54 protein-coding genes (1 of these 54 running past the window's edge) are annotated in these 57671 nt (G+C 53.2%); 27 read left to right on the top strand and 27 right to left on the bottom strand.

Annotated features, from left to right (window positions below; translation table 11 throughout):
• The 3 genes in view from SMB34_RS02495 to SMB34_RS02485 are tightly spaced (at most 46 nt apart) and all read left to right on the top strand, a layout consistent with a single transcriptional unit that may run on beyond the window.
• Nucleotides 1-1364: the 3' portion of an aldehyde dehydrogenase family protein gene (locus tag SMB34_RS02495; protein ID WP_037987542.1), read on the top strand. The gene continues 28 nt to the left of window position 1, outside the view; the window shows 1364 of its 1392 coding nt (coding positions 29-1392); its start codon lies off the left edge, out of view; the stop codon is at nt 1362-1364.
• Nucleotides 1365-1393: 29 nt separating this feature from the next.
• Nucleotides 1394-2563, top strand: a complete 1170-nt coding sequence (locus SMB34_RS02490; protein ID WP_037987541.1) for an iron-containing alcohol dehydrogenase — start codon at nt 1394-1396, stop codon at nt 2561-2563.
• A 46-nt stretch (nt 2564-2609) separates the two neighbouring features.
• Entirely contained in the window at nt 2610-3467 is an 858-nt protein-coding gene (locus SMB34_RS02485) for a type 1 glutamine amidotransferase (RefSeq protein ID WP_037987540.1), read from the top strand.
• Here SMB34_RS02485 and SMB34_RS02480 read toward each other — a convergent pair.
• Together SMB34_RS02480 and SMB34_RS02475 are read right to left on the bottom strand one after the other, a co-directional pair.
• A complete protein-coding gene (locus SMB34_RS02480) occupies nt 3464-4414 on the bottom strand; it encodes a carbohydrate kinase family protein (RefSeq protein ID WP_037987539.1) in 951 nt (316 codons plus the stop codon). The two genes, SMB34_RS02485 and SMB34_RS02480, sit on opposite strands and share 4 nt — an antisense overlap.
• Before the next feature lie 145 nt (nt 4415-4559).
• Entirely contained in the window at nt 4560-6155 is a 1596-nt protein-coding gene (locus SMB34_RS02475) for a bifunctional metallophosphatase/5'-nucleotidase (protein ID WP_037987538.1), read from the bottom strand.
• Nucleotides 6156-6755: 600 nt separating this feature from the next.
• Between SMB34_RS02475 and SMB34_RS02470 the strand changes: the two genes are divergently transcribed.
• The 9 genes from SMB34_RS02470 to deoA are packed head-to-tail and all read left to right on the top strand — an operon-like array spanning nt 6756 to nt 14708.
• On the top strand, nt 6756-7751 hold the full coding sequence (locus SMB34_RS02470; protein WP_037987537.1) for a BMP family lipoprotein: 996 nt from the start codon (nt 6756-6758) through the stop codon (nt 7749-7751).
• 49 nt (nt 7752-7800) lie between these two features.
• Entirely contained in the window at nt 7801-9375 is a 1575-nt protein-coding gene (locus SMB34_RS02465; protein ID WP_037987586.1) for an ABC transporter ATP-binding protein, read from the top strand.
• Nucleotides 9372-10490 (top strand): ABC transporter permease, encoded by a 1119-nt coding sequence (locus SMB34_RS02460; protein ID WP_037987536.1) that lies wholly within the window; start codon nt 9372-9374, stop codon nt 10488-10490. The genes SMB34_RS02465 and SMB34_RS02460 overlap by 4 nt, the downstream gene beginning before the upstream one ends.
• Nucleotides 10490-11461, top strand: coding sequence for an ABC transporter permease (locus SMB34_RS02455; protein ID WP_037987535.1), 972 nt, complete (start codon nt 10490-10492; stop codon nt 11459-11461). Before SMB34_RS02460 ends, SMB34_RS02455 begins: the two co-directional genes overlap by 1 nt.
• A gap of 51 nt (nt 11462-11512) precedes the next feature.
• Nucleotides 11513-11635, top strand: coding sequence for a hypothetical protein (locus tag SMB34_RS21500; protein WP_276202140.1), 123 nt, complete (start codon nt 11513-11515; stop codon nt 11633-11635).
• Nucleotides 11632-12060, top strand: coding sequence for a BMP family lipoprotein (locus tag SMB34_RS20840; RefSeq protein ID WP_276202139.1), 429 nt, complete (start codon nt 11632-11634; stop codon nt 12058-12060). Before SMB34_RS21500 ends, SMB34_RS20840 begins: the two co-directional genes overlap by 4 nt.
• Nucleotides 12061-12086: 26 nt before the next feature.
• A complete protein-coding gene (cdd, locus tag SMB34_RS02445) occupies nt 12087-12506 on the top strand; it encodes a cytidine deaminase (RefSeq protein ID WP_037987534.1) in 420 nt (139 codons plus the stop codon).
• The gene (locus SMB34_RS02440; RefSeq protein WP_037987533.1) at nt 12503-13309 is read left to right on the top strand and encodes a purine-nucleoside phosphorylase; all 807 of its coding nucleotides are present in this window, start codon (nt 12503-12505) and stop codon (nt 13307-13309) included. Before cdd ends, SMB34_RS02440 begins: the two co-directional genes overlap by 4 nt.
• Before the next feature lie 58 nt (nt 13310-13367).
• A complete protein-coding gene (gene deoA, locus SMB34_RS02435) occupies nt 13368-14708 on the top strand; it encodes a thymidine phosphorylase (RefSeq protein WP_037987532.1) in 1341 nt (446 codons plus the stop codon).
• A 67-nt stretch (nt 14709-14775) separates the two neighbouring features.
• Here the strand turns inward: deoA and SMB34_RS02430 are convergent, their stop codons facing one another.
• On the bottom strand, nt 14776-16407 hold the full coding sequence (locus SMB34_RS02430) for a GMC family oxidoreductase (RefSeq protein WP_051682086.1): 1632 nt from the start codon (nt 16405-16407) through the stop codon (nt 14776-14778).
• A gap of 293 nt (nt 16408-16700) precedes the next feature.
• Here SMB34_RS02430 and SMB34_RS02425 point away from each other — a divergent pair, with 293 nt between their 5' ends.
• Complete coding sequence (locus tag SMB34_RS02425) at nt 16701-18260, top strand: SLC13 family permease (RefSeq protein ID WP_037987530.1); 1560 nt, start codon at nt 16701-16703, stop codon at nt 18258-18260.
• Nucleotides 18261-18366: 106 nt separating this feature from the next.
• Nucleotides 18367-19131: a DeoR/GlpR family DNA-binding transcription regulator gene (locus SMB34_RS02420; RefSeq protein WP_037987529.1), complete on the top strand. Its 765-nt coding sequence runs from the start codon at nt 18367-18369 to the stop codon at nt 19129-19131.
• Nucleotides 19132-19151: 20 nt separating this feature from the next.
• On the opposite strand, the gene SMB34_RS02415 is transcribed toward SMB34_RS02420, so the two are convergent.
• The 6 genes from SMB34_RS02415 to SMB34_RS02390 form a co-directional block, all read right to left on the bottom strand.
• Entirely contained in the window at nt 19152-19976 is an 825-nt protein-coding gene (locus tag SMB34_RS02415; RefSeq protein ID WP_051682085.1) for an ABC transporter ATP-binding protein, read from the bottom strand.
• A 146-nt stretch (nt 19977-20122) separates the two neighbouring features.
• Nucleotides 20123-20911, bottom strand: coding sequence for an amino acid ABC transporter ATP-binding protein (locus tag SMB34_RS02410; RefSeq protein ID WP_037987528.1), 789 nt, complete (start codon nt 20909-20911; stop codon nt 20123-20125).
• 18 nt (nt 20912-20929) lie between these two features.
• Nucleotides 20930-22033, bottom strand: a complete 1104-nt coding sequence (locus tag SMB34_RS02405; RefSeq protein WP_007092144.1) for an amino acid ABC transporter permease — start codon at nt 22031-22033, stop codon at nt 20930-20932.
• 1 nt (nt 22034) lies between these two features.
• Nucleotides 22035-23231 carry an amino acid ABC transporter permease gene (locus tag SMB34_RS02400; protein ID WP_007092145.1) on the bottom strand — a complete coding sequence of 399 codons (1197 nt, stop codon included), beginning with the start codon at nt 23229-23231 and terminating at the stop codon, nt 22035-22037.
• 115 nt (nt 23232-23346) lie between these two features.
• Nucleotides 23347-24366, bottom strand: a complete 1020-nt coding sequence (locus tag SMB34_RS02395; protein WP_007092146.1) for an amino acid ABC transporter substrate-binding protein — start codon at nt 24364-24366, stop codon at nt 23347-23349.
• 533 nt (nt 24367-24899) lie between these two features.
• On the bottom strand, nt 24900-26852 hold the full coding sequence (locus SMB34_RS02390) for an acetoacetate--CoA ligase (RefSeq protein WP_007092147.1): 1953 nt from the start codon (nt 26850-26852) through the stop codon (nt 24900-24902).
• Nucleotides 26853-27278: 426 nt separating this feature from the next.
• On the opposite strand from SMB34_RS02390, the gene moaB reads away from it, so the two are divergent.
• From moaB to SMB34_RS02365, 5 genes are all read left to right on the top strand, one after another.
• Entirely contained in the window at nt 27279-27809 is a 531-nt protein-coding gene (gene moaB, locus SMB34_RS02385) for a molybdenum cofactor biosynthesis protein B (protein ID WP_007092148.1), read from the top strand.
• Between the two features lie 50 nt (nt 27810-27859).
• Entirely contained in the window at nt 27860-28630 is a 771-nt protein-coding gene (locus SMB34_RS02380) for a sulfite exporter TauE/SafE family protein (RefSeq protein WP_007092149.1), read from the top strand.
• Between the two features lie 248 nt (nt 28631-28878).
• Nucleotides 28879-29940: a methyl-accepting chemotaxis protein gene (locus SMB34_RS21495; protein WP_007092150.1), complete on the top strand. Its 1062-nt coding sequence runs from the start codon at nt 28879-28881 to the stop codon at nt 29938-29940.
• Between the two features lie 212 nt (nt 29941-30152).
• Nucleotides 30153-30959 (top strand): hypothetical protein, encoded by an 807-nt coding sequence (locus SMB34_RS02370; protein ID WP_007092151.1) that lies wholly within the window; start codon nt 30153-30155, stop codon nt 30957-30959.
• 71 nt (nt 30960-31030) lie between these two features.
• The gene (locus SMB34_RS02365; protein ID WP_007092152.1) at nt 31031-31792 is read left to right on the top strand and encodes an IclR family transcriptional regulator; all 762 of its coding nucleotides are present in this window, start codon (nt 31031-31033) and stop codon (nt 31790-31792) included.
• Nucleotides 31793-31849: 57 nt separating this feature from the next.
• Here the strand turns inward: SMB34_RS02365 and msrA are convergent, their stop codons facing one another.
• The 6 genes from msrA to thrS all read right to left on the bottom strand — a co-directional run bounded on the left by msrA (nt 31850) and on the right by thrS (nt 37701).
• Nucleotides 31850-32494 carry a peptide-methionine (S)-S-oxide reductase MsrA gene (gene msrA, locus SMB34_RS02360; protein ID WP_007092153.1) on the bottom strand — a complete coding sequence of 215 codons (645 nt, stop codon included), beginning with the start codon at nt 32492-32494 and terminating at the stop codon, nt 31850-31852.
• A 1-nt stretch (nt 32495) separates the two neighbouring features.
• A complete protein-coding gene (locus SMB34_RS20995) occupies nt 32496-32828 on the bottom strand; it encodes a hypothetical protein (protein ID WP_139328151.1) in 333 nt (110 codons plus the stop codon).
• A 215-nt stretch (nt 32829-33043) separates the two neighbouring features.
• Entirely contained in the window at nt 33044-34372 is a 1329-nt protein-coding gene (locus SMB34_RS02350; RefSeq protein WP_037987527.1) for an SPOR domain-containing protein, read from the bottom strand.
• Nucleotides 34373-34539: 167 nt separating this feature from the next.
• Complete coding sequence (locus SMB34_RS02345; RefSeq protein WP_233421863.1) at nt 34540-34863, bottom strand: hypothetical protein; 324 nt, start codon at nt 34861-34863, stop codon at nt 34540-34542.
• 177 nt (nt 34864-35040) lie between these two features.
• Complete coding sequence (locus SMB34_RS02340; RefSeq protein WP_007092157.1) at nt 35041-35502, bottom strand: tetratricopeptide repeat protein; 462 nt, start codon at nt 35500-35502, stop codon at nt 35041-35043.
• Between the two features lie 261 nt (nt 35503-35763).
• Nucleotides 35764-37701 carry a threonine--tRNA ligase gene (thrS, locus tag SMB34_RS02335; protein WP_007092158.1) on the bottom strand — a complete coding sequence of 646 codons (1938 nt, stop codon included), beginning with the start codon at nt 37699-37701 and terminating at the stop codon, nt 35764-35766.
• 386 nt (nt 37702-38087) lie between these two features.
• Here thrS and SMB34_RS02330 point away from each other — a divergent pair, with 386 nt between their 5' ends.
• The gene (locus SMB34_RS02330; RefSeq protein WP_007092159.1) at nt 38088-39275 is read left to right on the top strand and encodes an MFS transporter; all 1188 of its coding nucleotides are present in this window, start codon (nt 38088-38090) and stop codon (nt 39273-39275) included.
• A 37-nt stretch (nt 39276-39312) separates the two neighbouring features.
• On the opposite strand, the gene SMB34_RS02325 is transcribed toward SMB34_RS02330, so the two are convergent.
• Nucleotides 39313-39990: a DUF599 domain-containing protein gene (locus SMB34_RS02325; protein ID WP_007092160.1), complete on the bottom strand. Its 678-nt coding sequence runs from the start codon at nt 39988-39990 to the stop codon at nt 39313-39315.
• Nucleotides 39991-40206: 216 nt separating this feature from the next.
• Between SMB34_RS02325 and SMB34_RS02320 the strand changes: the two genes are divergently transcribed.
• The 3 genes from SMB34_RS02320 to SMB34_RS02310 all read left to right on the top strand — a co-directional run bounded on the left by SMB34_RS02320 (nt 40207) and on the right by SMB34_RS02310 (nt 41925).
• On the top strand, nt 40207-40692 hold the full coding sequence (locus tag SMB34_RS02320; RefSeq protein WP_007092161.1) for a hypothetical protein: 486 nt from the start codon (nt 40207-40209) through the stop codon (nt 40690-40692).
• A gap of 88 nt (nt 40693-40780) precedes the next feature.
• On the top strand, nt 40781-41575 hold the full coding sequence (locus SMB34_RS02315; protein ID WP_037987526.1) for a peptidoglycan DD-metalloendopeptidase family protein: 795 nt from the start codon (nt 40781-40783) through the stop codon (nt 41573-41575).
• The gene (locus SMB34_RS02310; RefSeq protein ID WP_007092163.1) at nt 41575-41925 is read left to right on the top strand and encodes a DUF1491 family protein; all 351 of its coding nucleotides are present in this window, start codon (nt 41575-41577) and stop codon (nt 41923-41925) included. The genes SMB34_RS02315 and SMB34_RS02310 overlap by 1 nt, the downstream gene beginning before the upstream one ends.
• 79 nt (nt 41926-42004) lie before the next feature.
• Here SMB34_RS02310 and SMB34_RS02305 read toward each other — a convergent pair whose 3' ends face one another.
• Nucleotides 42005-42325 carry a peptidylprolyl isomerase gene (locus SMB34_RS02305; protein ID WP_007092164.1) on the bottom strand — a complete coding sequence of 107 codons (321 nt, stop codon included), beginning with the start codon at nt 42323-42325 and terminating at the stop codon, nt 42005-42007.
• A 197-nt stretch (nt 42326-42522) separates the two neighbouring features.
• Here SMB34_RS02305 and yaaA point away from each other — a divergent pair, with 197 nt between their 5' ends.
• A complete protein-coding gene (gene yaaA, locus SMB34_RS02300) occupies nt 42523-43296 on the top strand; it encodes a peroxide stress protein YaaA (RefSeq protein ID WP_037987525.1) in 774 nt (257 codons plus the stop codon).
• A gap of 21 nt (nt 43297-43317) precedes the next feature.
• Nucleotides 43318-44382, top strand: coding sequence for a glycosyl transferase family protein (locus tag SMB34_RS02295; protein ID WP_007092166.1), 1065 nt, complete (start codon nt 43318-43320; stop codon nt 44380-44382).
• 71 nt (nt 44383-44453) lie between these two features.
• Here SMB34_RS02295 and SMB34_RS02290 read toward each other — a convergent pair whose 3' ends face one another.
• The 8 genes from SMB34_RS02290 to SMB34_RS02255 all read right to left on the bottom strand — a co-directional run bounded on the left by SMB34_RS02290 (nt 44454) and on the right by SMB34_RS02255 (nt 52055).
• Nucleotides 44454-44996 (bottom strand): DUF924 family protein, encoded by a 543-nt coding sequence (locus SMB34_RS02290; protein ID WP_037987524.1) that lies wholly within the window; start codon nt 44994-44996, stop codon nt 44454-44456.
• Between the two features lie 61 nt (nt 44997-45057).
• Nucleotides 45058-45717, bottom strand: coding sequence for an energy-coupling factor ABC transporter ATP-binding protein (locus tag SMB34_RS02285; protein WP_007092168.1), 660 nt, complete (start codon nt 45715-45717; stop codon nt 45058-45060).
• Nucleotides 45699-46475, bottom strand: a complete 777-nt coding sequence (gene cbiQ, locus SMB34_RS02280; protein ID WP_037987523.1) for a cobalt ECF transporter T component CbiQ — start codon at nt 46473-46475, stop codon at nt 45699-45701. The genes SMB34_RS02285 and cbiQ overlap by 19 nt, the downstream gene beginning before the upstream one ends.
• Nucleotides 46472-47140, bottom strand: a complete 669-nt coding sequence (locus tag SMB34_RS20560) for a hypothetical protein (RefSeq protein WP_051682084.1) — start codon at nt 47138-47140, stop codon at nt 46472-46474. The genes cbiQ and SMB34_RS20560 overlap by 4 nt, the downstream gene beginning before the upstream one ends.
• 3 nt (nt 47141-47143) lie before the next feature.
• Nucleotides 47144-47767, bottom strand: coding sequence for a cobalt transporter CbiM (gene cbiM / locus SMB34_RS02270; protein ID WP_037987522.1), 624 nt, complete (start codon nt 47765-47767; stop codon nt 47144-47146).
• 207 nt (nt 47768-47974) lie between these two features.
• Complete coding sequence (locus SMB34_RS02265) at nt 47975-48760, bottom strand: DUF4198 domain-containing protein (protein WP_037987521.1); 786 nt, start codon at nt 48758-48760, stop codon at nt 47975-47977.
• Nucleotides 48761-48926: 166 nt separating this feature from the next.
• Nucleotides 48927-51500: a protein translocase subunit SecD gene (gene secD, locus SMB34_RS02260; RefSeq protein WP_037987520.1), complete on the bottom strand. Its 2574-nt coding sequence runs from the start codon at nt 51498-51500 to the stop codon at nt 48927-48929.
• A 111-nt stretch (nt 51501-51611) separates the two neighbouring features.
• A complete protein-coding gene (locus SMB34_RS02255) occupies nt 51612-52055 on the bottom strand; it encodes a hypothetical protein (protein WP_156962626.1) in 444 nt (147 codons plus the stop codon).
• Between the two features lie 110 nt (nt 52056-52165).
• Between SMB34_RS02255 and SMB34_RS02250 the strand changes: the two genes are divergently transcribed.
• Complete coding sequence (locus SMB34_RS02250; RefSeq protein WP_051682083.1) at nt 52166-53668, top strand: right-handed parallel beta-helix repeat-containing protein; 1503 nt, start codon at nt 52166-52168, stop codon at nt 53666-53668.
• A gap of 127 nt (nt 53669-53795) precedes the next feature.
• On the top strand, nt 53796-54233 hold the full coding sequence (locus SMB34_RS02245) for a MerR family transcriptional regulator (protein ID WP_037987581.1): 438 nt from the start codon (nt 53796-53798) through the stop codon (nt 54231-54233).
• An 83-nt stretch (nt 54234-54316) separates the two neighbouring features.
• Here the strand turns inward: SMB34_RS02245 and SMB34_RS02240 are convergent, their stop codons facing one another.
• Complete coding sequence (locus SMB34_RS02240) at nt 54317-57007, bottom strand: bifunctional acetate--CoA ligase family protein/GNAT family N-acetyltransferase (RefSeq protein WP_037987518.1); 2691 nt, start codon at nt 57005-57007, stop codon at nt 54317-54319.
• Nucleotides 57008-57248: 241 nt separating this feature from the next.
• Entirely contained in the window at nt 57249-57566 is a 318-nt protein-coding gene (locus SMB34_RS02235; protein WP_007092178.1) for a hypothetical protein, read from the bottom strand.
• Nucleotides 57567-57671 lie beyond the last annotated feature (105 nt).

Raw genomic sequence — 57671 nt, 5'->3', positions numbered from 1 at the left:
CCGTTGATGGATCCGTTTATGTCGAGCGTCCGCTTGCCGGTGCAGCCGAGATCAACAAGGTACTTGATGTTGCCCGTGCCGCACAGGCCGAATGGCGCAATGTGCCGGTCGCGACACGTCAGGAAATCCTGCGCAAGGCGGTTGCCGCCTTTGTTGCGAAAAAGGATGAAATTGCCGCTGAGATCAGCTGGCAGATGGGCCGTCCGATTTCGCAAGCCGGTGGCGAGGTTAACGGTTTCAAGGAACGCGCCGATTATATGATCGACATCGCACCTGAGGCGCTTGGCGATTACAATCCGGGCGAGAAGCCCGGTTTTAACCGTTTCATCCGTCGTGATCCATTGGGCGTTGTTGCGATTATCGCACCGTGGAACTTCCCGTATCTGACGGCTGTGAACGGCGTTGTTCCGGCCCTTATGGCCGGGAATGCGGTGGTGCTGAAACATTCGCACCAGACCCCGCTTTGTGCAGAACGCTTTGCCGATGCGTTTGAAGCCGCCGGTCTGCCCAAGGGATTGTTCCAGTATCTGCATCTGAGCCATGCGGATGCGGAAAAACTGATGGGCGACATCCGTGTTGATTTCGTCAATTTCACCGGCTCAGTGCCGGGCGGCCATGCGGTTCAGAAAGCGGTTGGTGGCAAGTTCATCGCGACCGGTATGGAGCTTGGCGGCAAGGACCCGGCTTATCTGCGTTCGGACGTCAATATCGATCATGCGGTGGAAAACGTCATTGATGGCGCGTTCTTTAATAGCGGACAGTCGTGCTGCGGGATTGAACGGATTTACGCCCATGAAAGCGTTTTTGATGCCTTTGTAGAGAAGGCTGCCGATCTTGTATCGCAATACCGCCTTGGCAGCCCGATTGATACGGAAACCAATCTTGGCCCGATGGTGCGTGCGTCATCAGCGGCCTTCGTACGGGGCCAGATTGCCGATGCCATCCGCGACGGCGCAAAGGCATTGATCGACCCGTCGAAATTTGCCGCCAACAAGGAAGGCACCCCGTATCTGGCACCGCAGGTCTTGATCAATGTCGATCATTCGATGCGCGTCATGAGCGAGGAAAGCTTTGGCCCGGTTGTCGGCATCATGAAAGTGACGTCCGACGAGGAAGCCATTGCCCTGATGAATGACAGTGAATTCGGCCTGACGGCATCGATCTGGACGGCGGATGAAGATGCCGCCCTTTCGATTGGTGACCGGCTTCAGACCGGAACGGTTTTCATGAACCGTGCAGATTACCTTGATCCGGCACTGGCCTGGACGGGTGTGAAAAATTCGGGACGTGGATGCACGCTTTCGAAACTGGGTTACGAATCCCTGACCCGGCCGAAAAGCTTCCACCTGCGGACCAAGATTTAACGTCGCGTTTGCGCGCAAAGGATACAGAAATGACCAAGAAGATTGTTGGAAACTGGAACTTCCCTACCTCCGTGCGTTTTGGTCCGGGCCGTATTTCAGAACTGGCAGATGCCTGCAAGGCAACCGGCATGAAAAAGCCGTTGCTGATCACCGACGAGGGTCTTAAGGATCTGCCGATGGTACGTGATGCGATTGCCGCAAACGAAGCCGCAGGACTTCCGACCGGGCTGTTTGCCGGGGTCAAAGGCAACCCGACAGGCAAAAACGTTGAAGACGGTCTGGCGGTCTATCGTGCCGGCGGTCATGACGGTGTGATTGCCTTTGGTGGCGGTTCGGGCCTTGACGCGGCCAAGGCCGTTGCTCTGATGGCAGGGCAGACCCGCCCGATGTGGGATTTCGAGGATATCGGTGATTGGTGGACCCGCGCCGATCCGGCTGGTATCGCCCCGATTGTTGCCGTTCCGACCACGTCGGGCACCGGTTCCGAAGTGGGCCGTGCCAGCGTGATTACCAAAGAAGACACGCATGAAAAGAAAATCATCTTCCATCCGAAGATGTTGCCAGCAATCGTGATTTCCGATCCGGAACTGACCATTGGCCTGCCGCCGCATGTGACGGCGGCCACTGGTGTCGATGCGTTTGTTCATTGTTTCGAAGCCCATTGTGCGCCGGGTTATCATCCGATGGCGGATGGTGTGGCCATTGAAGGTATGCGCCTGATTGCCGACGCGCTGCCGCGCGCCTATGACAATGGCAAGGATATCGAGGCACGCGCCGATATGCTTTCGGCAGCGTCGATGGGGGCAACAGCCTTCCAGAAGGGGCTTGGCGGTGTTCACGCACTGGCCCATCCGATCGGGGCGATTTTTGATACCCACCATGGTCTGACCAATGCCATCCTTTTGCCGTATGTCATGCGGGCCAACCGCCGTGCGATTGAAGGCAATTGCGAAACGATTTGCCGTTTGCTGGGCCTTGCCGCACCGGGCTTTGACACCCTGTTTGAATGGGTTCTGGCGTTCCGTACCCGTCTTGGCATCGTCAATACGCTGGCGGAAATCGGTGTCGACGTAAACCGAGCCGACGAAGTCGCGACCAAAGCCAAGGGTGATCCGTCCGATGGTGGCAACCCGATTGAACTTTCGGTGGCTGATTATGCCGAAATCTTCCGTCGTGCCTGTGTCGGCGAGCTTGGCTAAGTTCAAGAAACGATAACCAGAACAATAACGGGATCAGGGTGTTATCATGGAAAACGTCAGAAAAATCCTGATTGTCGATGGCAATCGCCACGAAGTGAATGAATTGAACCGTTCACTGGGGGGATCGCCATCGGGCGAGGGATATGAAGCGGCCCTGAGACGCCTTGATCCTGAACTTGATGTTACGATTGTCCGGCCTGCGGATGATGGGCCGGACTGTCTTCCCGACGGTGTGAAGCTTACCGATTTTGACGGCATTGCGTGGACCGGTTCGGCGCTGAATGCCTATATCGATGAAGACGCGGTTTTAAACCAGTTGCCATTGGCCAAGGCGACGGTTGAATCCGGTGTGCCGGTATTTGGCAGTTGCTGGGGCATGCAGATTGTTGCCCGTGCGTTTGGCGGTGAAGTGCGTGCATCGCCCAATGGGCGCGAGATCGGCGTGGGCCGCATGATCCGCCTGAACCGGGCAGGGGTTGCGCATCCGATGTATCGCGGGAAATCGGTCTGTTTTTCTGCACTGACCGTGCATATGGACGAAGTATCGGTTCCGCCCAAGGGGGCCGTGATCCTTGCCGGGAACGAACACAGCCATATTCAGGCGTTTGTGATGGAAAATGACGGCCTGAAATTCTGGGGCGTGCAATATCATCCCGAATATACGCTGGCGGAACTTGCCGCCATTTTCCGGCGGTACGGGCAGCGCCTGATTGATGCCGGATTGTTCGCCGATCAGGGGGCGCTTGAAACCATGGCGACCAACTGGATGACGCTGCATCAGGACCCGGATCGGCGCGATCTTGCGTGGCAATACGGGATTGATAATGATGCGCTGCGCTATGAACGCAGATTGCTGGAACTTGGCAACTGGTTGAAGTATTCAGTCGGTAAAATTCGCAGTTAGATCGTTTCTTTGTAGGCGTTTAACGCGCGTTCCTGAACCGTTTTACTATCAAGGTTCCAGACAGTTGTGCCGTGGGTTTCCGCCGTCAGACTTGCCATGGCAAGGCCGGTACCAATCGCGGCGTCAAAGCCGGTTTCCAGTTTGCTGAACGCCGAAAGGAAGCCCGAATAAAACGCATCCCCGGCTCCATTGACGTCAACGACCTTGGTGGGCAAAGGACGCCAGAAGGCAGTTTCACGGCCATCGGCAGATACGACACCCTTGGCACCCAGCGTTATGACAATATGGGGAATGCCATGATCGCGTAGAACCGTGATTGCGTTTTTGGCATCATCAATGTCGTTGATTTCAATACCGGATAAAACTTTTGCTTCGGCCCGGTTGGCGATCAGGACATCAAGTTTGTCCAGAAGTGGCTTGAAGCGTGCCGATTTTGACGGGGATACGGTCGCGACACAAAAGCGTGATGTGCCTTTCTGGTCGGCTAGCCAGATCAGCGTTTCGGTCGGCAGATTGGCATCGACCATCCACCAGGGCCAGTTTTGAATATTTGCCAGTTGATCAGCCAGAAGATCGTATGTCAGGCGGTCATAGATTTCGGCATCCATCAGGCCGAGGGCCAGTTCGCCGGTTTCGTCAAGGATGGCGGTGTAACCCGCGGTATGGCCGCCGGGGATTTTGCGGATTTGCCGGGTATCGATACCGATTTCCGATAAGGAGCGGATGATCTGATCGCCGTCGCCATCGTCGCCGACCGCACCCAGCATACCGACATTACATCCCAGCAACCGCAGGTGAACCGCGATATTGCGACTGACGCCACCGGGTTTTCGGTGCAGGGTCCGGACAGGGTTTGACGCCGCAGGCACGAATGTTTCTGTGCATTGCAGGGTTCGGTCAAAATGGGCTGCGCCAAGGCAAAGGATGTTGCTGGCAGGGTTTATCAAGATGATGCTCTGTTTATTGTTAAACGATCTTTGATGGCTGGCGCAAAGTCATAAGCTGCGGGGTCAATTCAACGCAAGCAAAACAAGAAGGGCGGCGTACGGGATCATCGTGCGCCGCCCTTTGGCTAACCTGGTTAGTTCGGGTTTATTTCATCATGATACGATCATGGGGTGCCGGGGTCATCGGCGAATTCATGCCGATATATTCCGCCACTGCCTGTTCAAGGTTCGGACCGAAATCATAGACATCGGTTGCGTTATCGCGGAACAGGGCATAACCATCCCCGCCATTGCGCATGAAGTCGTTCGAAACAACGCCATACGTTTTGGCCGGATCAATCGGAACGAAAGTACCGCCTTCATCGACCATAACGTTGGATATGCGCGATCCGACCGGTGCGTTAAGGTCCAGATCGAATTTCAGACCGGAAACCTGCGGGAACTGGCCCTTGCCCTCGGACACCATTGATACGCCATGTTCAAGGGACGCCACGACATCGGCACCGGTCAGTTTGAAGGTTGCCAGAGCATTCTGGAACGGCAGAACCGTCAGGACTTCGCCCATTGTCACGGTACCTTCGTCAATGCTGGCACGGATACCGCCACCATTCTGGATGGCGATCTGATACCCTTCGCCAGCTTTCCACAGCATGGCATCGGCAATCAGGGAACCCATAGCACATTCCATCGCGCGGCAGCTTTCACGCGATCCATCGGCGGCCGTGGTGAAGCTTCCGACCTCAACCGTGCGAATGGCATCGACCGCACCGCTGACTTCGGCTATTTTCGCCAGAACGTCTTCGGCCGGTTTGATACTGGCATCAAGGGTGATCGGTTCGCCCGACCATGCCTTTGCAACGCCGTCATCGTCAAAGGCGACCTCAAGCGCGCCGAGATAGCGGCTATAGGCGTAGGCCTGAACGACCAGAACTGGTTTGCCATCCGGTGCGGTTTCAACGACCGGGTAGGGATAGTCGGCCTTTTCATTGGTGTTCGAGAAGAGCTGGTTGTCATGTCCGCCAACGATGACATCGATGCCGCTGACGGTTTTTGCCAGTTCAAAATCCTTGTAGGACCCGGAATGGCTCATAACGATAATTTTGTTGATGCCCTTCAGGCGCAGGCGGGCAACGGAATAGCGCAACGCCATTTCGGAATCGGTGATGCTGACATGGTCACCCGGGCTTGAAATATCCGGGGTTTCTTCGGTCGTGATACCGATCAGGCCGATTTTCTCTCCCCCGACTTCGACGATGGTGTCGGGCTTGATGAAGCCTTCAAGGCCGGAACCGCCAAGCGGCTTGACGTTGGCCGACAGAACCGGAATTTTGCTGGCTTTGATGAAGGCGGCAAGAACATTGGGACCATCGTCGAATTCGTGGTTGCCAATCGTCATGGCATCATAACCCGCCATTGCCATCAGTTCGGCGGTCAGTTTGCCCTTGTAGGTCGAATAATAAAGCGACCCCTGGAACTGATCACCGCCGTCCAGAACAAGGACATTGCCGCCCATGGCGCGATTGTCGCGAATGGCGGTTGCAAGGCGCGCGTAACCGCCAAAGCATTTACCTTCGGTTTCGTCTTCTGCGCTGCAGCTGTTGTTGTATTTGGTAACTGATTCAACGCGATCATGAACGTCGTTGGTATGCAGGATACGAAGATCATAATCCGCAAGTGCTGAACCGGCACCAAAAGTCAGAATCGTACAGGCCGAAAGAAGCCCGGCAATTTTCCGTTTCATTTTTTATCTCCGAACAAGCCGTTGCACTGGGATCCCTCGACCCGGCGTGGCATGAAAAGTCAAATACCTGAACGCACGCGATCCTAGCATTAAAATTCCGGCGGGGGTACGCCCGGTTGATGACGTGACGGTTAAATTGTCGATCTGAATTTGTCTGGGCGGGGCGTTGTATTTTCATTTCAATGCAGAATCGGACGGCGCTGTTTTCGGACCAGCAGGCCGTATTGCAGAATTGGCGCGCGGTGCGATTGTGAAATTCTTTGAGAAATAGTATCGGCAGCGGCTGAAATGTCAGCGTTTGCTAATGCGGTAAAAACTAAGGGAAACCCCGCAGATAGACGGTATAATGACAAGCTGGGGTAGAATGAATTCTGACCGAATGGACAGGTTTTGTGTCAATGGTCCGTGCTCTGCTATTTACAGAGTACCGTATTTTGTAGTTACCATAGGCGTTCTGTAGCAGATACGCACAAGAGGCACCGGTATCCGGGGCAAAAAAAGCGGTGCTGCTGCATGAAACACTTTTTCGATGAGGGAGTCCTGCCGGTTAAGGGCGCTGGCGGGATATAAAAGAGAATCAAGCAATAGAAGGGCATCGGAATGAAAAAGCTTCTGACCTCCATGGTCGCGGCTGTTGCATGCTATGCAGGTGTAGCGAGCGCAGCAGAAATCAAACCGGCAGTCGTTTACGACATGGGTGGCCGTTTTGACCGTTCGTTTAACCAGGGCGCATATAACGGTGCCGAAAAATACAAGGCCGACAAAGGCGTCGAGTATCGCGATTTCGAGATCCAGAACGATTCGCAGCGCGAACAGGCAATGCGCAACTTTGCACGCCGTGGCATGAACCCGATTGTTGCAATCGGCTTCTCGCAGGCGTCCGCCCTTGAGAAAGTTGCAACCGAATTTCCCGACACCAAGTTCACGATCGTTGATATGGTTGTTGACCTGCCGAACGTTCAGTCGGTGGTTTTCAAGGAACATGAAGGTTCGTTCCTGGTTGGTGTTCTGGCAGCCATGGCATCGGAAACCGGCAAGGTCGGCTTCATCGGTGGCATGGACATTCCGCTGATCCGCAAATTTGCTTGCGGTTATGCACAGGGCGTTAAACACGCCAATGGCGATGCCGAAGTTTTCCAGAACATGACCGGTACCACCGGTGCGGCTTGGAATGACCCGGTTAAAGGTGGCGAGCTTGCGAAATCGCAGTTCGACCGAGGGGCTGACGTTGTCTATCACGCAGCAGGCGGCACCGGTGTCGGTGTTCTGCAGGCTGCAGCGGATGCCGGCAAACTTGGCATTGGTGTTGACTCCAACCAGAATGCCCTGCATCCGGGTTCGGTTCTGACCTCAATGCTCAAACGTGTTGACGTTGCTGTTTACGAAGCGTTCGACGCGGCAGCCAACGATACATGGAAGCCCGGCGTCACCGTTCTTGGTCTTGCAGAAGGCGGCGTTGACTGGGCTCTTGACGAGAACAACGAAAAGCTTATCACCGACGACATGAAAGCGGCTGTGGCCAAAGCCAAGGAAGAAATCATTTCCGGCAACCTTGAAGTCCACGATTACATGAGCGACAGCGCCTGCCCGATGTAAGGCAGGACGAACAAACCGGGGATTTGTAGTGTCGGATACGATGCATCAAATGCACGGTGCCGGGGAGACCGGTGCCGTGCAACCCGCTATTGAACTGCGCGGTATAGACAAGCGGTTCGGTGCGGTGCACGCGAATAAATCAATCGATCTTAAAGTCGAAAAAGGCACGATTCACGGCATCGTCGGGGAAAACGGTGCAGGGAAATCGACCTTGATGAGCATTCTATACGGTTTTTATCAGGCCGATGGGGGCACCATCCATGTCGATGGCAGGCTTTGCGATATAAAGGGATCCGAAGACGCTATTGCGGTCGGGATCGGCATGGTTCATCAGCACTTCATGCTGGTTGAGCCCTTCACGGTTCTTGAAAACGTTATTCTGGGTGTCGAGGGGGGGGCGATCCTGCGCGAGGGCGTTGACAAAGCCCGCGAGGAGCTTAAACGTCTGGAGCGTGAATATGCGCTCGACGTTAATCCCGATGCCATTGTGGGTGATCTGTCTGTTGGCTTGCAGCAGCGCGTTGAAATTTTGAAGGCCCTTTATCGGGGGGCCGAAATTCTAATTCTGGACGAGCCGACCGGGGTTCTGACCCCGCAGGAAGCCGATCATCTGTTTCGCATTCTGGAAACCCTGAAACAGCAGGGCAAAACGGTTGTTCTGATCACGCATAAACTGCGCGAAATCATGGCGGCAACGGACAATGTTTCCGTGATGCGCCAGGGTGAAATGGTGGCCCATCGCAAAACGGCCGAAACCAGCCCCGAAGAACTTTCCGAACTGATGGTCGGCCGCAAGGTGCTTTTGCGCCTTGAAAAGGGTGAAGCCGCACCGGCGGAAACTGTTCTTGAGGTTGATAATCTGTGTGTTGAAACATCGCAGGGTGTGCGCAAGGTCAAGAATGCCAGCTTTAAGGTGCGCGCCGGCGAAATCGTCGGTATTGCCGGGGTTTCCGGCAACGGGCAAAGCGAACTTCTTGAAGCGCTTGGCGGGATCCGTGCCGTAACCGAGGGACAGGTCCTGTTGAACGGGCAGGATGTGACACCGGGGCGTGGTGTGGATGCTGCCGAGCTGCGTAAACGCGGTGTGGCCCATGTGCCGGAAGACCGCCATCGTATGGCAATGGTGACGTCATTTTCGGCCAAGGAAGCCGCCATTCTCGGTTATGAGGATGACGCGGCCTATCAGAAGGGCATTTTCCTGAACTGGCATGCAATTTCCGATGCGACGAAGCATTTGATGTCGGAATTCGACGTGCGGCCAAATGATCCTGATCTGAAAGCAGCCAATTTTTCCGGCGGCAACCAGCAGAAGCTGGTTCTGGCGCGTGAAATAATGCGCGATCCGGAGCTTCTTCTGGTAGGACAGCCGACGCGCGGTGTCGATATCGGTGCCATCGAATTCATTCACAAACGTATTGTTGCGATGCGTGATGCTGGCAAGGCCGTTTTGCTGGTATCCGTCGAACTGGACGAAATCATGTCTCTTGCCGACCGGATACTGGTGATGTGTGATGGAGCCATCATCGGTGAAGTTTCTGCTGCTGATGCTAATGAACGGGTGCTTGGCCTGATGATGGCCGGGGTTGATCCCCATGAAGCCAAAGCTGCGGAGGGGCAGGCATGAGTGACAGTGTTCAACTGCCGCGCTGGATTGATGTCGGCGCGTTGCCGCTGCTTAATCTTTTGCTGGCACTCGTTGTTTCGGGGCTTGTTGTTCTGGCGATTGGTGAAAGTCCGACGAAAGTCGTTGAAATCCTGCTTTATGGTGCGTTCGGCTATGAAGAGGCGTGGGGTTATACGCTTTATTACACCACCAACTTCATTTTTACCGGTCTGGCTTTTGCGGTGGCATTCCATTGCGGTCTGTTCAATATCGGTGCCGAAGGGCAGGCCTATGTCGGGGGGCTTGGTGTTATTCTGGCGACCCTTTACCTTGATTTCCTGCCATTCCCGATCATGCTGATCGTTGCAGTTCTGGCCGCGGCAGTTTTCGGTGCGGCGTGGTCCTATATACCTGCTTATTTGCAGGCACGTCGCGGGTCGCATGTCGTGATTACCACGATCATGTTCAATTTCATTGCGTCGTCGCTGATGGTTTATCTTCTGGTCAATGTTCTGCGCCCGCAAGGGTCCATGACCCCGGAAAGCGAACAGATCGCTGAACATCTGCGTTTGCCGTTCATTCATGACATCGCCGCGGGCCTTGGTCTGGAGATGGCAAGCAGCCCGCTGAACCTGTCGTTTGTTTACGCACTTGTCTGCAGTGTTCTGGTATGGCTGTTCATCTGGCATACAAGATGGGGTTATGCGATCCGCACCGTGGGTGCCAATGCGGTTGCCGCGACTTATGCCGGGATCGAACCGGGGCGTTATATCATCATGGCGATGATGATTTCAGGTGCGCTTTCGGCCTTCATGGCGCTTAACGAAGTGATGGGGGTCCAGCACCGGTTGCTGATTGATTTTACGGCCGGTTACGGCTTTGTCGGGATCGCGGTTGCCCTGATGGGGCGCAATCATCCGTTTGGTATTTTTCTGGCGGCATTGCTGTTTGGGATGCTGTATCAGGGCGGGGCGGAGCTCAGCTTTGAAATCCCGACGATTTCGAACGATATGGTCGTGGTTATTCAGGGGCTTGTGATCCTGTTTACCGGTGCGATGGAACATATGTTCCGTCCGCGCGTGACCCGGATTTATACAGCGTGGCATTTGCGCCGCCGTGCGCAGGAGGCCGCATAATGGATAATTTTGAACTGGTTATCCTGCTTCTGGATGCGACACTTCGGACATCGACCCCGCTTATTCTTGCCGCACTGGCCGGGATGTTTTCGGAACGGTCGGGTACGATCAACCTGGCACTTGAAGGCATGATGCTGGGCGGGGCGTTTTCGGCTGCTGCCGTGGCTTATTATGTCGGAAATCCCTGGGCCGGGTTGCTGGCGGCAATCGCGACGACGATCTGCCTTTCGCTTCTGCATGGTTTTGCCTGCATCACGCATAAGGGCAATCAGGTCGTGTCGGGCATGGCGATCAATATCCTGATGTCGGGCCTGACGGCACTTGTCGGGATTGCGCTGTTTGCGCAAGGCGGCAAGACGCCGTCGCTTGATCATGCTTCCCGGTTCCAGCCGATTACCTTGCCCGGCGCGGATACCGTTGCCGATGTCCCGGTTCTGGGATCCATATATTCGGAATTGCTGAGCGGTCATAACATTCTTGTCTATGTCGCATTTCTGGCGGTTCCAGCCGCGTGGTGGGTGATGTATCGCACCCGTTTCGGTTTGCGTCTGCGCGCGGTTGGTGAAAACCCGGGGGCCGTTGATACCGCCGGTATCGGCGTGGTTGGCATGCGTTATCGCGCGGTGATCTGCAGTGGCGTTCTTGTCGGCATGTCGGGGGCGTATCTTTCAACCGCGCAAGGTGCATCCTTCCTGCAGGATATGACGGCGGGCAAGGGCTATATTGCATTGGCCGCGATGGTATTTGGTAAATGGCGGCCTTTCCCGGCACTGTTTGCGTGCCTGCTGTTTGGTTTCCTTGATGCCGCGGCAACCCGCATGCAGGGTGTTATCCTGCCGGGGATTGGCGAGGTACCGGTGCAACTGGTGCAGGCATTGCCCTATATTTTGACGGTGATCCTGCTGGCGGGCTTTATTGGCCGCGCCATTCCGCCCAAATCGCTTGGTCGTCCCTATGTGAAGGAACGCTGATCGCGCTGCGATCAGCTTCCCGATCCGGCATAACTGGCAAACGAGGCTGTGATGAATTGCAAACAGGTCTTTTCCATCATTGCCGTTCTGACGGTTTCGATACCCGCGATGGTTTTTGCCGTGCAGGCCGCCGAAATCGCGCAGGCAGTTGTTTATTCGACCGGTGCAGCATAAGGACCGCGACCCGTGGTGCCGAACTGGCAGCCACACAGATCGGTCTTGGTGCGGATGTTGTTTTGCAGCTGGCCGGTGGCACGGGAATTGGCATTTTGCAGGTAACAGCCGATGCCGGGAAGCTTGGGATTGGAGCGGATGCAAACCAGAACGGACTGCATCCGGAATCGATTCTGACATCGATGGTTAAGCATGTCGAGGTCGCCGTTTTCGAGGCATTCGCGGCGGCGCGAGATGGGGACTGGAAACCGGGTATTCTCAGTCTTGGCCTTGCCGAAGACAGGGTTGACTGGACGTTAGACGATTTTAACAGGGACCTGATCACGCCTGCGATGAAGGATGCGGCAGATGCGGCGCGCAACGACATCATCAACGGCAGGATTACGATTCACGACTATATGCAGAATGGAACCTGCCCGCGATAAGCGGCAGGAAAAACAGGATAAGACATATGACATTGCAAACTGTAGCCGACGCCCCGCGCGATTTGATTGACGCGGCACTTGCCGCGCGCGACAAGGCATATGCGCCATATTCGAAATTCCACGTCGGCGCAGCCCTTCGGACGGAGCGCGGGCAGATCATTGCCGGATGCAATGTTGAAAACGCGGCCTATCCCGAAGGTGTTTGTGCCGAGGCTGGGGCAATTTCGGCGATGGTTCTGTCGGGTGAAACCAAGTTTGACGAAATCGTCGTTGTGGGGCTGGGGGATGTTGCCTGTACGCCATGTGGCGGGTGTCGTCAGAAAATCCGAGAATTCACCGGATCGGATGCAACGATTTATATCATCAATGATGCTGGCAAAACGCTTCTGACCCTGACGCGTGAAGAACTTATTCCCCATTCCTTCGGGCCGGAGAATTTGAAATGAGCAACGTCAAAACCGCATTGGACATCATTGCCGCCAAGGCACCGGGCTTTAAGGCCGAGGTCGCACTTGTTCTTGGCAGTGGGCTGGGGGGCGTTGTTGACGCCGTCAGTGATGCAATCAAAATTTCCTATACCGACCTGCCGGGATTTCCCAAGCCGACGGTAGTGGGCCACGGCGGGCAACTGGTTCTGGGCCGTATCGCGGGCGTTTCCGTTGCCGTCATGCAGGGTCGGGCGCATTATTATGAACATGGCCGTTCGGATTTGATGAGCGAGCCGCTTGAAACATTGCGTGAATTGGGGGCAGAGCGGCTTATCCTCACCAATGCGGCAGGATCGCTTATCCCCGAGGCATCACCGGGGAACCTGATGCTGATTACGGATCATATCAGCCTGTTTGGGCCCAATCCGTTGATCGGATATCATGGTAATGATCGTTTTGTCGGAATGGATGTGCCTTATGATCCTGAAATCGGATCGGGTTTGAAAAATACAGCGGCGGAGCTTGGCATTAATCTGTTTGAAGGCACTTATTGCTGGTGCACCGGGCCGAGTTTCGAAACGCCGGCCGAAATTCGCGCGCTTAAGGTTCTGGGGGCGGATGCGGTCGGGATGTCGACGGTGCCGGAAAACATTCTTGCCCGGCGTCTGGGATTCCGGGTGGCGGCTGTTTCAAACATCACCAATCTGGCCGCGGGTATGAGCCCGACCGCCCTTAGTCATGAACAGACCCTTGAAATGGCAAAAGAAGGATCTGCCAATTTAATCAAGATCCTGCTGCGTTATTTTTCAAGTGATGCATGAGCCTGTTTCAAGCGGGTTTGGAAACGTAATTCAATAATAAGCGCGCAGGAGAAAGCACATGCTGCCGCAGGAAATCATTCGCCGGAAACGTGAAGGCGAAGTTCTGACAGACGCCGAAATTGCCTTTTTCGTCAAAGGCATTGCCGATGAAAGCATCAGCGAGGGGCAGGTTGCAGCCCTTGCCATGGCGGTTTTCTTTAACGGTATGACCATGGATGAACGCGCAGCCCTTACACGCAATATGCGTGATTCCGGAACAGTTCTTGATTGGAAGGCGCTTGGCCTTGATGGGCCGGTTGTGGACAAGCATTCGACCGGTGGTGTTGGCGACAAGGTCAGTTTGATGCTGGGGCCGATTGTTGGCGCGTGCGGTGCATTTGTTCCGATGATTTCGGGACGCGGATTGGGCCATACGGGCGGGACGCTGGACAAATTTGATTCCATTCCCGGCTATCGCACCGCGCCGACCCTGGATGAATTTGCCAAGGTCACCCGTGAAGTCGGTTGCGCCATCATCGGGCAGACCGCGGATCTTGCCCCTGCGGACAAGCGTTTCTATGGCATTCGTGATGTTACCGCGACGGTCGAAAGCATTCCGTTGATTACAGCATCGATCCTGTCGAAAAAACTGGCAGCGGGTCTGGATGCGCTGGTGATGGATGTCAAATTCGGATCGGGTGCGTTCATGAATGAATATGATCGTGCGCGCGAACTGGCCGAAAGCATCACCGAAGTCGCAACCCGCAATGGTGTACCGACAACGGCGCTTCTGACCGATATGGAACAGGTTCTAGGCGATACGGTCGGCAACGCGCTTGAAATGCACGAAGCGATTGATTTCCTGACCGGCAAGCATCAGGAACAGAGGGTTTATGATGTTACGATGGCGCTGGCAGCGGAAATGCTGTCATTGACCGGTGTTGCAACCGATGTTGCCGATGGTTTGCAGAAAGCAAGCGACGCCCTGACATCGGGCAGGGCTGCCGAGGTGTTTGGTAAAATGGTGTCGGCCCTTGGCGGCCCGGCTGATTTTATCGAAAACACGTCGGCCCATCTTGAAGCAGCACCAATGATCAAGCCCGTCAGCGCGGCAAAGACTGGGCGCGTTGTATCGATGGATGCGCGCAAGGTCGGTCTGGCGCTGGTTGCGTTGAAAGGTGGCCGGACACGTGCCGATCAGAAGATCGACTTTGCGGTCGGTTTTACCGAATTCATCAAGGTCGGGCAGGCCGTTTCGGCCGATACGCCCCTTTGTATCGCTCATGTCCGTGATCAGGCACAGCTTGACGAAGCGACTACCCTTTTGCGCGAGGCAATCGTAATTGGTGATGGCGAGGTCGCCAGAACCGGTTCTGCCGCGGCAGTGCGCGAACGGATCGTTGCCCGCACCAAAGGGTGATCACACAACTGAGAATGCAAAAGGCCGGGTAGGGTGACTGCCCGGCCTTTTTGTCTGGTTTTTGTGGCTAGTTGCGTACGCTTGCTATAATCATGGCCGCGGCCTTTTCCGCGATCATGATGGTTGGTGAATTGGTATTGCCTGACGTGATGGTGGGCATGATGGATGCGTCTGCAATCCGAAGCCCTTCAAGGCCACGCAACCGTAATTGCGGATCAACCACCGATGCCGGGTCTGCGCCCATGCGACATGTGCCAACGGGATGGAAAATTGTCGTGCCGATATTACCTGCGGCTTTGACCAGATCATCCTCGGTCTCGTATGACGGGCCAGGTTTGAATTCTTCGGGTCGGTACGGGGCAAGTGCGGGCTGATTGGCAATTTTGCGGGTCAGCCGGATTGAGTCTGCCGCAACCTTTTTATCGGCATCCGCGCTCAGGTAATTGGGGGCGATGGCCGGTTGATTGCGGAAATCGGGTGATTTCAGATGGATGCTACCGCGACTTTGTGGCCGCAGGTTACAGACACTTGCCGTAAAGGCCGGGAAGGGATGGACAGGATCACCGAACTTTTCAAGCGACAGCGGCTGCACATGATATTGCAGGTTTGCCGTTTCGAATGATGCATCGGATTTGGTGAAGATGCCAAGCTGGCTTGGGGCCATCGACATCGGCCCTGATTGATTAAACAGGTATTCCAGCGCGATCCCGGCCTTGCCGACAAGGTTGCTGGCCTGTTCGTTCAAGGTCCGAATGCCATAGACCTTGAAGGCGCAGCGCAGTTGCAGGTGGTCCTGAAGGTTTTCACCGACCTGTGCGCTTTCATGGATAGTCTGGATGCCATGTTTTTGCAAAACATCGCCGCGACCAATACCCGACAATTCCAGAATATGTGGCGATCCGACGGCACCGGCCGACAGAACGATTTCACGACGTGCCGTGACGGTTTCAACCTGACCATTGCGGTCATATTCAACGCCCGTGACGCGACCGTTTTCAATGATCAGGCGACGAACTTGCGCATGCGTGCGCAGTTCCAGGTTCTTGCGCGACAGGGCAGGTTTCAGAAATGCCTTCGAGGTATTCCAGCGAATGCCGCGTTTCTGGTTGACGGCGAAATAGCCCGACCCTTCGTTATTGCCGCGGTTGAAGTCGGCGATCTTCGGGATGCCTGCCTGTTCGGCGGCATCCTGAAACGCATCAAGGATTTCCCAGCGCACGCGCGCCTGTTCAACCCGCCATTCGCCGCCTGACCCGTGCATATCATCTGAGCCGAGATAGTAATCTTCGGATTTTCTGAAATGCGGCAAGACATCATCCCAGCCCCAATCGTTACATCCAGATTGCCGCCAGTGATCATAATCGGCAGCCTGACCACGCATATAGATCATGCCGTTGATCGACGAACATCCGCCCAGAACCTTGCCGCGCGGATATCCCAGTGATCGGCCATTCAGGCCGTTCTCGGCCTCGGTTTTGAAGCACCAGTCGACATTCGGATTGCCAATGCAATAAAGGTAACCCACGGGAATATGAATCCATGGATTGGTATCCTTGCCGCCGGCCTCTAGCAGAAGAATGCTGGCATCGCCCATTTCCGAGAGGCGATTGGCCAATGTGCATCCGGCAGAACCGGCGCCAATGATAATGTAATCGAAGCTATCCAATGATCGAACTCCGTTGCGTGACGCGGGGATCATTCCGGACAGGGTAAGGTCGTGTGATCATGTTTTCTATCCTCCCAGTGGTATCGTTGTTTTGGCAGCACAATTGGCTGCATTTGATTTTGGTTGTAACGCTATCATTGATCGCCGGGATCGGAAATATAATCGATGGTGGGATGCGTTCCGCGATACGGAAAACTCCGAAAGTAATTGAAAATTGGAATAATTATATAAAAATCAAACTGTTGCGAAGAGATTGTGATGTCGTAAGTTGATGGCATATCACAGCGTTTCACAGCACATATGCTGCCTTATGGCCGGAGCATCCGATGATCCGATTTCCTCTGATTGACAGGCTTCCGATCTCGTCGACGGGTGCCAACCCGGCATCGCCCCGCCGACCCGGCGCATTACGGCGGCAGGCCGGGCTTTGGGGCGGGATGATCCTGTTTGTTGCCATGGTGCTGATGGAGCCACCAAGTGGTATGAGTTCGATTGCCTGGTACGCGGCATCCCTTGCCGCCTTGATGGCCGTTTGGTGGTTGTCGGAAGCGATCCCGATAGCGGCAACAGCACTGGTGCCGGTCGCCCTGGCGCCGGTATTTGGTTTGGCATCGGTTGCACAGGTAACGCCGCATTATGCCAACCCCCTGCTATTCATGTTTTTGGGGGGATTCATCATTGCGATTGCCATGGAGCGCTGGAACCTGCATCGACGCATTGCGCTGATGATCCTGAAAACGGTAGGGTTTAGGCCGCGTGCTCTTGTCGGGGGCTTCATAACCGCCACGGCATTCCTTTCGATGTGGGTCAGTAATACCGCAACCGCGACGATGATGTTGCCGATTGCGCTTTCGATTGTGAATTTGCTTCGCGACAATGAAACGGAACCGTCCAGAGGCATTGAGGACGACGATGAAAGTGTGACGGAAAAGCTTGCTCCGCTGACGCGCAATTTTGCGCTGGCGCTTCTATTCGGGATTGCCTTTGGTGCGAGCATCGGCGGGATCGGGACCCTGATCGGGACGCCGCCGAATGCGTTGCTTGCCGGTTATCTTGCCAGTAACTTTGATGTCAGCATAGGGTTCGGGCAATGGATGATGCTGGGGGTTCCGTTTGCTGCGGTCCTTTTGCTATTCTGCTGGTGGATACTGACATCTGTTGTCTATCCGCAGGCGGATGATCTTCCGGAAAATGCACGACATGCTTTGGCGCGTGATATTGCCGCACTGGGACCGATGTCACGCGGGGAGAAGTCGGTTGCCATCGTCTTTGTGGCGACGGCCTGCCTGTGGCTTTTCCGACCGCTGATCGAGGTGGCTTTGCCCGATGTCCCGATCAGCGATGCATTGATTGCGATGTTTGCTGCGATTGCCTTGTTTGCGATCCCGGTCAAGGCACGTGAAAATCTTTATGTGCTGGATTGGAAGGCGACATTGCGGTTGCCTTGGGGCGTTTTGCTTTTGGTGGGCGGCGGACTGGCGTTAGGGGCGTTGATCAATGACAGCGGCCTTGCGGCCTGGATTGCCGGAAATGCCGGTGCTTTACCAGACCTGCCGGTGTTCGTGCAGATCGGTCTGATTGCCTTGATGGTGATCCTGATCAGCCATCTGACATCCAATACGGCGACGGCTGCAACCTTTTTGCCACTGGTGGCAACTTATGCGTTGGGCGAGGGCATCGACCCGCTATTGCTTGCCGTGCCGGTGGCGATTGCCGCAAGCTGTGCCTTCATGTTGCCGGTGGCAACGCCCCCGAATGCTATTGTTTTTGCCAGCGGCTATCTGAAAATTGGCGATATGGTTCGCGCCGGTGCGGTTGTGAACCTTGCCGGGCTTGCTCTGCTGGTGGTGTTTTCCATGATTCTGGTGCCCATTCTGTTTAAATAACAACTTCTTTGTGCGCAGGGCTTGCATTGCCGTTCATTAGAAAGCATTTTGATCGGTAACGAAAATTAACAATCAAAGACGAAAATTCAGGGCGGAAGGAAACAATATGGGCAAGCTTGATCGGCGGCGTCGCGAAATTCTTGAACTGGTCGCGGCGAACAGTTTCATGACGATTGACACATTGGCCGATCATTTTGCCGTTACCCCCCAGACCATTCGACGTGATATCAACGAGATGGCCGAAGAAGGGCTTGTTGCGCGTTATCATGGCGGGGCGGCCAGCCTTTCGACCACGGAAAACACGGCATATACTGATCGTCAGGTTCTTAACCTAGGCAGCAAGCGCGAGATTGCCAAGCTGGTGGCGCAGCATATCCCCGAAGGGGCGTCGATATTCATCAATATCGGCACCACGAATGAAGAGGTTGCGCGCGCGTTATCGTCACACAAGAGCCTGAAAATCATCACCAATAACCTGCATGTCGCCCAGATTTGTGCCGCCAACCCGGGCTTTGAGGTGATTATTGCCGGTGGCGTTGTTCGTCAGCGTGACTTTGGCGTGATTGGTGAGGCGACCATCGATTTTATCAACCAGTTCAAGGTCGATTACGCGATTGTCGGGATTTCCGGCGTTGACGAAGATGGTAGTCTGATGGATTTCGACTATCGCGAAGTCCGGGTGGCGCGTGCGATCATTTCCAATGCCCGCCAGACGTTCCTGTGTACCGATGCATCGAAATTCGGGCGTCGCGCGATGGTGCGGTTGGGGCATCTTTCGGAAATTGACGCCCTGTTTACCGACCGTCATCCCGGCCCGGTTTGGGCCGATGTCATCCGTGAAGCGGATTTGTCGGTTTATACCGCGAATTGACCGGCAACAACGATTTGCGATCAGGCAACCATATGGTCGCCGCGCTTGCCCATCCGCATGGTGATCGGACCTTGGGACGAACCATTGAGCATCTGGGTCAGATGTTCGTTATGGGCGTCATCAATATCGTTTGTCGAACCCGACCAGTAAACTTTGCCCGCGTGCATCATCACAAGGTTAGCGTAACGCGTGCGTGCGATCTGCATGTCATTGGTGATGGTAATGACGGTGGTACCGCGCTGGGTCGCGATCTTGCTGATCATCAGTTCGATATGGTTCGACAGAACCGGATCAAGACCCGCGGTCGGATTATCAAGTAGCAGAATTTCCGGATCGGTTGAAATGGCACGCGCAATGCCAACGCGCTTTTGCATGCCGCCGGAAAGATCACCCGGGGAAAGAAAGGCACTGTCTTCGGACAGGCCAACATGACCAAGCAGGTCTACTGCATGATCCTTGGCTTCTTTGCGGGTCATGGTTCCGCGCTCTATCTGGCGAAAACAGATATTTTCCCAAACCTTCATGCTGTCAAACAGGGCGTTTTGCTGAAACAGCATGCCAATCCGTTCGGCCCAATGTTTTCGCGCAGGCGAACTGACCTGGCTGACATCGTCACCGCCCAGCATGATCTTACCGCTGTCGGCTCCGTGAAGACCGACGATACATTTCAAAAGCACGCTTTTACCAGCCGCCGATGGGCCTATGATCGCCATGGTTTCACCCTTGCCGAGCGACAGGCTGACATCATCAAGCGCGGTATTCGGACCGAACTTTTTGGTCAGTGACTGAACCGTGATGAAGCCCGATGTTGACGCAGCGGTAGCAGGTGTGGAAGGCGTGGTCATGAAGATGTTTATCCATTGCTGTTTGCCCGCCGATCTTCGGCATTTGACGGGCAGGGGGCAAGCCCGAAATTTGCAAAAAAGAAAACGGCCCCGTTTCGGGGGCCGTTTCCGGTACGCAATCTGTGGAAGTCCACCGGGCGTTTTGCCTAGTGCGACAGGATCTGGCTGAGAAACAGCTTGGTCCGTTCGCTTTTGGGGTTCGCAAAGAATTCCTGCGGACCTGCCATTTCAACGATTTCACCGGCATCCATGAATACGACGCGGTCGGCGACTTCTTTGGCGAAGCCCATTTCGTGGGTCACGCAAAGCATGGTCATGCCTTCCTTGGCGAGTTCGACCATAACGTCGAGCACTTCCTTGACCATTTCCGGGTCAAGGGCCGAAGTCGGTTCATCGAACAGCATGATTTTCGGCTGCATGCAGAGCGAGCGGGCGATTGCCACACGCTGTTGCTGACCGCCGGAAAGCTGGCCGGGGAATTTGTGCGCCTGCTCTGCAATCCTGACACGTTCCAGATAGTGCATTGCTAGATCAATGGCTTCTTTCTTGGGCATTTTGCGAACCCAGATCGGGGCCAGCGTCAGGTTTTCCAGCACGGTCATGTGTGGGAAAAGGTTGAAGTGCTGGAACACCATGCAGACTTCGCGGCGCACGGCTTCGATGTTTTTGACATCGTCGCCAAGTAGAATGCCATCAACGGTGATTTCGCCGCTCTGATAGGTCTCAAGACGGTTGAGTGTACGGATCAGGGTCGATTTACCCGAACCGGACGGCCCGCAGATAACGATGCGCTCGCCCTTGCGGACATGCAGGTCGATATCCTTGAGAACATGGAAATTGCCATACCATTTGTTGGCCTTGCTGACGGTAATCACTTCCTCGTTCGACGGAGGAGGGACAACGCCATTGGTGGTTTGTGCTTCTGTAGCTGTCATTGTTTTTTTCCTCTCTCCTTACCGTTGCTCGCCCTTGCGGAGCTCTTTTTCAAGATAGGCCGAATATTTGGCCATGGAGAAACAGATCAGGAAGAAAATTGCCGAGGCGAAGGCATAACCCTCGACGTAGTATTTCGTCCATGCCGGGTCGCTGCGCAGTGCCAGCTTGACGGTGCCAAGGAAGTCGAACAGACCGATGATGACCACCAGTGTCGTATCCTTGAGCATCGAAATGAAGCTGTTCACGGTCGGTGGGATTACCAGACGCAAAGCCTGCGGCAGGATGATCAGGCGCATGGACTGCCAATAGGACAGGCCAAGGCTGTCGCCGGCTTCGAACTGGCCCCGCGGCACAGCTTGGAGACCGCCACGGAACACCTCGGCAAGATAGGCCGCGGTGAACAGAATGATACCGATCTGCGCGCGCAGCAGTTTGTCGATGGTCACACCGTCCGGAAGAAACAGCGGGAACATGACAGATGCCATGAACAGAACCGTAATCAGCGGCACACCACGGATCACTTCAATATAGACAACCGAGATCGTCTTGATCGCAGGCATATTCGACTGACGTCCCAGTGCAAGAAGCAAGCCCAGCGGGAAGGCAAAGATGATGCCGATCGCCGACAGGATCAGAGTCAGCGGAAGTCCGCCCCAATAGCTGTTCTGCACATAAGTCAGGCCAAGTGCACCGCCCCACATCAGGATTGCAATGATCGGAACCCCGATCACCCACATCGGGATGATTGCCTTGCGGAAGGAAGGATATTTAACCCCGCCAAGGCTGAAGCAAATGATGCCCATCAGGACAATCATAGCAAGAAGCGGGCGCCATTGTTCGTCGTACGGATAGGTTCCAAACAGAATGAGACGCAAGTTGGCGTTCACAAAGCCCCAGCATGCGCCGGTGACTTCGGCACAACCTTCGATGGAGGGCGTCAGCGTTGCATTGATGATCCCCCAGTTCACGAGTGGCGGAATAAGCCACACAAGGAATGCGATGGAGCCTAGTGTCAGGAGGGTGTTGAACCAACCGTCAAACAGGTTCTTTTTTGACCATGTAACTGCACGGGCAGAAAAAGTGCCTGTAGGAAGCGGAGGTAATTTTGCCTTATCTGCCATCTTACCTCTCCACCAGTGCCATTTTCTTGTTGAACCAGTTCATAAAGAGCGAGGTCAACAAGGACAGACCAAGATAGATCGACATGAAGATCGAGATTGCCTCGATCGCCTGACCGGTCTGGTTCATGGTCGTGTTTGATACCGACACCAGATCGGGATAACCGACCGCGACAGCAAGCGAGCTGTTTTTGGTCAGGTTCAGATACTGGTTGGTCAGTGGCGGAATGGCGACGCGCATGGATTGCGGCAGAATCACCTTGCGAAGGGCAACCGAACGCTTGATACCAAGACTATCGGCAGCTTCCCACTGGCCGTGAGGGACGGCCTGAATACCGGACCGAACAACTTCGGCAACATAGGTTGACGTGTAAACCGTCAGGCCAATTAGCACGGCAAGGAACTCGGGTGAAACATTTGTGCCACCACGGATGTTGAAGCCTTTGAGTTCCGGTATGTCCATATCGGTCGGCGCACCGCCGATCAGATAGGCAATAAAGACCAGGCCGACAAAAATACCCGTTCCGACAAGAAATACCGGGAATGGCTGACCGGTTTCATCCTGACGTTTTTTAGCCCATTTTTTGATCAAGAATATTGCAACGAAAGCGATGATCGCGGCAATTCCCATCAGGGTATAGGCATTATCGGCAACCGGAACCGGCATATACATGCCACGTGACGTCAGCAGGACGCCGGGCAGGGGTTCGAATGCGTCGCGCGGATGCGGGAACGCGTTCGGAATGACGGCATACCAGAAGAAAAGTTGCAACAGGACCGGGATATTCCGGAAAATTTCCACGTAAACAGTCGCCAGTTTCCGAACGATCCAGTTCGACGACAGGCGCGCAATCCCGAAAATGGTACCGATAATGGTACACAGGATAATCCCGAGTAAAGACACCTTTACGGTGTTCAGAAGGCCAACCAACAGTGCGGTTGCATAGCTGCTTTGTGCACTGTACTGGACCATGCTTTCACTGATTTCGAACGAAGCTTCGAGATCAAGGAAGCCATAACCGGTTGAGATGTTTTGTCGTTCCAGGTTTACCAGCGTATTGGAAACCAGATACCAGCCCGCCAATATGACAAGTCCGATCGCAATGATTTGATACAGTATTGCGCGAACATTCTCGTCATTCAGGTAATCGACGACGGTCTTGGAACGAACACCCCCCGGGGCATTTTGAGTCTTACTCATCTGACCCTCAGGTGTAGATTGTATCCAATGTGAGTGGCCTTAACGAAAAGCTCCGCCCATGCGTTCAGGCAGTGGGGCGGAGCTTCGTTAGGCGATTTTTAGCCGACGCTAGGTATTAGCGAACCGGCCAAGCATATTGCAGGCCACCGTCGGTCCAGAGAGCGTTCAGGCCGCGCTCGACACCCAGTTTCGCGGTAACGTTTTTCTCATAGCTTTCGCCATAGTTACCAACCTGCTTGATGATGCGGTATGCCCACTCTTCGTCAAGACCAAGAGCTTCGCCCATGCCCGGGGAAACGCCCAAAAGACGCTGGATGCCGGGGTTGGTGCTGCTCTTCATTTCGTCAACATTTGCCATCGTGACGCCGTATTCTTCGGCCTCGATCATGGCGGCAAGAGCCCAGCGACCGATATCAGCCCACTGTTCGTCACCCTGTGCGACAGCCGGTCCAAGCGGTTCTTTGGAAATGATTTCCGGAAGAATCATATAGTCGTCCGGGTTCGGCGCCATGGTGGTACGGATCGAGGCAAGGCCCGATGCGTCAGTGGTGTAAACGTCGCAACGGCCAGAGAAGAAGGCAGCAGTTGCTTCGTTGATGTTTTCGATAACGACCGGTTCAAAGCTCATGCCTTTGGCACGGAAGTAATCAGCCAGGTTGAGTTCGGTGGTGGTGCCCGGCTCGACGCAAACGGTTGCGCCGTCAAGTTCCGTCGCGCTGGATACGCCCAAGGCTTTCGGAATCAGGAAGCCCTGGCCATCATAGTAGTTGATACCAAGGAAGGTCAGGCCAAGCTTGACGTCGCGCGTCAGGGTCGCCGTGGTGTTACGCGAAAGGATATCGATTTCGCCAGACTGCAGAGCGGTGAAACGCTGCGCAGCGGTCAATGGGGTGTACTGAACCTTGTTAGCGTCGCCCAGAAGTGCAGCAGCAATGCCACGGCAAACGTCAACGTCAATACCTTCCCATTTGCCTTCGGCGTTGGCAGCGGAGAAACCCGGAAGACCGGTGTTCACGCCGCACTGAACGAAACCTTTAGCCTTGATGCCGTCAAGCACAGCGCCCGCGTGGGCATTGTTTGCGGCGATGGCTGCAACAGACATTGCGCCAGCGGCCAGGATCGTTTTGATTTTCATTAGATGAGCTCCCTCATTAGCAAAGCATTCTTTATGGCTTTGGTAACTTTTATGCCACCCTGGATATGCCAGAGCAGCATATCCTACTGTCCTGTTTTTATCGGACCACCAAATTAAGAAATTTTCGGCTGGTATGTGTCAAGCCTGAAAAATTTTACGCTGGGGGCTTGTTCTTCAAATTTACGCCATTTCCTCGCTTTGGTGATGTACTGAAAAACGTTGTTTTGACGACTACAGAGCCTTTTTGCTGTTAAAAAACGCCATATTTCAAAAGGTTAAAAACCTGTTCGAATGGTCAGGTTCTGAAAAGCAACAAATCTCAAAATTTTTTTGTTGTCAGCAATGAAATGAGTATTTTTTGACCAAATGTAACTGTTGCTCAAAAAATAAACTCTGTTGCGGCGCGGAATCGACTTGCGATGTGCGCTGAAATCAAATCGGCACGCTTTATGGTTCTGATTAATCTTTTGCAAAAACGAAAGCCCCGTCGATCACGCGACGGGGCTTTGATGTTCTGAGCCGGACGTCTCGGCCTAGCTGCGCAGTTCCGGTAAATTGGAAAAAAGTTCAAGTGCTGTTGGGTTTGCGAGTGCTTCCTGATTCTTCACCGGGCGCCCATGCACAACATCCCGGACGGCCAGTTCGGTGATTTTTCCTGACTTTGTGCGGGGAATATCGGCCACGGCAATGATCTTTGCCGGGACGTGACGGGGCGTACAATTGTTCCTGATCTGTTTGCGTATACGGTCGATCAGAAGTTCGTCCAGCTGATATTTTTCGCGCAGCACAACGAAAAGGATGACCCGAACATCGTTATCCCATTCCTGACCGATAACGATGGATTCTTGAATTTCGGGGAGCTTTTCGACCTGACGATAAATCTCGGCGGTGCCGATCCGGACACCGCCCGGGTTAAGCGTCGCGTCTGATCGGCCGTAGATGACCATACCGCCGTCATCGTCAAGCTCTACATAGTCGCCGTGGCACCAGATGTTATCGAAACGGTTGAAATAGGCTTCTTTATAGCGTGCGCCATCGGGGTCATTCCAGAAACCGATCGGCATGGAGGGGAAGGGGGCGGTGCAGACCAGTTCGCCCTTTTGATTGCGGATTGATTTGCCGTCATCGTCAAAAACATCAACGGCAAGACCCAGTGCGCGGGTCTGAATGATGCCGCGCTTCACCGGTAAGACCGGACAAGCAAGAACAAAGCAGCCCAGAATGTCGGTCCCGCCAGAGATGGAGGCCAAATGGATATCGGATTTTATATCGCGATAGACATAATCGAAACTTTCGGGGGCCAGAGGCGATCCGGTGGATGTCATGGCACGCACCGTCGATAGATCATGGGTTTCCCGTGGTTTAAGTTCGGCCTTTGCCAATGCATCGATATATTTGGCCGATGTCCCGAACAGGGTCATGCCCTCGGCATCGGCATAGTCAAACAATATATTTCCGCTGGGGTAGAACGGCGATCCATCGTAAAGCAGCAGTGTCGCCCCAGCCGCAAGGCCGCCCATCAACCAGTTCCACATCATCCAGCCACACGTGGTGAAGTAGAATACCCGATCACCGGGCACCACATCGCAATGCAGGACATGTTCGGAAACCTGTTTAAGAAGCGTTCCGCCAGCGCCATGCACAATGCATTTCGGTTTGCCTGTCGTGCCGGACGAAAACATCACATAAAGCGGGTGATTGAATTCGACCTGTTCAAATACGATCTTTTCCGGACTGAAGGGGGCTAGGAAATTATCGTAGGAAACGCCATTGCGAATGCCGGTCGTGTTGGTGCCATCAAAGGCATATTTGACGATGACAACTTTCTGGATCGTCGTGATCCTGTCGACAACATCGCGGACTTTTTCGCGAATGTCGTGGCTTTTGCCATTATAGTGATAGCCGTCAACCGTAATCATCAATTTGGGTTCGATCTGGCCGAACCTGTCAACGACGCCCTGAACCCCGAAGTCGGGGGAGGCCGATGACCAAGTGGCACCGATTGCGGCTGTACCCAGCATTGCGATCACGGTTTCGACCATGTTGGGCATGTATCCGCATACGCGATCACCCTTTTTGATGCCTTCGGCGCGAAGTGCCTGCGAGAATTTCGATACCGCGATATTCAGGTCGCACCATGAGATACGGGTTTTGACCTTGTCTTCCCCCCAGAAAACGAGCGCGTCGGTGTCGTCATCACGGACCAGCAGGTTTTCTGAAAAATTCAGTCGGGCATTCGGGAAGAACTTTGCACCGGGCATTTTGTAGCCGTCAACAAGTACTGAGTCACCCCAGCTTTCTGCCTTCAGACCGACATAGTCGATAATTGCGGGCCAGAAATCTTCCTTGCTGGCAACCGACCAGTCATAGAGCGCGTGGAAGCTGTCCAGTTTCAGGCTGTGCTTTTCGTTCACCCAGTTGCGGAACCGGGTGACATTGGCGTTTTCAACGCGCGCTGGACTGGGCTGCCAAAGCAAATCGCTCATGATGGATCCTTTGTTTCCTGCCTGTTTTCTTGCAATTACCGACCATTTTTAAGGCTCAAATCGGTATCTCCCTACCACTTTTTTACGGTGAATTATGTTGCACGGCAAGAAAAGTCATGGGGCAGAGTGGGCGAAGTGTGAACTATCTTGCTGAAAGTCAAGTTTAAGAGTTTCAGGTTTTCTTCTTAGTGTTATGAAAATTAACATTAATTTTATTGGGTTTGTTGCCAGTTTTTTGAATGGAGGGTGATCGGGCCCGGGAAATTCAAGCGTTTTTCGGTAATTAAATAACCAAAATTTGCGATCTTTTGTTCGATTGTGATGTGCTGAGGGTGTGTTGTGCGGTGCGGTATTTCGAAACGGCTTGCGCTTGTCTGCATGCTGACTACTCTGTCGGAAATGAAGCCACCATCCGGAGTTGATAGCATGTCCAGAATCGATGAAAATCGCCCGTTTGTATCTGTAAATATTGCTGTTCTGACGGTGAGCGATACCAGAACGCTGGGGAATGATACCTCTGGCCAGATTCTTGCTGATCGGATCGAAGCCAAAGGTCACAAGGTCGCGGCGCGGACTATCGTAAAGGATGATTTCGACACGATTGTCTCGCAGCTCCGGCAGTGGTGCGATGATCCGAAGGTTGACGTGATCATCAGTACGGGCGGGACTGGTGTGACCGGGCGCGATGTTACGACAGAGGCCCATCAGAAGGTTTATGACAAGGAGATCCCCGGGTTTGGCGAGCTGTTTCGCTGGCTGTCATATGCCAAGATTGGCACATCGACTGTTCAATCGCGTGCAACCGCTGGCGTATCTTGTGGAACTTACATGTTTGCCCTGCCTGGGTCGAATGGTGCGTGCAAGGATGCCTGGGATGATATCCTGTTCTATCAACTCGACATTCGTCACCGTCCATGCAACTTCGTCGAACTGATGCCGCGTTTGACCGAAAAGTAATCTGCCGCTCAGGTTTTAGACGAGACGATCACCTTCCGTAGGACGATTTTATGGAAATTATCACCGATCCCTTCTTTTACCTTGTCGCAATTCCGGCAGTTTTGATTGCTGGTGTGTCAAAAAGCGGGTTTGGGGGTGGGCTTGGTGTTATGGCAGTGCCACTGATGGCATTGGCGTTGTCTCCGCAGGCCGCGGCGGCAATTATGTTGCCTATATTGTGTCTGATGGATATTGCCAATGTCTGGGCATACCGGAAGAAGTGGGATCGTCGCAATATGATGATCCTGATACCTGCCGCACTTCTTGGTATCCTGATCGGTACATTATCGTTCAGCTATCTGAATGAATATGCCGTGAAGCTGATTATTGCCCTCATTGCCATCGGCTTTACACTTGATCACTGGTTTCGTGGAAAGAGGCGTGGTGATAAAGTCAAGCCTGCCAATTGGGGCATGGGATCGTTTTGGGGGACCATTGCCGGTTTTACGAGCTTTGTCGCGCATGCTGGTGGTCCGCCGGTTTCTGTGTTCCTGTTGCCGCAGCGAATGGACAAAACGGTTTTCGTCGGTACGACCGTCATGTTCTTCATCGTTGTCAATTATGTGAAGCTGATTCCGTACTGGTATCTGGGGCAATTCGGTGGTGCCAATTTCGGAACCGCGCTTGTTCTGGTTCCGGTGGCGCTTTTCGGGACGTGGCTGGGGCTTTGGGCGCATGACAAGGTCAATGAAAAGCTGTTTTATCGGGTGTGCTACACCTTGCTGTTTATTACCGGTTTAAAACTGCTGTCTGATACCGTTATCCACTTTGCCAAGATTTGAATGACGTTCTGGTGTGATTGATGCGGTAATTTTGTGTTCATCAGGTTGAATTTTAGGGCGGGAAATTTCCTGCCCTTTTTCTTTTGGCGTGATTTAATCGGGAAAATTATCTCAAACGCACTATGTAAGCATTTTTTCATTAACCAATCGGGTATGAATTGCATATAAATTGCACGCTTAAGAATGATGCATAAAAAAAAAGCATCAACACGGGGTGAAACCAAATTTTGCAAGGGGAGCTTGCGGGAATGCCCGAACGAATTTTGCAGGTGGCAACAGAGATGTCGCAACTTGCCAATGAGAAGATCACAGAAATAAAAGGTGTAACCCGGGCTACGCGGACATTGGCGCTGAATGCGTTGATCGAAGCAGCACGTGCGGGGGAAGTAGGCCGCGGGTTTGGCGTCGTTGCCAACGAGGTTAAGGAAATCTCGCAGCGCGTAACCGTCATTACCGAAGAACTCGAACATATGTTTGAAAGTCTGGCGCTTGATCTTGAGCGAACGGCGCAAACGGCGCGTGGAGACCGCTTTGCCGACCTGTCACGATATGTTGTCGAGCTTATGGACCGAAACCTGTTTGAGCGGTCTTGTGATGTTCGATGGTGGGCCACAGACGCCGCGGTTGTTGATGTTTGCGAGAACCCGGACAACGGTGAAATCGCCAGCCAGACATCGCAGCGCCTTGGCGTGATCCTTGATTCCTATACCGTCTATCTTGACCTTTGGATTGCGGATTGTAGCGGCCGGATCATTGCCACCGGGCGTCCGGATAAATACCGTCTTGTCGGTACAGATATCGGTCACATGCCGTGGTTCCGCGAAGCTATGCGATGCCGGGATGGCGGGGCGTATGCGGTTGCGGATATCGCGCACAATGAGCTGCTAAATAACGCGGCTACGGCGACCTATGCGACGGCTGTTCGACGGGGCGGTAAGGCAAAAGGCGACGTTATCGGTGTTATGGGGGTTTTCTTTGATTGGGAAAACCAGGCACCGATGGTGGTAAAGGCATTGAACTTCAGCGACGAAGAGCGTGCACGCACGCGTGTAATGCTGATTGACTCGCAAAATCGCATCATCGCGGCGTCCGATAATCAGGGCGTCTTGAGCGAGCAGATCCGGTTGGAGGTCAAGGACCCCAATCGTGGTTCCTATCTGTTGGCGGATGGGTCACTGGTCGCTTATGCGCTAACGCCCGGTTATGAGACATATAAGGGGCTTGGTTGGCGCGGGGTGATTGTTCAACAGCCCCGAAATGCCATCAAAGCAGCTGATAAGCCGGGGGCAAAGCTTTCAATGGCGTCATAGGGGCGGTCGGCAGCAAAGCCAGACCAAGTAAAGCATAGCAACCAGAAAAGCGGGCACCGTCGGGGCTCGCTTTTTTGCTTATGCGCCTAGTGTTCGTGAAACATCTTAAAATTGGTTCCTGCTTGCGCAGGCTGGAAAAAGGAGATAGCGGTAAAATATAATATTACGACAATTCATCGATGAATTGTTAAAATAAGCCGCGGGAGGTTACCTTGACGTTGCTGTTTGCCAAGCTTGCAGTATCAATTTCTGTTGTGCTGGGGTTATCCATCCTTGCGGAGCGTACAGGCCCGCGTGCCGCCGGGGTGCTTTCCGGATACCCGCTTGGAACGGCGATCCTGCTTTATTTTATCGGGCTGGAGCAGGGCGTTGTGTTTGCGACAGAAAGCGCCGTCTATGCCCTGCCGGGGCTGATCGCAACACTTGCCTTTCTATATGCCTATTACCTGACGTCACGGTTGTTGTCAGACCGCCGGATGATATTGCAGATACCGGCAAGTTCCGTCGCGGCCTTTGGCGCATTCATGTTCGTTTCATGGATTTGCCAGCAGATCCAGTTTACCCGGATTTCAGGTGCCGTTACCCTGTTGGCTGCCATGATCGTCGCTCTGATACTGTTTCGGGGGATCGAGAATGTTCGCATATTGAACCGGGTGCGATTGACCCGACGCATCGTGCTGTTTAGAGCTGTTCTTGCCGCACTGATTGTTCTTGGCATCAGCGGTATTGCGGCATGGATCGGACCGAAATGGGCCGGGCTTTTTTCTGGGTTCCCGGTGACGCTTTATCCGATGATGCTGATCCTGCATGCATCTTATGGCATTGGTCCATTGCACACGGTAATCCGTAACTTCCCAAGAGGTATGGGATCGCTTTGGATTTATATTCTTGCGGTGACGTTCACGTATCCGGTTTGGGGTATTAATGTTGGTACATTGCTTAGCTTCGCGGCAGCGACAGTTTATTTGATCGCTTATTCCACTTTGGTCTGGATGCGCGAAAAGTCCGTGCGTGTCTGAAGCCGATCCCATAATATTACAATATATCAGTTCCCAAGGCTCCAAAGCCTGCGACCGGAAGGATGATCTGCATGCAGCAGGTTCAGTCATTGGTAAGGGCAATCAGCATTCTGAACACGCTTGCGGATAGCGAGTACGGGATGACCTTGACCGAAATCGCCCATCAGGTGCATTTGCCGCCCTCTACCGTGCACCGGTTATTGACGACGATGCAGCATGAACGCTATGTCACATTCGATGGTGAACGAACGCTGTGGTCGATTGGCGTGCAGGCGTTCAGTGTGGGTAATGCCTTTACGAAAAACCGTAATCTTAGCCAGATCGCGCGCCCCTATATGCGCGCCTTGATGGAAGACAGTGGCGAAACGGTCAATCTGGCTGTGGCTGATGGCGGCGAAGTTATTTTCCTGTCGCAGGTGGAATGTCGCAAGATGATGCGGGCATTGGTAACGCCAGGCCGCCGGGCGTTGATGCATTGCTCGGGTGTGGGGAAGGCGCTGCTTGCATTTCTGCCTGATGAAGAGGTGAATGCGGTAATCACGCAGCATGGTCTGCCAAAAATCACCGAACGTACACTGATCAGTGCCGATACGCTGAAAAGTGATCTGAACCGGTCAAGGCAGCGTGGATACGCACTTGACGATGAAGAACATGCCATTGGCTTGCGCTGTGTAGCAGGCGTTGTACGTGATGAGACAGGACTGCCGATTGCGGCACTATCCCTGTCGGGCCCCGCTGCCCGCATACCGAACGAACGGATTGAACAGTTCGGATTGAAAGTCCGGCGGGTTTGTGCAGATCTTAGCCGTGAATATGGCGGCAAACCGGTGTAAGATGATCAGCCCGCATTGATGTTCATGCAGGCTGATCTTTAAACCTTGTATTGCGTTTTACATTCCCGGGCACGAAATGCCGGTTCCGCCAAGGCCGCAGTAACCATCCGGGTTCTTGTGCAGATACTGCTGATGGAAGTCTTCTGCATAGAAGAATGGCGGGGCGTCTTTGATTTCGGTTGTGATGGCATTCCGCCCGGCGGATTTGAGCGCATCAAGATATTGTTTTCTTGACGTCTCGGCGGCTTCTTTCTGTGTGTTGTTCAGGGTATAGATTACCGACCGGTACTGTGTGCCGATGTCATTGCCTTGGCGCATGCCCTGGGTCGGATCATGGTTTTCCCAGAACAGACGCAGCAGCGTCTGATATGAAATCACAGCCGGGTCATAGACCACCTGAACAACTTCCGCATGGCCGGTCATACCGCTGCAGACCTCCCGATAGGTCGGGTTTTCGGTGTAACCACCTGCATAACCTGCGGCTGTGGTATAGACGCCGTCCTGTTTCCAGAAAAGACGCTCCGCCCCCCAGAAACAACCCATGCCAAATACAACCGTTTCAAGGTTGTCTGGGAACGGACCTGTCATCGGGTTGCCTGTAACCACATGGCGATCTGCGACTTGCAATTTCTCGGCGCGACCGGGCAGGGCGGTTTCGGCAGACGGGATAGAGACTTTTTCTGGGGCGATCGAAGAGAACATGTCAGAACCTGCCTTGAGTTAATGGACTGAGTTGCAATTTAACCCAGATTGATGCTTTGGCAATTGCCTTCACGGTAAATTGTCTTCGAACATTCTTTTGGTAAGGGCCGTGCGGGACGCGATAATAAGAATCCTGCATGTCATTATCGCTGGAAGCCGCTGATTTGCGACGCGCAAGACATTTGAAATCATCCTTGCTGATTGGTGGCGGTGTAATCAACCTGTTCATCGGGTTCGTATTCCTGCCTCTGCCGCCCCCATTTTTCGGGATGGTTTTTATTGCGATTGGCATCCCGATGCTGGCGGCCGGGTCAAAACGCACAAGGCGTTTCATCCAGTATTTGCGTTGGCGATATTACCGGCACAACACCAGAATCGAGGCGGTTCTGAAGCGCCTGCCGGGGTTTCTTCGCAGGCATGGCCATAAGACAAGGCCGGAAGCGCTTCATCGACACCGGTCATTCGGTCACTGGGCAGGTAAAGCATCCGGGGCGAGTATGCCACCCGACGATAAATCAAAACCCTGAAGCTTTTTCCGAAGATGTGATTTCAGGGTTTTATGTGACGGATCAGACAGTCAATTCCGGCGCGTTTCAGGCCGCCACACGCTGATTGTGCTTCGGACTGGCTGGAGTACTTTCCGGTCATCAGACGGAAAAACAGACCTTGACCTTCAATCGCAATGCTTTGGACCTCGTGGCTTGCGCCACGAAGGATGCCGTTACCCATGGTTTCAAATTTCAACCAACGGGATTCAGCCATTTCACGCGAACGATAGGCCGCCAATTGCACCGCGTAATAAGAAGAACTGCTTGTTTGAACCGGTTGAGACGCTTCTGGCTTGGGTTCCGGTTCACGGATCGAAGGTGCAGGGGCCTCAGCAATCTTTGCTGGCTCGGTTCGAATTTCCGCAGTGCTCTCTTCAGCTTGGGCTTTGTTTGACGCATCCACCATTGGAACTTCGATCAAGGTGCTTTGTGATGCAGATGTTTCATCTTCCAGTTCCAGCGTGCCGCTTTCAATGGGACGCGTTGTTGAAATCAGAGCTTTGTTTGACGCCCTTGGCGTAACCGCATCGCCTTTTATCGTAGGTGGTGTCGTTGCCGCGGTTAGTTGCTCTGTTTGGGGGACAACAGACGGTGCAGCAATTTTCCTTGCTGGTCGGTCAACAGAGGTCAGGCGTGCTGTATTGCTGCTAACATCCATTTCCATTGCGGGACGCGCAGCCGTTGAATCCTCGGGCGGAATGTCGAGCGCGACAGTGTTTTTGTAAAAGTCGCGATTTCTTTGCACCGTCGGCGGATCGGGAAGTTCCGGGCCGGGCGCAACGATTGCCGAAGCAACCACCGCATCAATTTCGCGCGAGCGGGCAAGATCCGGATTGCTGATATCCATCGCCTTAATGCGCTTTTGTGCAAGGCTTGTGATCGTACCGCTTAGCATAATGCCGTTACCGCAATTGATCGAGATTGAGGCATTCGGATCGGCTGCGGTCAACCAGAGATAAAGGCGCCGCGCCTTTGCATGTTCGTTGGCAAGATCAAGTGCCATGGCATGACGCAGGTCATCGGCCGGATTGCCCTGCAGCGATATCGGTTCTGCTGCATTGTCATTCAGGGCTTGGTTCGAAACTGTCCCGGCAGATGCATTATCAAAGAAAAGACCGCAGGCAGCACTATCGATGCCAGATGCTATTGCCGTTTGCGATTGGCTGTCCGTATCGCTGATTTTGATTTGTTTGGACCCAGTTTTGTTGCCAAACAGCGACATCATATCGTCAGAAGAGCATCCGGAGAGCAGGGGGACGAACAGTGCAATCGTCAGGCAGCCGTATTTCCAGCGCGACGATATGACGGATTTGGCGCTTTTATTGATCAATTGGCACCTGATTTCCCTTTGAGCCCCCGAAGGTCCATTGCATGGACTTCACCAATTTTGCAACCGGGCGGCACACTGTCAAGCAGTCAGAGAAAACAGATGATCGATTTATCTCAGCGTTTCGCGGGATATCGTCGTTTCGATACGATTAGCGGTGTTATGCACTATCAGCGGTTCATCAATGGGATGACAATCCCGGCAAGAAGCACCAGAACGGTAATCGCCAGAACGATGTTGACGATCCCCTTGCTAAACTGGTTGGCTACTTCGTGGCTGACGCCGGAATCCTTTGCGCGTGATTTTGCCGCGCCGCCATTTCCTGCGCCACTTTCCTGACGGGTCAGGATTTTCACAACCTGTTTTTTGTCGCGTTTTGTGGCGTCGTCATATTTGTTTTCGACAACGCGAACTTCGGAATTGTTATTGTTGGTCAATGCGTTTTTCGCAGAATTGATCGCGCTTTGATAATCCGAAAGCGTTTCCAGGTCCATTTGCTGTCCTGTGCTGCGCACGACAACAACAGTATAACTTTTCCGCAGCACAGCGTCAGGCATGACCAAGTCCAGTTCCATGTATTACCCACAAGAGGGGTAATACATGGCGACAAATGTGTGTGTTGCAAAGCTATCCTAACGAATAGTTTCGGAAGGTTTTTTTGCGGTGCAAATCTATTGCGGAATTTTTGCTGACAGCTCTTTGTATTCGTCGCAATCCATACCGCAGACTTTCTCCAGTCGCGCAAGGTTTTCACGCGCCATGTCGGGCTTTCCGGTCTGAAGGAACAGTTCGCCCTGATATTCCAAAGCACCCTTGTGTTCCGGATCAATCATCAATGCGCGTTCGTAGTTTTGGGACGCACTTTCAAGATCGCCTGATTTCCGCTGACTATAAGCAAGATAGTTAAGGATATCGGCATTTTTCGGATCATCTTCGAGCATGCCTTCAAGGCTTGCGATAGCCGTGTCGTATTTGCCAGCATCAATCATTTCGACGACTTCGGACAGATCGGGTGTGTCGCTGCCCCAACTGCTGCCGCTGCCCATCGCCAAAGCTGCGGAGGATACAGTACCCAATGCAAGCGTCATTGCCAGCGATGCAATAAAATAACGGGTTTTACCTTTGGAATTCATTGTCGCTACCTTTTCCTTAAAAAACATATGCACCAGATACGTTGGGGGCTTGGGATCAGTTTCGGATTTAGCACAACTTTGCGTTAAGTGCAGTCACGAGTTGGTGAAAGAAATATATTCCAAAGCTCTGAATTAGGTGGCGATTGCCAAACGAGTGTTGAAACCTTTGGTTTTGCTGTGCCGTTCTGAAATACGCAAAATGCGAAGGCCCGCAATAAAACATGCGGGCCTTTGTGGTTTTGCCTTGAAGTGGGCAGGCGATCAGAAATCGGCTTCGATTACGCGATCACGGATTTCGGTCGCCATGTTTTCGGCCAGCTCATCAATCCCCATGGTTCTCTGATGCTGAAAACCGAGGCGACGGACCGAAGCTGTTTTTTCCTCTGCTTCGCGTTTGCCAAGAGCAAGGATCAGCGGGATTTTCGCGTGGCTGTGTTCGCGAACCTTGTAGCTGATCTTCTCATTTCGAAGATCAAGCTCAACATTCAAACCTTTGGCCCGAAGTGCTTTTTTGACGTCCTCTGCGTAGCTATCGGCTTCGTTGGTGATCGAGCAGATCACGGCATGAACAGGTGACAGCCAAAGCGGCAGGCGGCCGGCATAGTTTTCGATCAGAATGCCAATGAAGCGTTCGAGCGAGCCAAGGATCGCGCGATGCAGCATGACCGGACGATGCTTTTCACCATCTTCGCCCATATAGGACGCGTCAAGGCGTTCAGGTAGTACGAAGTCGGCCTGAAGCGTGCCACACTGCCAGTCACGACCAATCGCATCACGCAGAACAAACTCAAGCTTCGGCCCATAGAACGCGCCTTCGCCCGGGTTAATTTCAAGCGTCAGACCAGCTTCTTCGGCGGCTTCGCGAAGGGCGGCTTCTGCCTTGTCCCAGATTTCATCAGAACCGGCACGGACTTCCGGACGGTCCGAGAATTTGACGAGGATGTCGGTAAAGCCGAAATCCTTGTAAACCGATTTCAGAAGGTCACAGAAAATCTTGGTTTCCGAGACAATCTGGTCTTCTGTGCAGAAGATATGCGCGTCATCCTGAATGAACTGACGCACACGCATGATGCCATGCAGGCCGCCGGACGGTTCATTACGGTGGCAGCAGCCAAATTCAGCCATACGCAGCGGAAGATCACGATAGGATTTGCTGCCCATACGGAAAATCTGCACGTGGCACGGGCAGTTCATCGGCTTGAGAGCCAGAACCTTTTCCGGGTCGTCTTCATCCGGGGTTGTGGTGAACATGTTCTCGCGGAACTTTTCCCAGTGGCCGGATTTTTCCCAAAGGATACGGTCAACAAGCTGCGGTGTGCGCACTTCCTGATAACCTTCGGCATCAAGACGTTCACGGATATATGTTTCTACCTTGCGATACAGCTTCAGGCCCTTGTCGTGCCAGAAAACCGAACCCTGTGCTTCTTCCTGCATGTGGAAGAGGTCCATTTCGCGGCCAAGGCGGCGATGATCACGCTTTTCGGCTTCCTCAAGCATGTGCAGGTAGGCATCGAGGTCTTCCTGCGTTTCCCAGCAGGTACCATAGATACGTTGCAGCATCTCGTTATCCGAGTTGCCACGCCAATAGGCACCGGCAACCTTCATCAGTTTGAAGGCTTTGCCGATCTTGCCGGTCGACGGGGCATGCGGGCCACGGCACAGGTCAATGAAATTGCCCTGGCGATAGCAGGTGATGGTTTCGGTTTCCGGAAGATCGCGGATGATCTCGGCTTTATAGTTTTCGCCCTTGTCGAGGAAGAATTTGATCGCTTCGTTACGATCCCATACTTCGCGTTCGATTTTCTCGTTCCGCTCGACGATCTTGTGCATCTGCTTTTCGATCTTGATCAGATCGTCCGGCGTAAAGGGCGTCTTGCGGGCAAAGTCATAGTAGAAACCGTTTTCGATGGACGGGCCGATCGTGACCTGCGTGTCCGGATAGAGTTCCTGAACCGCTTCGGCCATGACATGGGCGCAGTCATGCCGGATCAGCGGCAGAACTTCCTTGTGCCCCTTGGTCACGATTTCGATGGCGGCATCAGTATCGATTTCGCGCGACAGGTCGCGCAATTCGCCGTTAACGATGATGGCAAAGGATTTCTTTGCCAGCGAGGGACTGATGCTTTTGGCAACATCGAAACCCGATACAGGACCGTCAAATTCGCGTACGGCGCCGTCCGGAAGGGTCAGGGCAATCATGTCTGGCTCAACTCTGCTTTATCTGCGGGCATAAATGTCATGTGCGCATTTTTCAAACCCGCATATTTACGCGGGCTTTAGGCACAAGAAAAGGAATTTCAGGATGAGGTCAAGTTCGCTCTTTGAAAAAAGCGACCGGGGAAACAACACAAAAAGCCGCGTTGCCCGAAAGACATGCGGTGATTGTGCATTCCATCAATTTATCGTCGGCCATGCCGTGCATTGATGCTATCCCGTTAATTGAAAAGCCAATATAGCATCAAAAGAGAGCAGGGCAAGCCGTAACCCGGTTAATATTTTACAGCAGTTCCTTGTTCTTGTAGTTTGCAAAAACACCAGATTGAAACGGCGCCACCACGCCAGAGCCTGATGAAAGTACGCCCCGTATGTCCAGTCCCGAAGTGCGCCGAAATGTTCTGTTTTTAAGTTTATGTGTTGCCCTGTCGGCGAGCGCGATGTCACTGCTGTTTACGGTTGCAGCCGTAATCGGTTATTCGCTGGCGCCAGATAAATCACTTTCTACGTTACCGGTTGCATTCACCATGATTGCAATGATGGCGACGACCGCTCCGTCGGCATTGATGATGAGCAGGTTCGGTCGCCGTGTCGGGTTCTGGATCGGATCTGGTATCGGCATGGTCGGTGCCGTGGCAGGCATGGGGACGGTCTATTGGGGGAATTTCTGGTTGCTGTGTGTAGCTTGCGCCTGCATCGGGTCTGCCAATGCCATCGCCATGCAATATCGTTTCGCCGCAGCCGAGGCTGCGCCGCCGGAATTCCGTTCTCGTGCGATTTCACTGACCATGCTGGGCGGGCTTGCTGCTGCCTTCGTCGGACCAAACCTGGCAAGTTTTGCACGCAACTGGTTTGATACGGTGCCATTTCTCGGAACTTTCCTGGCACTGATCGGGATTCAATTTCTGCTGGTTCTGGCGATCAGCCAGTTGCGCCTTCCTGATATGCGCGGCACCAAGCATGATGAACCGGCGCGTCCGCTCAGAGTGGTGATAGGGCAACCTGCCGTGATCGTTGCAATGATTGCCGGGGCACTTGGCTATGCGGTCATGAGCTTTGTCATGACAGCAACACCACTTGCGATCCTTGATTGCAATTACGAGTTCGGCGATGCCGCCTTCATCATTCAGTGGCATGTGGTGGGTATGTATGCGCCAGGTTTCTTTACCGGCAACCTGATCCGCCGGTTTGGTGCCCTTGGCATCATTCAGGTGGGGGCGGTGCTGAATCTGATCTGTCTCGCATTCGGTTTGGCCGGGGAGGATTTGATCGACAATTTCTGGCCGTCTCTTGTGCTGCTTGGGGTTGGATGGAATTTTATGTTCGTTGGCGCGACCACCTTCCTGACCGAAAACTATCGTCCGGCGGAGCAGGCCCGCGTACAGGCGATCAATGAATTTGTGGTGTTTGGTACTGTTGCCATTGCATCATTGTCAGCTGGCTCGATATATGCTGGGGCGGGATGGTCAACCTTGCTGTATTCGGCGGCCTTGCCGGTTGGGTTGGTGATGTTGGTGCTTGCCGGATACGCGTTGCGCCGCCGTCATCAACCGGCTTGAAAACTGCAAAAGGCCACTTGATGCGGCCTTTTTCGTGTCAGTGATGCCCGGCAAGAATATCAAGTGCGTGGGACCGAAATTCCCGATTGTATAAAACCAGCGTAACCCATGCGGCGCCGATGATGAACGCGACCGGATGATAGAACCACGCAAGTGCTGACAGCGCGAAGAAATAGGCGCGAATGCCGCGATTGAAATTGTGCGCTGACATCATGCTCATGCGTGATGCCCGGGCAGCTGCCCTGGCTGCATCCGGTGCGCTTGGGTCCGGGGCAGCACCGATCAGGATCGAACAATAGTTCGACAGACGGAATGCCCATGTGAACTTGAAGAACGCATAGATAAAGATCAGAATCAGCAGCACGACCTTGCATTCCCAGACTGCTGCCGTTGTTTCGACGGCAAAGGGCAGGGCGGATACCGTTTGGATTGCTTTTTCGGTGTAGCCAAGAAGTGCGATCAAACCAATCAGGACCAGAATGGTAGTCGATGAAAAGAAACTGATGCCGGTGATCAGGTTGCCCGCGATGGAGGTGTCAACCATGCGCAGATTACGTTGAAGCATCTGTTCCATCCAGCGATGCCGATTGCGCGCCATATGTGCCGAAATCGAATTACGCCGTCGCGAACTCGCATCGGCAAAGATGGTATAGCCCACCCACCAGAGAAATGCCCAACTAACAGCGGCAATGTCGAGTAACGTAAATTCGGGCATAATGTGATCCGTCTTTAAATTCGTTTCGACCGTAAAACACGGCGGCCTGTAACTTCATCCTACTGAGGATACATGTTTCTTCGCAATTGGGTTTAATGTTTCCTGTATTCATTCCGATCTGTGATCCATGCATGTCTGATCCCTATTGACCCGGTGCGGGTTGTGTTTTTCACCGATACAGAGTATGAGCGGCGCAAATTTTCACTGGAGAGCGACATGAGCGACCTCGAAAACGATCTTGGCGAAGACATCGACTTCGAAGAATTCGAAGCGCACACCGAACAGCTTCTGGCCGAAGGCCGTAACAAGGACGATCTGTTCGAATTTATCGGTTTCCTGAACATCAATGAAGTCGGCACGCACATGATCGCGGCCGAGATGGTTCTGGACGAAGATGCCATCGACCAGATGAGCAAGACGCTTCGCAAGCTTGATGTTGATCTGGGCCCGCTTGGTGAATTGACCGGTGGTCTTAAAGGCGGCGAAGACGTCAAACGTGCGCTTGCGGCTCTGTTCCTTGAATTGGTAGAGCTGTGCGAACTTGATGAAGACGATGAAGATGCCGGGGATCTTTCCGAAGAAGCGCTGGTGCTTTTGAATTTCGTTAAACGCTTTAATCCGCAGATGCGTCGCCTGACGGTGGCACTGACCGATACCGATGATGACGATGTCGCGTGCGAGTACGAAGTCACCAACTGGTAAGTCTTGGGACTTGCCCTTATGACAAAATATCATGTAGGCAAAGGCAGGGTGTTTTCATCCTGCCTTTTTCTTTGCCGGAGCCACCATTGTGACCACAGCCATTCTTGATGACGCGTCTGCACGTCTTCAGTCTTATCTTGATCGTTACGCAAAGGGGCAGGAACCGGTGGCGGATGCACCGCGACTTCGCCAATGGATCATTGATCATCAGGTTGATTTCGCGTCGGTCTTGGATTGCGATCTGAAAAGCTGTGCTAAAATCGTTTATGACTTTTCAAGCAATGACGATGTGGTGATTGGTGGTACCAGCGATCCGGCGCGCCAGACCGAAATCATGTGGCAGCAGATGGCGGATGCCAACGCGCCGGTAGGTGTCGGTCGTTATCGCGAAGACCGGATATGTTATCAATCCGATCAATTCAAAAATGATGGCGAGGCGCGCAGCCAGCATCTTGGCATTGATCTTTTCGCCCCGGCGGGTACGCCCGTTTATGTGCCACTTGATGGCGTCGTCCACAGCTTTGCCGATAACAATCTGCATCTTGATTATGGGCCGACCATCATCCTTGAACACAATCCGGAACCGGATGTGACTTTCTATACATTGTATGGTCACCTCAGCCGTGAATCGCTTGAGGGTCTTTATATCGGACAGCCCGTGGAAAAAGACCATCTGTTGTGTGCTTTTGGCGATTTCCCGATTAATGGCGACTGGATTCCGCATCTTCATTTTCAGATTATTTTCGATATGCTGGGTAAAAATGGAGATTATTTTGGGGCGGCAAAGCCATCGGAATGGGAAATCTGGGAAAGCATCTGTCCAAATGCCAATCTGATCCTGCAAATGCCTGAAAATGTGACGGCAAAGCGGGGGGGGCAGTAATGCAGCCTCGGCTTAAGGCTGGCATCTGGGTTCGCGGGCAGATTGCGATCTGCCAATCAAAGCTGATTACGGCGATGGTGGTGCACATGGGCAATGAAGATGCCGGTGCGGTGCTGCTGAAGCTCAATCGTTTTGCGGCCGGATGCTATGTCTTTTCGCGGGTGACTACACTTGATGGCGATATGGGCTGGATGCAGGTGGCCGGTGGCGCGGATGGTGGACGCGAGACCGAGTTCGCCTGCGACGAATACTGGCGCAAACAGGTGAAATTTGATCGCGATGTCTGGGTGCTGGAGATCGAGGATCACAAGGGCGAATACGAGCTTGATGCGCCACTGGTCGATTTTTGATGGATGAGATTTCCGAAGTGCTAAATCAAGAAGGGCCCGCAAGATGTTGCGAGCCCTTTGGTGTTTTGGCGAGCGCCAATCAGGCGGTGCGCTGCAGCAGGTGGTAACCGAAATCGGTTTCCACCACGTCGGATGTGGTGCCGACTTCCATGTTGAAAGCAGCGGCATCGAATTCCGGAACCATCATGCCACGTCCAAAGAAGCCAAGGTCGCCACCCTGCTGACCGGACGGACAGTCAGAGTTTGCTTTGGCGACTTCACCGAAGTCAGCACCATTGGCGATCTGGTCTTTGAGCGCGTTGATTTCGGTAAGCGCTTCTTCTTTGGTGCGGGTTGCACTGGAGCGTGCCGAACCAGCATACATCAGAAGAATGTGCGACGCGCGAACTTGTTCACTCATAACTCGTCCTTTCTTCCACAGGTGGGTTGCACCCTGCGGATTTTCTGCAAGATTAGAAATCTATGGGGAATGCAAAGGGTCCAAACCGATGTGCAGGCGTATCTTCACGTGTACATGGGCTTGGGCCCTAGACTTTCTCCATGCCTTGTGGCTTGTTACGACAAAATGATCAGAGATGAAAGAGAAGAGGCGTTTTAATGCTTGCTGTCGTTTCTCCGGCAAAGAAACTTGATTTCGAAACGGATGCACCTGAAATGGCCGTTTCAGAACCGCAATTTCTCGACGATACTGAAGAACTTATTGAAGTCGCGCGTAAAAAAAGCCGCAGCGATTTGATGAAGCTGATGGGGATCAGTGAAAATCTTGCTGATCTGAATTATCAGCGCTTTGCCCATTTTTCACGGCCTTTTGATCGTACAAACGCCAAGCCGGCAATTTACGCGTTCCGTGGTGATACCTATGTCGGTCTTGATACCGACACGATGGATCAAAAAGATATCGACTGGGCCGAAAACCATTTCCGGATGCTTTCGGGCCTTTATGGTCTTTTGAAACCGCGTGATTTGATGCAGCCCTATCGTCTTGAAATGGGAACCCGACTTTCGAACCCACGTGGCAAGGATCTTTATGCATTCTGGGGTGATAAGATTGCCAGACAGATCAATACTATTACCGCTGATCACAAGAACCGCAGCCTGATCAATCTGGCATCGCATGAATACTTCAAGTCGGTGAAAGAAGATGTGCTTGACGGTCCGGTGATCACGCCGGTCTTCAAGGAAGTCAAAGCCGGTGTTGGCAAGGTCATTGGTTTCTCGGCCAAACGTGCACGTGGCATGATGGCGCGTTACATGATCGACAATCGTCTGGAAAAGCCCGAGGACCTTAAATCGTTCGATATGGACGGTTATCGCTATCAAAAAGATCAGTCGAATGATAACGAGTGGATATTTACACGCGAACATAACTGATAACAGAAGTGGTGCGATCGTATGACCGACGACCATCTTGAGCAGCTTGAAGATGACAACCATCTGCCGGAAGCTCATCCGTTTTCCGGATATCTGCGGACTTTCTTCCGTGGACCGGGGCGTTCACGCAGCCTGACGCGCGAAGAGGCATTTGAAGCCTTTTCAATGATCCTGCGTGACGAGGTGGAACCGATCCAACTGGGCGCGTTTCTTTTGATGCTGCGTTATCGTGCCGAAACGCCCGAAGAACTGGCAGGCATGATCGAAGCCGTTCGCAAGGCCGCGCGGCTTGAGCTGGACGATGAAAGCCTGATTCCGGAAAAATGTCATCCGATGCTGGATTGGCCATCCTATGCGGCAGGGCGTTCGCGCGGTTTGCCGTGGTTCGTGCTGTCGGCGATGTTGCTGTCGCGGAATGGTATTCCGGTTCTGATGCATGGCTATAATTCGCACCTGACCAACGGTGTGAGCACCGAGGTTGCGGTCAAGACGCTAAAATTGCCCTTGGCGATGTCGGCCGACGAAGCACGTTCCGATATTGCGTCGAAGGGCTTTGCCTATTTGCCGCTGCGCCACATCCATCCGAAATTGCAGGAGCTGATTGGTCTGCGGCCTTTATTGGGGTTGCGCAGTCCGGTCAATACCCTGCTGCGTCTGCTTAATCCGTTGCAGGCGCGTGCGGCGTTTCTTGGCGTATTCCATCCGGCGTTTCTTGATGTTCACCGGGAAACGGGAAAGCTTCTGGAATTACCGCGTATTGGCGTCATCAAGGGCGGCGGCGGTGAGGCGGAACGCACACCGTTCAAGCATGTCGATCTTCGTATGCTTGACAATGGCGAGCTTAGCGACGTTCGCTGGCCGGCACTTCTGGCGCGGACTGAAAAGGACGATGAAGACAACAGCCCGGTGACCTTGCAGCATTTTATGGCCGTATGGCGCGGCGAGGTCGAAGACAGTGCCGCGATTGCGCGCATCAAAGGCAGTGCGGCAATGGGGGCGTTCCTTGCAGGCAAGGCCGACTACATGGACGAAGCCGAAGCACTGGTTGATGGCTGGTGGGAAAAACGTGACCGCAAGATCGGTTAAAAATCGCAGTTATGAGTGACTGCGAAATCAAATCACGGGATGGTGAGACGAGCCATCCCCTTTTGTTATTTTCAGAATGAAGAGTTTGGTTCTTTCAGGAACGCAATTTCATCTGGCGTTGATGTCCGCCCCAGAATGTCATTACGGTGCGGATAGCGACCGAAACGATCAATGATCCGTTTGTGTTTGATTTCGTAGCCATGATTGTTTTCAAGGCCCGGCTGGTTAAACAAATCCAGTGCGATTTCGTGAATGGCTTCTGATTCCGAATGCATGTAGGGCATATACAGGAAGGATTTTTCGGCGGGCTTGGTCAGTTTGGTATCAAAGCCATGTGCAATGGCTTCCTGTGCCAGAGCGAGTGCCATAGGGTCGGAGGCAAAGGATTCCGGTTTGTCGCGATAGATGTTGCGAGAAAATTGATCCAGAATAATGATTTCAGCCAGTCGGCCATGTGCGGTTTTGCGCCAGCCATACAATTCCCCGGCTGCCGCGGCGGCATGAAAATCAGCAAATCGTTCCGCGATATGACGGTCAATTGCAGTGTCTTTTTCAAACCATTGTTTAGGCTCAAGTTCCTTGAACCAGAACACAAGAATGGATTCAGGTTTCATGGGGCGTTTCCCGTTCTTTTAAGATTGCTGAAGCATAGGCGAGCTCGCAAATGCCAGCAAGTCAGGCTTTGGATATAACGCCATCCTGAAGGCGAACGGAACGTGTTGCGACATGATCAAGAAATAGATGATCATGGGAAATGATCACCATCGCCTGTGGTAAAGAGCGCAAAATTGCGATCAGACGTTGCTCGACATCGGCATCAAGCCCGTTGGTTGGCTCGTCAAGCAGAAGGATTTCGGGCGACATCGCCAGAACTGTTGCAAGTGCAACCAGTCGCTTTTCACCACCGGAAAGCTGATAAGTGATCCGGGTTTCAAATCCGCCCAGTCCGAGATCAGCTAGCGTTTGCATAGCTATTTTTCGCGCATCATAGCGCGATTGACCAAGGTTAAGCGGGCCAAACATCACGTCTTCAAGAACGGTCGGGCAGAAAAGCTGATCATCGGAATCTTGAAACAGCAACCCAACCCGGCCGCGAACGGCGCGAAATTCTGATTCTGTTTCGCATCTTGACCCAAGAATGGCTATCTCGCCATTCTCTGCTGTGACTAAACCCATCAGACAATGCAACAGGCTGCTTTTTCCAGCGCCATTCGCCCCCATCAGGGCCAATCTTTCACCGGTCCGCAGGTACAGGTCCACACCATTCAAGACCTTGCGCCCGGTGGGGAAGGTGAAATGCAGGTTTTTGACTGTGATCAGATCAGCGGCGGACATGCGACCTCCAACCCGATCAGGGCAGCGGTGAAAAGGATGAGGGCACTGGCAAACAGATAATCCTGAGGACTGAACCGGGGCAGGGAGCCGAAATGCATATGACCGTGATAGGCACGACATTTCATCGCCCAAAGAATGCGTTCTGAACGATCATGGCTGCGCACCAGCAGCATCCCAAGTAAATATCCAAAACTGCGCCAGCTATGACGATTGTTACGCGCGACAAAGGCGCGTGCCCGCATGGCAACATGCAGGCGCAGATATTCCCGCCGCAAAAGATCGATATAGCGAATGGTAAACATGAAAAGCGTCACCAGCTTTGCCGGAACGTATATCCCCTGCAAACCCCGCCCCAGAAGGATTGCATCCATTCCGCCCACCAGTGCAATCAGAACAAGGATCGCAGCATTTGCCTTAAGCGCGATCAGCACGGCCTGAAAGAGGCCCTGATAGCTGGCGTCAAAACCCCAAAGGGTGAATATCACATCACCGGGCACGGTAAAGGGCAACATGGTCAGCATCACAAGGATGAAGCCATCCATGGTCAAAACCATTTTAAGTGTTCTGGACCAGTCGGGTTTGGCAAAGCCGGTAATGATCGCAGCGACCAGAACCAGCATTGCTAATGGTTGCCAGCTTGAAAAACTGACGGCTGTTACGATCAGTGCGAGAGCTGCCAGCAAACGACAGCGTGGATCAATCCGTGACAGAACTGAATTGGATCGTGACGGTACAAGGACATTTGTCGCGCCGATCATGGTTTTTCATTCTGCTGATCGGGCCTTGATTTTCCGGCCCTGAACCATGCAAAGGCCCCGAATATTCCGACGATGACACCAATCCCACCCAGAAGATCGGAGAATCGGACTTTGTCCTCATAGGCAACCAGCTGTTCGCGCAAGGGCCGAACATGACGGGATACAGCCGCATCAATCAGGTTGTCCAACTCGTCCCGCGAAAGGGTGACCGTTGTGTTGGAACTATCCGTGGCAATGATTGTCGATGAGGGATCTTTTTTTTTGCTTTGAGACGAGGATGCTGTGTCAATCTGGCTGACCTGAACATCGATACCTTCATTTCCTGAGGGCAATTGACTGGAAAGCTCATCACCATTGATTTCGAAGCTGGCGATATGGCCATCACCGGAATTGGCTTCGATGACATAATCCTGTTGGTGGCTGACGCGAAGTTTGAATTCACCCTGACCATCGGTCTTTCCGGCAAAAATAACGCGACCTGTATCATCGAGAAGCTGGATTTCCGCAGCATGTGGCCGGGCACCGCCCCCGAAATAGGCATAGCCGTCGATGACGTCGCCGTTTCCCATCGCGAAAACATGCAGGCTATGTGCCTGGGCATTGACGGATATGAACAGCGTGCCGATCAGAACAGAAAATACGTATAAAACGGGAAATCGCGGCATCGATCAGGCAGCACTTCGAAGCGAGCCGACGGGGGCCAACATGACCGGACGGACTTTTTTGACAAGATGCACGGCTGCTGCGGTCAGGATACCTTCAACCACCATGACCGGTATGTGGCTCATGACCACAAGCTTTGCGGTTGGAACAAATTCCTGCCCGCTGGCTGCAAGTGACAGGCCAACCATTATGCTTGAAAGGGCAATGGCACCGGACCCGGCGACAAAACCTGCCAGCAAGATCGATTTACCTTCGGCACGTGCCAGAAACGGTGAAACCAGCCACCACATCAAAACCGCAGGTAGGGCGATGTTGATTGTATTTACACCCAAAGCGGTAATGCCGCCGAAACCAAAGAAAACCGCCTGCAATAACAGTCCGATGAATATTGCCGGGAAAACAGCCCAGCCCAGCATCAAACCTGCCAAGCCATTTACGATAAGATGTGCGCTGCTTGGCCCGACAGGAACATGGATCAGGGAGGCAATAAAGAAAACCGCACTCATCATCGCCACGCGGGGCATCGCATCAATATCGATTTTGCGAAGTCCGAAACCGATACCTGCAACCGCAAAAACGGCGCCGGCTACAACGACTTCACTCGATAGGGCTCCATCGACGATGTGCATGGTCAAATCCCTGTTAAGTGCATTTGCAATCCTGACGTCTACAGGACTGGCCTGCAAACGGATCAATTTACGTGTGCATTTTGTTCTGGTGGGGCAGGCAGGTCATAAATCCTACCTGAAAATCGTAGCGATTTCGCAGTCGCGAAGTCAAGCGGGTTTCATATTTTTTACAAATAAGTATGACAGGCTTCGCGTGTTGCTCGAAAGTCAGTCCATTGGGTCGGTTTTAACCCAGATAACACCGCCGCGTTCGACTGGGACCTGATCATCCGATCCTGGGGCCGTCATCGTGCCATCTTCGACCAAGGCGGCAAACGCCCACCAACCATCATGGGGCATGGCATAGTTGAAAACACCATTGCCATCGGCTTTGATGACCTGCGTTGAAAAACTTTCGTTTGGTAGTGTGATGCTACCGTCATTGGCATATTCAACCTCGACCTCGGCAAACGGTACCGGTTCGCCGTTATGACGGACAATCGCGCTGAATACATTACCTGTCCAGATGCCATAGGGGCGGGTCAGGGGCTCTATCTCGACCGGGAAGCCGACCATCTGGTCCCATTCTTCACCGGCACCAAACGCATCAATGATCGTTTTGGTGTACTGGACGATGTATTTACCCTCGGAGGGTTCGAAATAGGGAATCGGTTCGACATAAAGCGCGTATCCGCCGGGACGATCAATGCGGAATGTGGCGTCGAAGGCTGCTTTGCCATCGACCGTCTTTGCCACCAGACTGTCGCGAAGATCGGTTTTATTGCCGTCGGTCTGAATGCCAAACCGAACCGGCCGTGCCATTTCCATTGCCGGGCCATTGGTCATTGGATGGGTAAAGGTCAGGTCGACCTCGATATCGCGACCGGTTTCCTGAGTGACCACGTTGGTTGACGGTATCATCTTCTGGAAGTGAGCCTGTGTAGCATGCTGGGCACTGATCAGCAACCCAAATGAAAAGCCCGCGGTCACGATAAACCGGAAAGGAATCGACATCTTTCTGTCCTGTGAAACTGGAATGATGCCGTACCCTATGGTGACCGATTTGCCGGGTCAATCCATTGAAACAAGATATTTCATAAAATATTTTAAAACGTATGATTTTCTGGGATTTATCGAAACCGGCGATGAAAGCCGGTTTCGATACAGTCATATGGTCTTGTTAACTGGATGCCTTTATCAGGGGATTGTCATCAATGTCGGTTTCTGATGCCAGCCGTGCATGCTTCTGGCGTTGTTTCTGTCGCCATGTGTCGAGGAACAGCAGGATTGGTGCCGCGATATAGATCGACGATGTCGTGGCAATCACAACGCCGAACACCATCGGAACGGCAAAACTTTCAACGGCAGACCCGCCCCAGATCGCCATTGGCACCATCGCAAAAAGGGTTGTAAGAGATGTGAAAAGGCACCGGGCAAGTGACTGGTTGATCGACATGTCGATGATTTCACGCATCGGCATTTTTCGATAAAGCCTCAGGTTTTCGCGCATCCGGTCATAAACCACCACCTTATCATTGACCGAATAGCCGATCAGGGTGAGCAGGGCTGCAATGGCCGTCAGGTTGAAGTCGAGCCCCATAATCGCGAAAAAGCCGATGGTCTTGGTCACATCAAGGATCAATGTCACAATCGCGCCAACGGCAAATGGCCATTCAAACCGCCACCAGATATAGCACAGCATCGCGAGGCTTGCGAAGATGACAGCGCTGACACCAGATTGGGCCAATTCACCGCTGACTTTGGGACCAACGACTTCTGTGCGTTCAAAATCTGCTGCCGGATCAATTGATTGTACGGCTTTCTTAACTGTCTCGACGGCTGCTGTCTGTGCCTGTTCGCCGCCCGGCTGACGTTCAACCCGGATCAGGATATGGCCATCCTTGCCGATATCCTGAAGGCTGACATCGCCAAGCCCCAATGTCGAAAGTTCCTGTCGCAAGGCTCCAAGGTCAAGCGGGCTGTTACCGTCATTCGCACTGCTACTGGCAACTTCAACCTGAATGCCGCCCTTGAAATCAACCCCGTAATCAAGACCGGGTTTGAAGAACAATCCGATTGAAATAGCAGACAGCAAAAGCGACATTCCGATGCCGAGAAAACGTGCCCGCATGAAAGAAATGCTGGTTTTTTCGGGCATGAAACGCCAAAGCGGTTCAATGACGAGCTTTTTCATACGGGTGCGCCAGACGATTTCGGTCATGATGACCCGAACCACGGCAACCGCGGTAAACATCGAAATCACGATGCCAAGACCCATGGTGATGGCAAAGCCACGCACCGGGCCGGACCCGAACTCAAACAAAAGGGCGGTTGCGATAAGGGTTGTTATGTTGGAATCAACAATCGTGGCATAAGCACGCTTGAACCCGGAATCGAGCGCCATGAACGCCGAAAGGCCCCTTTTGGTTTCTTCCCTGATACGTTCGTTGATCAGAACGTTGGCATCAACTGCAAGCCCGATCCCCAAAACAATCCCGGCAATACCGGGCAGGGTCAGTGTTGCTCCCATCAGGCTCAGTGCGCCGAATGTCAGCATGACGTTAAGGCCAAGTGCCAGATTGGCGATCATGCCCCATCGCCCATACAGGAAAAACATCAATCCGGTGACCAGTCCCAACCCGATCAGGCCGGTATAAAGGCCCATCTCGATGGCATCTGCACCAAGGTCGGGGCCGACGGTTCGTTCTTCGATCACGGTCATTGGTGCAGGCAGGGACCCGGCACGAAGAAGTGCAGAAAGTGTTACCGTTTCACCAACCGTAAAGCTGCCGCTGATCTGGCCCGAGCCACCGGTTATCGCTTCCCGGATGACTGGTGCGCTAAGGACTTCGTTGTCCAGAACAATGGCAAAGGGTTTTCCAACATTGGCGCGTGTGATATCGGCGAACTTTGCCGCACCGGCCGTATCAAACCGGAAATTGACAACTGGTTGATGGCTTTGCGGATCAAATCCGGCATGGGCATCTGTCAGATGATCGCCCGAAAGGGCTGGAGTACGATGCAAGTGATAGCTTTGCCCGTCCTTGTCCTGCAAAGTTAGTACGCTGCTGTCGCGTTTATCGGTCCTGCTGCGATCCGCGAGCATATAGAAGCCAAGCTTTGCGGTGCTGCCCAGAAGTTTTCGGACCTGTGACGGGTCCTGAACGCCGGGCAACTGAACCAGAACACGATCACTGCCAATCCGCTGGATCGTTGGTTCCGATACGCCTATCTGGTCAATGCGGCTTCGAATGATCTCAAGGCTTTGCTGGGCGCTGGCGTCGACCCGGTTGCGAATGCCCTGTTCGCTAAGTGCGATATGGATGCTGTTATCGGATGGCGCGGTAATGACAAATTCTGCCGTTGATCCGTGTCGTGGTGTTTCAACCTGCGCATTGGCAAGGTATTCCAGGGCATCAAGGGCACCGTCGTGGTCCTTGGTATCAGACAGGCTTACAATCACCTGATCATTACTGATCTGAATGCTGTTGACGTCGATATGGGCTTTGCGAAGGGCGGTTGTGACATCATCGCGTGTGATTTCAAGGCGTTCGGCGATCATTGCCGCAGTATCGATTTCAAGCACAAGGTGCGATCCGCCGCGCAGATCAAGGCCAAGGGCAACCTGGCGTGTTGGTAAAAATGAGGGCCAGTCTGCAAGCTGAGCCGGGGTGAAAAGGTTTGGCAGGGCTGTCAGAAAACCTGTCAGAAGGACAAGGCTATAGACAACCACGCGCCATCTTGGTGTACGCATAAAACAAACTCCGGACAGCCTTTAGACCGGGCAATTGTGATGCCCGGCGATGCTGTCACCTGATTTTGGGGAACACAGCGCGTATCGCGCCGCAATGTCAAATAACCGAAATCAGGCCGCAAAGGGCGGAGAACGCGGAGAAAATGGAAGGGTTTCTGTGTCCGGTGTCGTGACCGCGATTGCAACAAACCAGCGTATCGTCTGCGTATCGGTTGCGTAAATCCCGACAGAGGCTTGGACTGTCGCGTTATCGGGGAATGTTGGCTGATGAGTTGGAACATCGTCCCGGTTTTGACGATTGCCTGTTATGGCGCGATCTGTTGCAACCGGAAGGACAGCCTGTGCCGGGCCACTATCGTGATTGACGGTATTAAACGGATAGGGGAAAGTCGATCTATCGGAAAGCGGTTTGGCGGTGATTGATGTCCCGCCACCAAACAGAACAAGCGCGCAGGCGATCAGGCAAAAAGCAGCACCTCGCATCAGGCTCGAACGGGGCCGATTGCGATCAGGATGATCTGCTGCCTTTACGGCTTGGTTGAGTGGTTGGTTCATGATGGTCCAGCAAGCGACGAAACAGCGACAGATATGGCGTGACGTCAAAAAAAACACAAGCCCGGCAATAAAATCTTATCGGGACAGTGGGGCAACAAGGGGAACACGAAATGCTCAGGATGGTTTATGTCACCCCGGATGGTGGGCGTCATTGGGTTGATTCTGCCTGGCGGGAAACCGCAACGCTTCATAATGCGGTTGCCAATTGTGCCCCCGGGGATCTGATCCGTTTGATGCCGGGGAATTACTTTCTGCCTGAGCCGGTCGATATCCCGACCAGTGGCCTCGAAGATCAGCCGATTATCATTCGGGGTGAATATGGTGCGATCCTTGATGGCAGACGTCCGCCAAATCCTGAAATCTCCGCCACCGATCCCGGCAGCGGCAGATATGCCGCGTTTCGCATTATCGGGAAACGACATATTCGCCTCGACAATATCCGGATTGAACGTGCATGGCCCAGTGCGGTCTATATTCGCGACAGCAACGATCTGACATTCAAAAATCTTCAAATCCGGGGCGGGACATATGCCTTCTATGCAACGGGCGAAAATACATCACGCATTACCATCGAAAACTGCGACTGGATTCAGGATGATGTGATCTGGCGTTACCTTGACTGGGCGATGATCCATGACGGCGAAATCACACCGGGCAAGGAGGCACCATATCGATACCTGAACGGTGCATTCTTTGGGGCGGATGACATTGCGGGTGATATCGTGATCCGTGGCAACGATGTGCGCCATTGCTATAACGCCATTCGAATGGATGTATCCGCGGCCAATATGCAAAAGCCTATCGGCAGCTTTAACCGCAATGTCCGGATCATCGATAACCGGTTCAGTTTCGTGCGTGACAATCCGGTTGAACCCGAAGCAACTGCCGTGGGTTGGTGGGTGGCCTATAACCAGTTCTATAACTGTCACAAGCTTTTCTCGCAGGATGATCTGGCGGGCGGGTACTGGTATTATTTCGGCAATCGCGGTTGGTTCGATAGCCGCCCTGGACCGGAAGGTGATGAAAACAACGGTGGTGCCGTTTTCAAATTCGGCAAGGCAAGCCATGCGCAGCCAAGCCTGCCCTTTGAATGCTTCCACAACAGCTTCTTCCTGCGTCAGAAATACGTGAAAAAGGGCGCAACCATGATGTGGCAAAACCGGCGCAACGCCATTGGTTATGCCGATCCGGCGACTTTGCCTGTCAACCTGATGCCTCTTGATCAGACATTGTTTGGTCATACTGACGAACTTGATCTTGGCCGGGATGAAGATCGCGGTGTACGGTTTTCCGGTGATGTGTGCAATCACGCGACTTATCCCGTGATATTTGATGCCTGGCCCGGTGTGCTAAGCAATCCACGACCGGCGACGGGGCCGATATTCAAGGCAGGTATATGCGGTGATCTGGAACTGGTTTCAGACCATGCCGAAGGATATGACGACGCACTTGAAGTGCCAATGCCAGACGGCACTGTCTGGAAATCCGATCCCCAAAGCTGGCCGGGGGCATTAACCGGCAAAAGGCTGGTTAACGGGCCAGAATATGTGCCGGTTGATTTGGCATATATCCGCTCCAAGGTTGATGAAAATTATTCAGGCACAGGGGATTAGGTGATCTGGCGACGTTGTCGTAATCTTGGGGATGGCTTGCCGCGAAGTGACGTAAGCGTAAATATATTGACTTGCAAGTCCGAATGTTGCGATGCTGCGCCATTACATTCATTCAACAAGAAAAAACATGAACGACAAGCTTTATAGCATTACCGAACTTGCCGAAGAGTTCGACATCACGCCGCGCGCCATTCGATTTTATGAAACCAAAAGCCTGCTATCACCCCAGCGGGCCGGTGCGACGCGTGTATATAACTATCGTGATCGCGCGCGCCTTATGCTGGTGCTGCGTGGCAAACGTCTTGGTTTTTCGCTTGAAGACATCAAGGAATATATTGATCTTTATGACGCTAAACGGTCGGGTACAGATCAACTGGCGCATCTGATGCTGGTCGGGCGTCGTCGCATTTCCGAACTGGAACAGCAGCTTGAAGACGTTCAGACAACCTTGGGCGAACTTCGCAAGATCGAAAGCGAGGCCGCCGACGCCTTGCGCGAAAAGGGGATTGACCCAGAAAAGGCATTGGCACACATCAAAGCCAAACTGACGCCTGAAACCGCGTAATTTTTGGATGTCGTCTGATGGCAAAATAAAAACCCGGCCAATTCAATGTGACCGGGCTTTTTTCATGATTTATCAACCCGATATCAGGCGACGTCGCGTTGCAAGGGCAGGGTGACTTCAAACACTTCCTCATCGGCAAGATATTTGCGCGAGAAGCCCAGTTTTTCGCAAAGCGTCAGCATACGGCGGTTATCTGGCAGAACCTGCCCGATAAAGGTTTCTGTCCCTTTCTGGCGGCAGAATTCGATCATCTTTTCCATTAATATGCGGCCAAGCCCGCGCCCTTTGATGTCTGAGCGAACCATAATCGCATATTCGGCATGTTCGTTGTTCGGATCGATTACGACCTGAACAATGCCATGGATATCGCCTGCTTCTGGCCCCTCTGGCACGATGGCCAGGAATGCCATATCCCTATCGTAATCAAGTTGTGTCTGGCGGGCCATTTCCGAATGCGGCAATTCACGGACCGAGCCAAAGAACCGGAAATGAATGTCTTCCGGTGTCAGTTTCGACATGAATTCATAGTGCTTCGGCTCGTCTTCTGGCTTGATCGGACGCAGAAGATATTTTGTCCCGTCTTCAAGGATCAGTTCCTGTTTCAGGTGGCGCGGATAGGGGTGAATTGCCAGACGTTGATCATCGCCAACCACTTTTGGTGTCACCTTGATCCGTGCGTCCAGTGCTATCACCCCGGTCTGATCAATCAGAAGCGGGTTCATGTCGAGTTCAAGCACCTCGCCAAGATGCACAACCAACTGTGACAGCCGCACCAGCGTGACGTAAAGCTGTTCGAGGTTGACCGGCGGCACATCGCGATAACCGCGCAGCAGATTATAGATACGCGTTCCTTCCACAAGCTCGCGCGCCAGCTTCATATTCAGCGGTGGTAGCGCCATGGCCCGGTCGCGGACTACTTCAACTTCGACCCCGCCATGACCAAACAGGATCACCGGGCCAAAAATCGGATCGGTGGTCATGCCAACGATCAATTCACGTGCACCGGCACGTTTGATCATTTCCTGAACGGTAAAGCCTCGTACCCGCGCATTTGGGAATTTCTGTTTGACGGTCCGCAGCATCTTGTTGCCGGCAGCTCGAAGCTCTTCGTCACTGTCGATATTCAGAACCACACCGCCAACGTCGGACTTGTGGCTGATATCATCCGAGAGAATCTTGAGCGCGACCGGATAACCGATGGCATTCGCCGTTTCGATGGCGTCATCAACCGATTCTGCGGCTACGGTTTTGACCGTATTGATGCCATAGCATTCCAGAACGGCTTTTGCCTCTGGCTCGGTCAACATATCGCGCCCCGAATGAATGGCTGTGTGGATTATCTGGCGCGCCTTGTCGGTTTCCGGCGTGAAATCCTGCGGAACTGATGGCGGCGTTTCCATCAGGACTTCCTGCAATTTGCGGTAATTCACCATATGCTGGAAGGCGGCAACGGCATTTTCCGGGGTACGATATGTCGGGATCCCAGCGGCATAAAACAGATTGCGTGCCTTGGCGACGGTTGCCTCGCCAACCCAGTTGGTCAGGATGTTTTTGCGACTGTCCTTGATCGCATCAATCACGCCTTGGGCAACTTCCACCGGATCGGTGATAGCGGTTGGGGCATGCATGACCAGAAGGCTGTCGATATTGGGATCTTTCAGGACCGCATCAATCGACTTTGCATATCGTTCGCCCGGGGCATCGCCGATAATGTCGATCGGGTTTGCATGTGACCAGGTCGATGGCAAGACACCGTTAAGCGCCTCGATCGTGCTATCTTCAAGCTTGGCAAGATGGCCTTGGCGTTCAATCAGGGCATCAACGGCCAAAACGCCAATACCGCCCCCATTTGTGATAATGCCAAGTTTGTCGCCCCGGAACGGGCGCATACGTGACAAGGTTTCTGCGGCGGAGAACATTTCCGAAACTGTATAAACGCGCAGAACGCCCGCACGTTTGATGGCGGCATCAAACACGTCATCGGCTCCGGCCAGCGCGCCGGTATGCGATGCGGCTGCGGCTGCACCCTCGGCAAAGCGGCCCGATTTGATGCAAAGGATCGGCTTATTGCGCGATGCGGCGCGTGCTGCGGAAATGAAACCGCGGCGTTCCTGAATGGATTCGATATAAAGCATGATCGCACGCGTATTCGGATCCGACCCCAGATAATCGATCACGTCGCCGAAATCGACATCGTCGCATTCGCCTAACGATATAAAGTGCGAAAAACCGATGCCGCGTGCCGCCGCCCAGTCGAGAACAGCGGTGCAAAGCGCGCCCGACTGCGACACAAAAGCGATTTTGCCACTGCCGATGCTTTGATGACTGAAACTGGCATTGAGTCCGATACCCGGCACCATCAGGCCAAGACAGTTTGGGCCCAGCAGGCGCATTTTGTGGCTTGCGGCAATTTCAAGCATCGCCTGTTTCACGCTGCGGTGATCGTCATATTGTTCGGCACCAAGACCCGCGGTCAGCACAATGGCTGCCATGCAGCCTTTGGCGGCAAGGCATTCCATGGTTGGCACAACGGCTTTGGGAGGAACGCAAATAACGGCAAGTTCGGGAACAACCGGCAGGTTTTCAACATCAGGGTAGGCCAGAACACCACCAATTGACTGGCTGTGCGGATTAACCGGCATGATCGGTCCGTCAAAACCGCCTGCCAGCAGATTGCGCATGATCACCTGTCCAACGGAATGGGACCGATTGGATGCGCCGATGACTGCGACCGATTTTGGTTTGAAAAGATGGTCCAGATTGATCGTGCTCATGACCGAATTCCCGCTTTTTCCATGGGGCACGCGATGACGCGGCCGGTGGCAATTGAATGGCCATCATATTTGTTCCGGCCACCTGTCAAAATCCGCTTTCGCAGATGCGAGATCATATTTCGTCAAAGAGTATATTGTTTTGCTGTGGATCAATAAAGCATTGTGGACATAACGGTTTCGCACAACCGTCATATGCCATCCAAACATCTGCTGATCGGCAAGTTTATTTAATCGGCTTTAATTAATGCAGATGCCCATTATGACTTTCGTCATCGAAACGCTCGGACTGTTCAATCCATTCCTCGACTTCGCTGGCACTTTGCATGGCCAGCGCTATTTCCAGATCATTTTGAACATGGGCAAGGCTGTCAAACATCGGGCACCAGCCAAATGCCTGGATACGTTCATCGGTCGTAGAGGAAATTGTAAACAGATCACCATCTATCCGGTGCACAAGGCCATGAATGACATCGTCTTCGCAGACAATCATCCAGCCCTCAGTCGCACCGGAAAGCGTGCCAAGTTTCACTTGTTTCAATTCGATTTTGGCTGTTTTCATGGTCGATAGGTCCGGTTTTGGGGCGGATAAAGCAATATCAAAAGAAAAAGGGACCGAACAAATTGTTCGGTCCCTTTTTAATTGGCTCCGGCAGCAGGACTCGAA

This window comes from Thalassospira permensis NBRC 106175, assembly GCF_000714555.1.
GTDB lineage: Bacteria > Pseudomonadota > Alphaproteobacteria > Rhodospirillales > Thalassospiraceae > Thalassospira > Thalassospira xiamenensis.
Note: the sequence above shows the minus strand (reverse complement) of the source record. Positions and strands in the feature narration are given on the sequence as shown.

Coding starts and splice junctions, on each gene's coding strand:
- SMB34_RS21500 (WP_276202140.1), top strand. CDS start 11,513: ATGAATTGCAAACAGGTCTTTTCCATCATTGCCGTTCTGACGGTTTCG.
- SMB34_RS02240 (WP_037987518.1), bottom strand. CDS start 57,007: ATGAGCACGATCAATCTGGACCATCTTTTCAAACCAAAATCGGTCGCA.
- SMB34_RS02490 (WP_037987541.1), top strand. CDS start 1,394: ATGACCAAGAAGATTGTTGGAAACTGGAACTTCCCTACCTCCGTGCGT.
- SMB34_RS02305 (WP_007092164.1), bottom strand. CDS start 42,325: ATGAGTGAACAAGTTCGCGCGTCGCACATTCTTCTGATGTATGCTGGT.
- cbiQ (WP_037987523.1), bottom strand. CDS start 46,475: ATGATCGGCGCGACAAATGTCCTTGTACCGTCACGATCCAATTCAGTT.
- SMB34_RS20560 (WP_051682084.1), bottom strand. CDS start 47,140: ATGCCGCGATTTCCCGTTTTATACGTATTTTCTGTTCTGATCGGCACG.
- SMB34_RS02430 (WP_051682086.1), bottom strand. CDS start 16,407: ATGATCCCCGCGTCACGCAACGGAGTTCGATCATTGGATAGCTTCGAT.
- moaB (WP_007092148.1), top strand. CDS start 27,279: ATGTCCAGAATCGATGAAAATCGCCCGTTTGTATCTGTAAATATTGCT.
- SMB34_RS02470 (WP_037987537.1), top strand. CDS start 6,756: ATGAAAAAGCTTCTGACCTCCATGGTCGCGGCTGTTGCATGCTATGCA.
- SMB34_RS02330 (WP_007092159.1), top strand. CDS start 38,088: ATGTCCAGTCCCGAAGTGCGCCGAAATGTTCTGTTTTTAAGTTTATGT.
- SMB34_RS02455 (WP_037987535.1), top strand. CDS start 10,490: ATGGATAATTTTGAACTGGTTATCCTGCTTCTGGATGCGACACTTCGG.
- SMB34_RS02475 (WP_037987538.1), bottom strand. CDS start 6,155: ATGAAACGGAAAATTGCCGGGCTTCTTTCGGCCTGTACGATTCTGACT.
- SMB34_RS21495 (WP_007092150.1), top strand. CDS start 28,879: ATGCCCGAACGAATTTTGCAGGTGGCAACAGAGATGTCGCAACTTGCC.
- secD (WP_037987520.1), bottom strand. CDS start 51,500: ATGCGTACACCAAGATGGCGCGTGGTTGTCTATAGCCTTGTCCTTCTG.
- SMB34_RS02395 (WP_007092146.1), bottom strand. CDS start 24,366: ATGAAAATCAAAACGATCCTGGCCGCTGGCGCAATGTCTGTTGCAGCC.
- SMB34_RS02265 (WP_037987521.1), bottom strand. CDS start 48,760: ATGTCGATTCCTTTCCGGTTTATCGTGACCGCGGGCTTTTCATTTGGG.
- SMB34_RS02380 (WP_007092149.1), top strand. CDS start 27,860: ATGGAAATTATCACCGATCCCTTCTTTTACCTTGTCGCAATTCCGGCA.
- SMB34_RS02485 (WP_037987540.1), top strand. CDS start 2,610: ATGGAAAACGTCAGAAAAATCCTGATTGTCGATGGCAATCGCCACGAA.
- SMB34_RS02390 (WP_007092147.1), bottom strand. CDS start 26,852: ATGAGCGATTTGCTTTGGCAGCCCAGTCCAGCGCGCGTTGAAAACGCC.
- SMB34_RS02325 (WP_007092160.1), bottom strand. CDS start 39,990: ATGCCCGAATTTACGTTACTCGACATTGCCGCTGTTAGTTGGGCATTT.
- deoA (WP_037987532.1), top strand. CDS start 13,368: ATGCTGCCGCAGGAAATCATTCGCCGGAAACGTGAAGGCGAAGTTCTG.
- cdd (WP_037987534.1), top strand. CDS start 12,087: ATGACATTGCAAACTGTAGCCGACGCCCCGCGCGATTTGATTGACGCG.
- SMB34_RS02285 (WP_007092168.1), bottom strand. CDS start 45,717: ATGTCCGCCGCTGATCTGATCACAGTCAAAAACCTGCATTTCACCTTC.
- yaaA (WP_037987525.1), top strand. CDS start 42,523: ATGCTTGCTGTCGTTTCTCCGGCAAAGAAACTTGATTTCGAAACGGAT.
- SMB34_RS20995 (WP_139328151.1), bottom strand. CDS start 32,828: ATGAAACGCCTTGTGCGTTTTGACCCGGCCGCCAGCATCGGGATGCCA.
- SMB34_RS02310 (WP_007092163.1), top strand. CDS start 41,575: ATGCAGCCTCGGCTTAAGGCTGGCATCTGGGTTCGCGGGCAGATTGCG.
- SMB34_RS02400 (WP_007092145.1), bottom strand. CDS start 23,231: ATGAGTAAGACTCAAAATGCCCCGGGGGGTGTTCGTTCCAAGACCGTC.
- SMB34_RS02340 (WP_007092157.1), bottom strand. CDS start 35,502: ATGAATTCCAAAGGTAAAACCCGTTATTTTATTGCATCGCTGGCAATG.
- SMB34_RS02410 (WP_037987528.1), bottom strand. CDS start 20,911: ATGACAGCTACAGAAGCACAAACCACCAATGGCGTTGTCCCTCCTCCG.
- SMB34_RS02245 (WP_037987581.1), top strand. CDS start 53,796: ATGAACGACAAGCTTTATAGCATTACCGAACTTGCCGAAGAGTTCGAC.
- cbiM (WP_037987522.1), bottom strand. CDS start 47,767: ATGCACATCGTCGATGGAGCCCTATCGAGTGAAGTCGTTGTAGCCGGC.
- SMB34_RS02365 (WP_007092152.1), top strand. CDS start 31,031: ATGCAGCAGGTTCAGTCATTGGTAAGGGCAATCAGCATTCTGAACACG.
- SMB34_RS02255 (WP_156962626.1), bottom strand. CDS start 52,055: ATGAACCAACCACTCAACCAAGCCGTAAAGGCAGCAGATCATCCTGAT.
- msrA (WP_007092153.1), bottom strand. CDS start 32,494: ATGTTCTCTTCGATCGCCCCAGAAAAAGTCTCTATCCCGTCTGCCGAA.
- SMB34_RS02405 (WP_007092144.1), bottom strand. CDS start 22,033: ATGGCAGATAAGGCAAAATTACCTCCGCTTCCTACAGGCACTTTTTCT.
- SMB34_RS02460 (WP_037987536.1), top strand. CDS start 9,372: ATGAGTGACAGTGTTCAACTGCCGCGCTGGATTGATGTCGGCGCGTTG.
- SMB34_RS02295 (WP_007092166.1), top strand. CDS start 43,318: ATGACCGACGACCATCTTGAGCAGCTTGAAGATGACAACCATCTGCCG.
- SMB34_RS02290 (WP_037987524.1), bottom strand. CDS start 44,996: ATGAAACCTGAATCCATTCTTGTGTTCTGGTTCAAGGAACTTGAGCCT.
- thrS (WP_007092158.1), bottom strand. CDS start 37,701: ATGATTGCCCTGACCCTTCCGGACGGCGCCGTACGCGAATTTGACGGT.
- SMB34_RS02320 (WP_007092161.1), top strand. CDS start 40,207: ATGAGCGACCTCGAAAACGATCTTGGCGAAGACATCGACTTCGAAGAA.
- SMB34_RS02420 (WP_037987529.1), top strand. CDS start 18,367: ATGGGCAAGCTTGATCGGCGGCGTCGCGAAATTCTTGAACTGGTCGCG.
- SMB34_RS02465 (WP_037987586.1), top strand. CDS start 7,801: ATGCACGGTGCCGGGGAGACCGGTGCCGTGCAACCCGCTATTGAACTG.
- SMB34_RS02425 (WP_037987530.1), top strand. CDS start 16,701: ATGATCCGATTTCCTCTGATTGACAGGCTTCCGATCTCGTCGACGGGT.
- SMB34_RS02415 (WP_051682085.1), bottom strand. CDS start 19,976: ATGACCACGCCTTCCACACCTGCTACCGCTGCGTCAACATCGGGCTTC.
- SMB34_RS02345 (WP_233421863.1), bottom strand. CDS start 34,863: ATGGACCTGGAAACGCTTTCGGATTATCAAAGCGCGATCAATTCTGCG.
- SMB34_RS02235 (WP_007092178.1), bottom strand. CDS start 57,566: ATGAAAACAGCCAAAATCGAATTGAAACAAGTGAAACTTGGCACGCTT.
- SMB34_RS02250 (WP_051682083.1), top strand. CDS start 52,166: ATGCTCAGGATGGTTTATGTCACCCCGGATGGTGGGCGTCATTGGGTT.
- SMB34_RS02440 (WP_037987533.1), top strand. CDS start 12,503: ATGAGCAACGTCAAAACCGCATTGGACATCATTGCCGCCAAGGCACCG.